Annotated in this window: 38 protein-coding genes and 1 pseudogene; 26 read left to right on the top strand and 13 right to left on the bottom strand. The window is 57.4% G+C overall.

Annotated features, from left to right (window positions below; translation table 11 throughout):
* Both ACP15S_RS20890 and ACP15S_RS20895 read right to left on the bottom strand, forming a co-directional pair.
* On the bottom strand, positions 1 to 344 hold a 344-nt coding region (locus tag ACP15S_RS20890; RefSeq protein ID WP_425041590.1), incomplete at its 3' end, for a ferric reductase-like transmembrane domain-containing protein.
* A 121-nt stretch (positions 345 to 465) separates the two neighbouring features.
* Entirely contained in the window at positions 466 to 951 is a 486-nt protein-coding gene (locus tag ACP15S_RS20895; protein ID WP_425041591.1) for a twin-arginine translocation pathway signal, read from the bottom strand.
* Positions 952 to 1,154: 203 nt separating this feature from the next.
* On the opposite strand from ACP15S_RS20895, the gene ACP15S_RS20900 reads away from it, so the two are divergent.
* The 3 genes from ACP15S_RS20900 (at position 1,155) to ACP15S_RS20910 (ending at position 4,397) form a co-directional block, all read left to right on the top strand.
* The gene (locus ACP15S_RS20900) at positions 1,155 to 1,499 is read left to right on the top strand and encodes a RidA family protein (protein WP_425041592.1); all 345 of its coding nucleotides are present in this window, start codon (positions 1,155 to 1,157) and stop codon (positions 1,497 to 1,499) included.
* 135 nt (positions 1,500 to 1,634) lie between these two features.
* Complete coding sequence (locus ACP15S_RS20905; protein ID WP_425041593.1) at positions 1,635 to 2,591, top strand: TAXI family TRAP transporter solute-binding subunit; 957 nt, start codon at positions 1,635 to 1,637, stop codon at positions 2,589 to 2,591.
* A gap of 48 nt (positions 2,592 to 2,639) precedes the next feature.
* Positions 2,640 to 4,397, top strand: a complete 1,758-nt coding sequence (locus ACP15S_RS20910; protein WP_425041594.1) for a TRAP transporter permease — start codon at positions 2,640 to 2,642, stop codon at positions 4,395 to 4,397.
* Positions 4,398 to 4,401: 4 nt separating this feature from the next.
* On the opposite strand, the gene ACP15S_RS20915 is transcribed toward ACP15S_RS20910, so the two are convergent.
* Positions 4,402 to 5,430 (bottom strand): L-idonate 5-dehydrogenase, encoded by a 1,029-nt coding sequence (locus tag ACP15S_RS20915; RefSeq protein WP_425041595.1) that lies wholly within the window; start codon positions 5,428 to 5,430, stop codon positions 4,402 to 4,404.
* Between the two features lie 144 nt (positions 5,431 to 5,574).
* Here ACP15S_RS20915 and ACP15S_RS20920 point away from each other — a divergent pair, with 144 nt between their 5' ends.
* The 15 genes from ACP15S_RS20920 to ACP15S_RS20990 all read left to right on the top strand — a co-directional run bounded on the left by ACP15S_RS20920 (position 5,575) and on the right by ACP15S_RS20990 (position 20,885).
* Positions 5,575 to 6,336 (top strand): SDR family oxidoreductase, encoded by a 762-nt coding sequence (locus tag ACP15S_RS20920; RefSeq protein ID WP_425041596.1) that lies wholly within the window; start codon positions 5,575 to 5,577, stop codon positions 6,334 to 6,336.
* The gene (locus ACP15S_RS20925; protein ID WP_425041597.1) at positions 6,336 to 7,238 is read left to right on the top strand and encodes an NAD(P)-dependent oxidoreductase; all 903 of its coding nucleotides are present in this window, start codon (positions 6,336 to 6,338) and stop codon (positions 7,236 to 7,238) included. The genes ACP15S_RS20920 and ACP15S_RS20925 overlap by 1 nt, the downstream gene beginning before the upstream one ends.
* A 60-nt stretch (positions 7,239 to 7,298) precedes the next feature.
* The gene (locus ACP15S_RS20930) at positions 7,299 to 8,288 is read left to right on the top strand and encodes a LacI family DNA-binding transcriptional regulator (protein ID WP_425041626.1); all 990 of its coding nucleotides are present in this window, start codon (positions 7,299 to 7,301) and stop codon (positions 8,286 to 8,288) included.
* Positions 8,289 to 8,328: 40 nt separating this feature from the next.
* Positions 8,329 to 9,360, top strand: coding sequence for a LacI family DNA-binding transcriptional regulator (locus ACP15S_RS20935; protein ID WP_425041598.1), 1,032 nt, complete (start codon positions 8,329 to 8,331; stop codon positions 9,358 to 9,360).
* A 101-nt stretch (positions 9,361 to 9,461) separates the two neighbouring features.
* The gene (locus ACP15S_RS20940) at positions 9,462 to 10,550 is read left to right on the top strand and encodes an ABC transporter ATP-binding protein (protein WP_425041599.1); all 1,089 of its coding nucleotides are present in this window, start codon (positions 9,462 to 9,464) and stop codon (positions 10,548 to 10,550) included.
* Positions 10,551 to 10,581: 31 nt separating this feature from the next.
* The gene (locus tag ACP15S_RS20945; protein ID WP_425041600.1) at positions 10,582 to 11,922 is read left to right on the top strand and encodes an extracellular solute-binding protein; all 1,341 of its coding nucleotides are present in this window, start codon (positions 10,582 to 10,584) and stop codon (positions 11,920 to 11,922) included.
* A gap of 84 nt (positions 11,923 to 12,006) precedes the next feature.
* Positions 12,007 to 12,918, top strand: a complete 912-nt coding sequence (locus tag ACP15S_RS20950) for a carbohydrate ABC transporter permease (RefSeq protein ID WP_425041601.1) — start codon at positions 12,007 to 12,009, stop codon at positions 12,916 to 12,918.
* Complete coding sequence (locus ACP15S_RS20955; RefSeq protein WP_425041602.1) at positions 12,918 to 13,853, top strand: carbohydrate ABC transporter permease; 936 nt, start codon at positions 12,918 to 12,920, stop codon at positions 13,851 to 13,853. The genes ACP15S_RS20950 and ACP15S_RS20955 overlap by 1 nt, the downstream gene beginning before the upstream one ends.
* Positions 13,853 to 14,614 (top strand): cytochrome b561 domain-containing protein, encoded by a 762-nt coding sequence (locus ACP15S_RS20960; protein WP_425041603.1) that lies wholly within the window; start codon positions 13,853 to 13,855, stop codon positions 14,612 to 14,614. The genes ACP15S_RS20955 and ACP15S_RS20960 overlap by 1 nt, the downstream gene beginning before the upstream one ends.
* Positions 14,562 to 15,485: an SMP-30/gluconolactonase/LRE family protein gene (locus ACP15S_RS20965; protein ID WP_425041604.1), complete on the top strand. Its 924-nt coding sequence runs from the start codon at positions 14,562 to 14,564 to the stop codon at positions 15,483 to 15,485. Before ACP15S_RS20960 ends, ACP15S_RS20965 begins: the two co-directional genes overlap by 53 nt.
* A 29-nt stretch (positions 15,486 to 15,514) precedes the next feature.
* Positions 15,515 to 15,922: a GlcG/HbpS family heme-binding protein gene (locus ACP15S_RS20970; protein WP_425041605.1), complete on the top strand. Its 408-nt coding sequence runs from the start codon at positions 15,515 to 15,517 to the stop codon at positions 15,920 to 15,922.
* A gap of 410 nt (positions 15,923 to 16,332) precedes the next feature.
* Positions 16,333 to 17,340 carry an ABC transporter substrate-binding protein gene (locus ACP15S_RS20975; protein ID WP_425041606.1) on the top strand — a complete coding sequence of 336 codons (1,008 nt, stop codon included), beginning with the start codon at positions 16,333 to 16,335 and terminating at the stop codon, positions 17,338 to 17,340.
* 104 nt (positions 17,341 to 17,444) lie between these two features.
* Positions 17,445 to 18,251 carry a taurine ABC transporter ATP-binding protein gene (locus tag ACP15S_RS20980; RefSeq protein ID WP_425041607.1) on the top strand — a complete coding sequence of 269 codons (807 nt, stop codon included), beginning with the start codon at positions 17,445 to 17,447 and terminating at the stop codon, positions 18,249 to 18,251.
* Positions 18,248 to 19,525: an ABC transporter permease gene (locus tag ACP15S_RS20985; protein ID WP_425041608.1), complete on the top strand. Its 1,278-nt coding sequence runs from the start codon at positions 18,248 to 18,250 to the stop codon at positions 19,523 to 19,525. Before ACP15S_RS20980 ends, ACP15S_RS20985 begins: the two co-directional genes overlap by 4 nt.
* Positions 19,526 to 19,589: 64 nt before the next feature.
* Positions 19,590 to 20,885, top strand: coding sequence for an NAD(P)/FAD-dependent oxidoreductase (locus tag ACP15S_RS20990; protein ID WP_425041609.1), 1,296 nt, complete (start codon positions 19,590 to 19,592; stop codon positions 20,883 to 20,885).
* A 41-nt stretch (positions 20,886 to 20,926) separates the two neighbouring features.
* Here the strand turns inward: ACP15S_RS20990 and ACP15S_RS20995 are convergent, their stop codons facing one another.
* The 6 genes from ACP15S_RS20995 to ACP15S_RS21020 form a co-directional block, all read right to left on the bottom strand.
* Positions 20,927 to 21,352 (bottom strand): GlcG/HbpS family heme-binding protein, encoded by a 426-nt coding sequence (locus ACP15S_RS20995; RefSeq protein WP_425041610.1) that lies wholly within the window; start codon positions 21,350 to 21,352, stop codon positions 20,927 to 20,929.
* Between the two features lie 33 nt (positions 21,353 to 21,385).
* A complete protein-coding gene (locus tag ACP15S_RS21000; protein WP_425041611.1) occupies positions 21,386 to 22,168 on the bottom strand; it encodes an enoyl-CoA hydratase/isomerase family protein in 783 nt (260 codons plus the stop codon).
* A complete protein-coding gene (locus ACP15S_RS21005; protein WP_425041612.1) occupies positions 22,165 to 23,445 on the bottom strand; it encodes a TRAP transporter large permease in 1,281 nt (426 codons plus the stop codon). The genes ACP15S_RS21000 and ACP15S_RS21005 overlap by 4 nt, the downstream gene beginning before the upstream one ends.
* Complete coding sequence (locus ACP15S_RS21010) at positions 23,445 to 24,011, bottom strand: TRAP transporter small permease (RefSeq protein WP_425041613.1); 567 nt, start codon at positions 24,009 to 24,011, stop codon at positions 23,445 to 23,447. The genes ACP15S_RS21005 and ACP15S_RS21010 overlap by 1 nt, the downstream gene beginning before the upstream one ends.
* Positions 24,012 to 24,123: 112 nt before the next feature.
* Positions 24,124 to 25,101, bottom strand: coding sequence for a TRAP transporter substrate-binding protein (locus ACP15S_RS21015; RefSeq protein WP_425041614.1), 978 nt, complete (start codon positions 25,099 to 25,101; stop codon positions 24,124 to 24,126).
* Positions 25,102 to 25,177: 76 nt separating this feature from the next.
* Positions 25,178 to 26,335 (bottom strand): pyridoxal-phosphate-dependent aminotransferase family protein, encoded by a 1,158-nt coding sequence (locus ACP15S_RS21020; protein WP_425041615.1) that lies wholly within the window; start codon positions 26,333 to 26,335, stop codon positions 25,178 to 25,180.
* Between the two features lie 145 nt (positions 26,336 to 26,480).
* Here ACP15S_RS21020 and ACP15S_RS21025 point away from each other — a divergent pair, with 145 nt between their 5' ends.
* On the top strand, positions 26,481 to 29,378 hold the full coding sequence (locus ACP15S_RS21025) for an FAD-binding and (Fe-S)-binding domain-containing protein (protein ID WP_425041616.1): 2,898 nt from the start codon (positions 26,481 to 26,483) through the stop codon (positions 29,376 to 29,378).
* Positions 29,379 to 29,391: 13 nt separating this feature from the next.
* Positions 29,392 to 30,096, top strand: a complete 705-nt coding sequence (locus ACP15S_RS21030; RefSeq protein ID WP_425041617.1) for a GntR family transcriptional regulator — start codon at positions 29,392 to 29,394, stop codon at positions 30,094 to 30,096.
* Here the strand turns inward: ACP15S_RS21030 and ACP15S_RS21035 are convergent.
* Complete coding sequence (locus ACP15S_RS21035) at positions 30,080 to 30,823, bottom strand: SDR family NAD(P)-dependent oxidoreductase (RefSeq protein ID WP_425041618.1); 744 nt, start codon at positions 30,821 to 30,823, stop codon at positions 30,080 to 30,082. The genes ACP15S_RS21030 and ACP15S_RS21035 overlap by 17 nt on opposite strands.
* Positions 30,824 to 30,980: 157 nt before the next feature.
* On the opposite strand from ACP15S_RS21035, the gene ACP15S_RS21040 reads away from it, so the two are divergent.
* Positions 30,981 to 31,364 carry a rhodanese-like domain-containing protein gene (locus ACP15S_RS21040; RefSeq protein ID WP_425041627.1) on the top strand — a complete coding sequence of 128 codons (384 nt, stop codon included), beginning with the start codon at positions 30,981 to 30,983 and terminating at the stop codon, positions 31,362 to 31,364.
* Between the two features lie 140 nt (positions 31,365 to 31,504).
* Positions 31,505 to 32,320 carry an FAD:protein FMN transferase gene (locus ACP15S_RS21045; protein WP_425041619.1) on the top strand — a complete coding sequence of 272 codons (816 nt, stop codon included), beginning with the start codon at positions 31,505 to 31,507 and terminating at the stop codon, positions 32,318 to 32,320.
* A gap of 28 nt (positions 32,321 to 32,348) precedes the next feature.
* Here ACP15S_RS21045 and ACP15S_RS21050 read toward each other — a convergent pair whose 3' ends face one another.
* Positions 32,349 to 33,278 carry a replication initiation protein gene (locus tag ACP15S_RS21050; protein WP_425041620.1) on the bottom strand — a complete coding sequence of 310 codons (930 nt, stop codon included), beginning with the start codon at positions 33,276 to 33,278 and terminating at the stop codon, positions 32,349 to 32,351.
* Positions 33,279 to 33,961: 683 nt separating this feature from the next.
* Between ACP15S_RS21050 and ACP15S_RS21055 the strand changes: the two genes are divergently transcribed.
* The 4 genes from ACP15S_RS21055 to ACP15S_RS21070 all read left to right on the top strand — a co-directional run bounded on the left by ACP15S_RS21055 (position 33,962) and on the right by ACP15S_RS21070 (position 52,541).
* Complete coding sequence (locus tag ACP15S_RS21055; protein ID WP_425041621.1) at positions 33,962 to 35,164, top strand: AAA family ATPase; 1,203 nt, start codon at positions 33,962 to 33,964, stop codon at positions 35,162 to 35,164.
* Positions 35,161 to 36,156, top strand: coding sequence for a ParB/RepB/Spo0J family partition protein (locus ACP15S_RS21060; protein WP_425041622.1), 996 nt, complete (start codon positions 35,161 to 35,163; stop codon positions 36,154 to 36,156). The genes ACP15S_RS21055 and ACP15S_RS21060 overlap by 4 nt, the downstream gene beginning before the upstream one ends.
* A gap of 280 nt (positions 36,157 to 36,436) precedes the next feature.
* Positions 36,437 to 49,033 carry a DUF7507 domain-containing protein gene (locus ACP15S_RS21065; RefSeq protein WP_425041623.1) on the top strand — a complete coding sequence of 4,199 codons (12,597 nt, stop codon included), beginning with the start codon at positions 36,437 to 36,439 and terminating at the stop codon, positions 49,031 to 49,033.
* 10 nt (positions 49,034 to 49,043) lie between these two features.
* On the top strand, positions 49,044 to 52,541 hold the full coding sequence (locus ACP15S_RS21070) for a hypothetical protein (protein WP_425041624.1): 3,498 nt from the start codon (positions 49,044 to 49,046) through the stop codon (positions 52,539 to 52,541).
* Positions 52,542 to 52,555: 14 nt separating this feature from the next.
* Here the strand turns inward: ACP15S_RS21070 and ACP15S_RS21075 are convergent, their stop codons facing one another.
* Together ACP15S_RS21075 and ACP15S_RS21080 are read right to left on the bottom strand one after the other, a co-directional pair.
* On the bottom strand, positions 52,556 to 53,491 hold the full coding sequence (locus tag ACP15S_RS21075; protein WP_425041625.1) for a sugar kinase: 936 nt from the start codon (positions 53,489 to 53,491) through the stop codon (positions 52,556 to 52,558).
* Between the two features lie 83 nt (positions 53,492 to 53,574).
* Positions 53,575 to 53,825: pseudogene (locus ACP15S_RS21080) on the bottom strand (ferric reductase-like transmembrane domain-containing protein); the annotation flags it as partial.

Below are 53,825 nucleotides of genomic sequence, written 5' to 3' on the forward strand. Positions count from 1 at the left end.
CACAGAATTCCCGTTGCGCTCAGATGCATGATCCGCCAGCGTCTCCAACGGATATGTCGCCTCAGAAGCGCAAGTAGTCCCGCCCCGAAAAGGGCCCACATGGCGAGAACACCCCAGATAGAAAAAGGCGTTGGTGAGCGAAACAGCAAAGCGTCAATGACGTCAGGGGGGCTGGTGATCCAAAGGCCAATGACATGTAGCAACACGCTGAGAAGCAACAGCACACCGATGGCGCGGTGCAGGCGGCGCGCGTTTTGCCGGGCAGGGCGCTGCGGAATGGCATAGGCCAAAAGCGGCTGGAGCGGCAGCAAGGCCATCCCCAGAATGCCCGCGAAGCCAGCCAAGATATAGATGGGCTCACGCCATGCGAGATAGGGGCTCTGGGCTGCGGCGAGGATCGGCCAGACCAGCGCAGCAGCGATGCCAATCCAGATCAGACCCGCACGTATCGGACCGCTCCGCCCATCACAGGGGCTTCAAGACGAAATGCGCCTCAAGGCGCGTGTCGTTGGGGCTCGACATGAGAGGCCGCAGAAAGACAGTTTCAAAGTCGCCGCTGTCATAGGCAAGATGCCCATGTGCCTGACCAAAAGCGGGCACAATCTGCGGCATTTCCAAACGGAACACACCATTTGCGTCGGTCAATGTGGCGCCGTGGCTGCGCGCGTCGCGTTCGTGGCCTTCTGTTGTGTGAGCCCAGATCTGGATGCGTTGTCCTGCCAAAGGCGCACCATCCCCGGCCCGCCGCACCGTGCCTGTCATCCAGAAGCCTCCATTGCCAATCTTGTCGACGATGGGAGCGCCGGGCCGATAATTGTTGGCTCCACCGCGCATCGTGGGTGTTGGTGCAACGCCTGCCGCGTGGACCGGCAGGCCAGCGCCGGCGGCTGTGATGAGGCCTGCTGCGCCCCTTTGCAGAAAGGTGCGGCGGTCAGATGGGAAGGACGGCATCGATATGTCTCCTTGCTGGCGTGCTCAATCGTCGTGATGTCTGAGATGCAATGTAGGCGTTCTGAGGCGCCTTCTCAAATGCGCGACGGCGCCTTCTTGCGCGTCTGTCACTGACAAGTGCTTGAGTGCATGCAAATCATGCTGCGCTCTGCCGGTCAAAAAGTCTGTGGTGCTCTCACGGGCGCATCTGCTAACGAGTGCTTATGATTGAACGTATGCAAACCAGTGCTCGGATGAGCAAAATCGTCAAACACAACGGAACGGTCTATCTGTGTGGTCAGGTGGGTTCTGGTGAGACCGTCACCGAACAAACCCAAGATTGCCTTTCACGGGTCGACGCGTTGCTGCAAGAGGCAGGCTCGGACCGCGAGCATATATTGCAAGCGGTGATCTGGCTCGCGGACATGGCCGATTTTGCGGAGATGAATGCGGTGTGGGATGCTTGGGTGCCAGAGGGTCATGCACCGGCCCGGGCCTGTGGCGAAGCAAAGCTCGCGCGTGACGTCCTGAAGGTCGAGATCATTGTCACAGCAGCTGAGAAAGCCTGAAGGTTTTCGCCGCTCAAAACCTCGCAGTACATCGACCTCTGAGCTGGTCGAATACCTAATCTTGCCCGGTGCTATTGCGTCTTGAACAGACGCGCTCCAAGGTTGCGCGCAACAATGATATTCTGGGAGGAAACCATGAAATTCTTGAAATCCATGACCGTAGCGCTGGCTGCAACGGCTCTTCTGGGCTCCGCCGCCTCGGCAGAAACACGGGTGACCTATAAATCCGCGAAGGCGGGTTCGTCTTACTATCAGATGGCCGTGCAAATTTCTGAGGCGATGAAAGCCGGAACAGACGGCGCCATTTCTGTCACAGTGGAAGAAAGCCAGGGCTCTGTGCAGAACGTCATGGAAGTACGTGCGCGCGGTGGCGACTACGTCTTTACAACACCGCCCGCGCTGATCGGTCTGGCGCAAGGCGGCCGCGCGATGTTCGAAGGCAAGGGCGATCCTGCATTTGATGACATCCGCGCTCTATTCCCGATCCCGTCGCTGACCATGCATTTTGTGATGTCCGCCGACAGCGGTGTCGAGAGTTTTGCGGATATGGAAGGCAAGACGATCCTTCTGGGCAGCGGATCGTTTGGCGCCCGGGAAGGCGCGAAATACATCGAGATGTTTGGCTTGAAAGACAAGGTCACGATCGCGGATGTTGAGCTTTCGAATGCTGTGAGCGCGCTCAAGAACGGTCAGATCGACGGGTTCGTGACGGCCGGTTCTTATCCCGCGCCAAATGTCATCGAGGCAGCTGCATCTACAGGCGTAACTGTTCTGTCGCTCAGCCCGGAACAGGTGACCCAAACCAAGCGGACCAAGCTGGTGATCCCGGCAGGAACCTACGCGGGCCAGGACAGTGAGATCACCACGACTTCTTTGCCGGTTGTCGCGTTCACCACGACGAAAATGGATGAAGAGACCGCCTATCAGCTGACCAAAACCTACTGGGAAACGAAGGCTGAAATGTCGGGCGAGGCGAAATGGTGGGAGGGTGTTTCCGTTGACATGCTGTCCAACATCACCTCGAGCATTCATCCCGGTGCAATCCGCTACTACAAAGAGATTGGTGCGCCATTGTCTGATGCGCATATGTAGGCTTATTCCGGGTCACACGCGGTGTCGCAAACTGCCGCGCTCCCTGTGATGATGAGATTTTGGATTGCGTTGGGGCTGCTCAGCGCAATCTTTCATCTGGGTCTGATTTTCTACGGTCTCGTGCCCAATCTCGTCGCCCGTCCGCTGCATATGGCCTTCGTCCTGCCCTGGGTGTTCTTGTTTGGCGTACAAGGGCGATGGGCTTTGACCAGCGGTCTGGTCTTCACGCTCATTGGCGTGGCTGGGTGTTTTTGGATCTCGACCAATCACCAGATGCTGCGCAATCAATATGGCTTTCTGGAAAGTGAGTTTCAGGTCTGGCTCGCTTTTGCCTTGCTGGCTGTGGCCATGGAGGGCGCGCGGCGGTCCATCGGATGGCCGCTACCCCTCGTTGCGCTGGCGGCGCTGTTGTACGGGTTGTTTGGCCAGCATATCCCCGGCGAGTTCGGTCATGCGGGCACGCCATTGCGCAGCTTCCTCGGGACGCTGATCGTGGCGGAAGGGGGCTTGTGGGGCAGCCTGACGGGCGTGTCCGTGGGTGTCGTCGCGGTTTTCGTTATGTTTGGCGCTGTGCTGAATGCGGGCGAGGCAGGGCAGGGGTTCATGAACGTCGCAGCCGCTGCCGCCGGTCGCTTGAAAGGCGGGGCGGCAAAAGTCTCGGTTTTGTCATCGGCCATGTTTGGATCGATCTCGGGCTCGGCCTCCGCCAATGTGGCCTCCACTGGCGCCGTGACGTTACCAGCCATGACGCGCTTGGGTTATCCCAAGCGATTGGCCGCCGCGACAGAAGCCGTCGCGTCATCGGGTGGGCAAATCATGCCTCCCTTGATGGGGGCAGGGGCCTTTGTCATGGTCGAGCTCACGGGCGTGCCCTACTCGGAGATCATGCTCGCGGCCTTGTTGCCCGCAATTCTTTATTTCCTGACTGTCTGGCAAGGACTCAATGCCTTCGCCAAACGTTTCGACCTGCAACCAATTCCCGAAGCGGATCGCCCTTCACGATTGCAGGTTTTGATAACGTCGGGCTTTTTCATGGTGCCGTTCCTGACGCTTTTGACCGGCATGTTCGGTTTTGGCTACACGCCGCAATACTCCGCCGCACTGGCGATATTTGTTGGTCTGTGTTTGCTGTTTGTAGACATCTCTTTGCGGCCAAATCCGCGGCAAGGCCTGACGCGTTTTGCAGATGCAATGCTCAATGGCGGCAAACAGGTTGCCATGATCGGATCGATCATCATCTGTGCCTCCATCATCATCGGTGTTCTGGGCATCACAGGCCTAGGCGTCAAAATCACGTCGGTTATCTTGTCAGGCTCAGGGGGCGCGCTTTGGCCCGCTCTCTTGTTAACGGCGTTGGCGTGCTTGCTCCTCGGCATGGAGGTGCCCACGACTGCGGCCTACGTGATCTGTGTCTCAGTGGCAGGTCCTGCTTTGATATCGCTTGGCCTCGAGCCATTGCAGGCGCATCTCTTCGTCTTCTGGTTTGCCTTGCTCTCGACCATTACGCCGCCTGTCTGTGGCGCTGTTTTTATTGCAGCCGGTATGGTCCAGACAAACTGGTTGCAGGTGGCAGTGACGGCCATGGCATTGGGTGTGGGCCTCTACGTCATTCCGCTTGCCATGATTGCCAACCCGTCGCTCATCGCTCTGGGCGACGCACCGGTGTCGGCATTGCTGGCCTTTGCCATCGTAGCGCTTGGACTATCGGGCGTGTCGCGAGGTTTGATCCGGCAGGACGGCATCGCCCTGCGCGCAATCTCTGTCCTGGGCGGATTGGCTTTATGCTTCGCCGCACTGATCTGGTGAGTTGCTAGAACGTCAGGTTGACTTTGACGGCCTGCGTCCGATCAGAGGCGAGCTCAAATGCTTTGACAGCATCCTGCATGGGCATCTTGTGCGTGATCAGTGGCGTCACATCCAAACGACCTTTGCGCATCATCTCAACGGCTGTAAAAAACTCTTCGTGAAATCTGAACGAGCCTTTGAGCTGGATTTCCTTCGCCGTCATCGCCTGCATGGGCAAGGTCATGTCGCCTCCTAGCCCCAACTGAACAATGGTGGCTTGTGGGCGCAACGCGGGGACTGCGCTGGCAAGCGCGTGTGCGACGCCGCTGCACTCAAAAAGCACGTCAAAGATCCCTTTGACAGCGGCATACTGGTCCAGTCCATTTGGTTCATCGGCGACATTTATCGTGCGGTCCGCACCCGCGTCACGTGCCTTGCCGAGGGTGAAATCAGCGATATCGGTCGCGATAATGTCCAGCGCTCCGGCCTGACGCGCCACCAGCACTGCGAGCAATCCGATGGGACCGCACCCTGTCACGAGGACCCTCTTTCCAAAGAGATCCCCCGCGTGCCGTGCCGCGTGCAAGACAACGGAGAGCGGTTCTGCCATGGCGGCCTCGCCGACACTGAGCCCTGACGCAGGAGCGCATTGCGCGACATCGGCCACGACGTATTCGCTGAATGCGCCCTGAATGTGGGGGAAGGGCATGGCCGAGCCATAGAACCGCATATTCAGGCAATGGTTGTGTGCGCCTTTTTGGCAATACGCGCACGCGCCGCATGGCCGTGAGGGTGAAACGGCAACCAGCTCGCCCGTTGTCAGACCTTCGACGTTATCTCCCAAGGCTTCAATGTAGCCTGCAACTTCATGGCCCAGTGTCATGGGCTCACGCAGGCGGATCGCTCCAAAGCCACCGTGGTTGTAGTAATGCAGATCAGACCCGCAAATGCCTCCGGCAGCCATTTTGACGAGAACCTGCCCGGTGCCTTGAACGGGCGTCTCATGCGTTTCAATCCGCAGGTCTTTGGCGGCATGGACGACGATGGATTTCATGGGGCCTCGTGGGATTGATACCAATTGGAGTGCGTCCGCAGACGCTCGGGGAACGCTCGAAGAAATTCTCGTTGACGTTAATTGTTATCGGTAACATAACTTGTTGACAAGCGCTTTCGCGACAATCACGAAAAGGACGTTCCGATGCAATTATTCTCCTTGGCCGGGCAAACTGCCCTTGTGACGGGCTCTTCGCAGGGGATCGGATTTGCGCTGGCCCGAGGTTTGGCGAACGCAGGAGCGCACCTCGTTCTGAATGGGCGAGATGCTGCAAAGCTCGAAGCTGCCGCGCAGACGCTGCGTGATGAAGGGGCTCGCGTAGACACCCTTTGCTTTGATGCCACTGATCACGCGCAGGTCCGTTCGACCGTGGATGCGTACGAAGCAGAGACTGGCCCCATCAGCATCCTCGTCAACAATGCAGGCATGCAGCATCGGACGGAACTCGAGAACTTTCCGGCGGACGCTTTTGAGAAGTTGTTGCAAACCAATGTCGCCAGCGTTTTTCACGTGGGCCAAGCCGTCGCGCGGCACATGATTGCGCGTGGCGCCGGCAAAATCATCAATATCGCATCCGTTCAAACCGCTCTCGCCCGTCCCGGTATCGCGCCCTATACAGCGACGAAAGGCGCGGTCGGCAATCTCACCAAAGGCATGGCAACGGATTGGGCCAAACATGGCTTGCAATGCAACGCCATTGCGCCCGGCTATTTCGACACGCCTCTCAATGCGGCGCTGGTGGCCGATCCCGAGTTTTCCGCATGGCTCGAAAAACGCACTCCCGCAGGGCGCTGGGGGAATGTCGAGGAGCTGGTGGGCGCTTGCATATTTTTGTCCTCCGCAGCGTCGAGCTTCGTCAACGGCCATACGCTTTACGTGGATGGCGGCATCACGGCGTCGCTGTGATGGGTGAACGTATCGCTTTGATTGGTGCTGGCGCCATGGGCGGGGCGATTGGCGCGCGCCTTCTGGAAACAGGCAACGTGCTCAGTGTCTTTGACCTCGATGCGACGAAGGTCAGCGCCCTTGTCGCGAAAGGAGCGGTTGCCGCCGCGACCGCAGCAGAGGCGGCTGGGACGGCTGATTTTGTCATTACCAGTCTCAACGCATCGCATATTGTCGAACAGGCGGCATTCGGGCCTGCCGGGATTGCCGAAGGGGCCGCGCAGGGAACGATCATCATAGACATGTCGTCGATCGATCCGGGCGCGACACGCTCCTTCGCCGCGCGAGCAGCTGAGCAGGGCCTTGCCTGGGTTGATAGCCCCTTGTCTGGTGGGGCGCCCAAAGCCTTGACGGGTGAATTGACCCTGATGGCGGGCGGCACCGCAGAAGATGTCGAACGCGCACATCTGGTGCTGCGCCATGTCGCCTCCAATTACACGCATATGGGCCCGTCTGGCGCTGGCCAAACGACGAAGCTGATCAATCAGGTTCTGTGCGGGCTGGGCTTTCTGGCCGTCGCTGAGGCCACCCAATTGGCTCTTGATGCGGGCGTGGACGCCGCAAAAATCCCGCAGGCTTTGAAAGGCGGGCGCGCAGACAGCGCTTTGTTGCAGGAGTACCTGCCAAGGTTTGCCACGAAGGACTACCGCCGCACCGGCCGCATCGACAACATGGTCAAAGACCTGAACGCGGTGAATGATCTGGCGCGGCAAACGGGGACGTCGATGCCCATGACGGCGCTATGCGCAGAGATACACCGAATGCTGACGGCGGCTGGTTTGGGCGGTGAAGATCAGGCGGCTGTGATGGAGTTTTTCAGCGGCGCCAACTCTGACCACGCCGCTCAAGCTAGGGAAAGCTAGGCGTCGATGGGATCGAGGGTCACAATGCGGGATGTTGCACGCGCCGTTGGCGTCTCGCCCATGACCGTGTCGCGCGCTTTGCGCAATGATCCTTCGGTCAACAAAAATACCCGTATGCGCATTCACTCCACAGCGCGGCATATGGGCTATGTCTACGATACAACCGCGCAGGCGTTTCGAACCCAGAAGAGCGGGTTTGTGGCCGTGACACTGCCATCCGTGAACAATGCAAACTTCGCAGAGACCTTTCGCGCGCTCAGCTATGAACTGGAGCAAGACGGCGTTCAATTGCTGCTGGGCAGCACGCATTACAGGGTCGAAAAGGAAGAGCAGTTGGTGCGCCAACTGCTGGCGCGCAAACCCGAAGCGCTGGTTTTGACGGGTGGCCATCATACGGGCGCAACACGGGATATGATTGCAGCTGCAGGCATTCCCATTGTGGAAATGTGGGATTTACCAGCTGACCCTCTTGGTCATGTCGTCGGGTTTTCGAATGCAGATGCGATGCGGCTGATTGTCGAGCATCTTGCCAACAGCAGTCGTCAAAAAATTGCTTTCGTCGGAGCGTCCTTGGGTGCGGATATGCGTGGCGCTGAGCGACGGGACGGGGTCATCCAAGCCGCCCGGGCGCTGGGGTTGCCTGAGGTTGGCTTCATCGATGCCGGTCCGGCGCCCATTTCCATGCGGCACGGGTTTTCGGCGTTCGAGAACTGCGGGCGCACCATCGCGCAATACGATGCGCTGGTGTGCGTGTCCGATCCTGTCGCGTTCGGCTGTCTGAGTGCTGCCCTACGCATGGGGCTCAGGATACCAGACGATTTGGCCATCACCGGGTTTGGTCATTTCGAGGTGGCGCAAGTGTCCAATCCGCGCATCACGACTGTGGACGTTCAGGCCGATCAAATCGGGCATGATGTCGCCGCCTTGCTGCGGGATATCTTCGAAGGGCGGATTGACCGACCACTCCGCAGAGATGTCGGCTGTACTCTGATCCAAGGCGAGACAACGCAAATGCCACCGCGTCAGATGGTCAAACCACTGGCGGGATAAACCGCTTGACGCGACATGTGACCGGGCACACCCTAAGCGAATGGCGCAAAAACAACCTTCATCCAATGGTCCGGTCACGATGCGGGATGTCGCGCGTGCGGCGGGCGTCTCGCGGATGACAGTCAGCCGCGCATTGAAAAAAGACAGCCCCATTTCAGAAGAGACGCGCGCGCGCATTCTCAAGGTCGTGCGCGATATGGACTATGTTCCGGATCAGATGGCGGGCAGTTTGAGCACCAAACGCTCGGGGTTTGTTGCCGTGCTTGTGCCGTCCCTGAACAACCTGCATTTCGCCGAGACAGTTCAATCACTCACCGAAGAGCTGGAACTATCCGGGCGCCAGATACTGCTGGGGCACACGGATTATTCTCTGGCCCGCGAAGAACAACTTGTCGAAGACATGCTCAAGCGGCGGCCGGAAGCCATTGTACTGTCCTATGACGGCCATACAGAGCGCACAACAGCGCTTTTGAGCAAAGCGCAGATCCCCGTCATTGAACTGTGGGAGCGGCCCGAGGTCCCGATCGGGCACACAATTGGTTTTTCGAACACCCAGGCCGCGGCAGATATGACACGCGCGCTGATCGCGAAAGGCTATCGCAATATCGCTTTCCTCGGCGAGGCAGACGACGCCTGGACGCGCGGCGCAGCGCGACGCAGGGGTTATCTGTCAGCAATGAAAGAAGCCGGTTTGGAGACCCATAGGGTCTTGAAAATCGGAAAGCCGCCTCTGTCGATTGAAGAGGGCGCCAGCGCTGCTGCGCGGTTGCTCGAGAGCTTTCCAGACACGGATTGCATCTTCTGTGTGTCTGATGCTCCGGCCTTTGGCGTCCTCTCAGCTTTGCGGGATATGGGGCGGGCTGTGCCCGAGGATATCGGAGTAGCGGGTTTCGGAAACTTCGAAGTCTCGCGCTTTTCAACGCCCACTATTTCGACCGTTTCGGTTGATCCCGCAACCATCGGCCGGGAAGCTGGAAAACTCATTGGAGCGTTGTTGTCTTCGGAGGCAGAAACGAGTCGCGCTCTCATTCCAGTTCAGGTTGATTTAACCTTCCGAGACAGCACAAAATAAGCGTAATGATTTAATATCAGTTACTTAGATTGCGTATTTTTTCTTGTGTTACCGGTCACACTTGTTAATGTGACCGGTAACAATAAACACGCAGGGTCAGTATGCCAACTATTCAGCTGGACAATTTGATTAAGCGCTATGGCAATGTCGAAGTGCTGCACGGCATCAATCTCGAGATGGCCGACAATGAATTCACAGTTCTGGTAGGCCCATCCGGCTGCGGCAAATCAACGACCTTGCGCATGATCGCCGGGCTTGAAGATGTCAGCGAAGGCGAGATTTTCGTTGACGGCAAACCGGTCAGCCATCTCGAGCCAAAAGACCGCGACCTTGCGATGGTGTTTCAGGATTACGCGCTGTACCCGCATATGAACGTCGCGCAGAATATTTCCTTTGCATTGCGCCTCGCCAAGCGCCCCAAGACGGAGATCAACAAGAAAGTGCGTGAGGTGGCCGACATGGTCGGGCTCACGGAGTTTCTGGATCGCAAGCCGGGTGCTTTGTCCGGCGGACAGCGGCAGCGTGTGGCGATGGCGCGGGCGCTTGCCAAAGACAGCGGTATGTTTCTCTTCGATGAGCCTTTGTCCAACTTAGACGCGAAATTGCGCGGACAGATGCGCGCGGAGCTTGCCTTGATGAGCCAGCGGGTCCAGAAAAACATGATCTATGTGACCCACGATCAGATTGAAGCCATGACGCTGGCAGACCGGATCGTTGTCATGCATGGCGGATATATCCAACAACAAGGCTCGCCCAAGGAGCTCTTCAAGAACCCGGTGAACAAGTTTGTGGCGGGTTTTCTTGGCATGCCGCCGATGAACTTTCTTGATGGGGACATCGAGGAGAAGGGCGGGGAGGTTTTTGTCACCGGAGATGGCTTTTCCCTCCGCTTGCAGGGAGATCGCGCCGCGCGTGCGAAAGCCCATGGCTCACGCACCGTCACCTTGGGCATCCGTCCGTCTGATCTGACGTATGATCCGGATGTTGCCCCTGATCAGGCGCTCAAGCTCGATGTCATGGTCTCTGAATACATCGGCGCGCAATCGGTGCTCTTGTGTGAATGCGGGCCGGCCAAAGTCATGGTCGAACTGAATTCCGAAACACCAGTGGCGCTCGGGCAATCACTCACATTTGCGGTGAATTCAAACGGGGTGCACCTGTTTGACCGACAAAGCGAGGTCGCTCTCTAGCGGCCAGATAAAACATCAAAGGGAGGAAGAGATGTTCAAACAAGTAAGATCAACAGCGCTTGGCTTAGGAGCCTTGGCGCTCATGGCCAGCACCGCGCTGGCCGATGGGCATGGGGGCCCCTATGCGCCCTATTCTGGTACAACGCTGATCGTAAACTTCCCGGCACATCCCCATTACAATGCGGTGATGAAGGTGCTGCCCGAGTTTACCAAGGAAACCGGCATCGAAGTTGAAGTTGATCAGCTGCCGTATCTGAAGATGCGGGAACGCCAGACGCTGGAGTTGGCGCAGGATGAGGGTGAGTACGACCTGATCTCCTACGTGGTTTTCTCAAAGGCAGACTACGTCTTTGCGGATCAGCTAGAGAACCTTGCAAAGTACTTCATGAACCCAAAACTGGCTGACCCGAATTATGATGCAGACGATCTGATCGACGGGTATGTGCAAAACATCGGCGTCGCAGGCGGCACCAAGGGATACTTGCCGGGACCCACAGGATCGCTCTTTGGTATCCCCTTTGGCTCGGAAACATCCGTTCTCGCCTACCGCAAGGACATTTTCGAGAAACACGGCATTGCCGAGCCCGAAACCTACGATCAGCTGCTCGATGCGGCCTGCAAGATCCCCGAAGTTGAGCCCGGCATGGGCGGCATGGCCTCCCGCGCTGCATCCGGCCACCAGGCCAGCCATGCGTTCCTGTTGCATCTGGCCCCGCTGGGCGGCCGTGTGTTTGACGATCAATGGAACCCGATCATCAACAATGCCGCCGGTGTTGAAGCGGCCAATGCGCTTAAGACCATCGTGGATTGTGGCCCGGAAGGCGCAATGAGTTTCGGACCCTCCGAAGCCGCCAATGCGTTTGCCAATGGCGATGCAGCCATGTTCCTCGATTCCATTGCCTTCATGCCGGGTTTTGAGAACCCCGAGCGCTCGAAGGTTGTTGGCAAAGTTGGCTATGCCATGCACCCGATGGGTGTGCGCCGTGGATCGCAGACAGGTGGCTTTGGGATCGCCATTCCCAAGAACGCGGAAAACAAGGAAGCCGCCTTCCTTCTGATGCAATGGCTGACATCCAAGAAAGGCGATCTGATGGTCGCGATGGAGGGCGGCAACCCGTCGCGCTTCTCAACCTATCAGGATGCCGGTCTGAACGAGAAGTTCCCCTTCTCGGCAACCTTTGGTGAGGCCCTGCAATATGCTGATCCTGACTGGCGCCCGATCATCCCGCCATGGGGCAAGATCAATGCCGACATCGGGACAACAATGTCCAAGGTGCTGACAGAAGGTCTCGACATTCAGGAAGCGCTTGATGGTGTTGCTGACCGCACACGCGCTGTCATGGAAGAGGCCGGGTACTACACCTGGCAGTAACCTGAGATGATGACCCGGGCGCGTGGTTATGCGCGCGCCCGGATCGACGCTCCCGTAACCCTCGCTTTGTGAAAGACACGCGTGATGCGACCAGCTGTGGCCAACCGGCTTACCCCCTACATGTTTCTGGCGCCTGCAGCAGTCATCATGGCAATCGCGCTGCTCTATCCGCTGGGCTACATGATCTGGGGCAGCTTCAGAGACTGGAGCCCCAGCCAGACCATCGGCGAAGCTGAATTCGTTGGCCTGAAAAACTACATCACGCTGTGGAATGATCCCAACTTCCACGAGAGCCTGACAGTTACTCTGAAATTCGCTTTTTTCGTCGTCACACTTGAGATGCTCATAGGTGTCGGGCTGGCGCTGCTTCTGGATCGCAATATCCGTGGCATGTCGCTCCTGCGTACCCTTTTCATCTTGCCCATGATGATCGCACCGGTCGTGGTGGGTCTCATGTGGCGGTATATGTACCACCCGACTTTGGGGACCTTTAATAGGTTTCTGGAGAGCATCGGGATTGGGTCTGTTGATTGGCTTGGCCAACACGCGCTGATGTCCATCATCATCGCGGATATCTGGCAGTGGACACCCTTTATCTTCATTCTTTCGCTCGCCGCTCTCCAATCCTTGCCACGCTCGGCGCTGGAAGCCGCCCGCATCGATGGCGCCACGGGATGGCAGCAGATCTGGCATATCAAGCTTCCGTTGATGATGCCGGTTTTGATTGTGACGGCGCTTTTGCGCCTGATCGACGCATTCAAGGTGCTCGAAGTCATCCTTGTGATGACAGAAGGGGGCCCGGGCCTGTCGACCGAGATCCTGGCGCTGCGCATTTCCCGCACGGCCACGGAATTCCGTGAACTTGGTGTGGCCGCAGCCATGTCCAACTATCTGCTGATGCTCCTGCTGCTTCTCACTGTCGCCATGTTCGCTTTCAATCGCTTGCAAGAAATGCGCGCCGCCAAAGTGCGGGCCGCCGTGGAGGATGACGAATAATGTCCCAGCCGCATTCGCGCCAGAACCCCGCGTTTTACGCCCTGATTTGCGTCCTCGTATTCATGTCCATCGGCCCTGTGCTGTTGATGTTCGCGAATTCGTTCAAGCTTGACGTAGACATCATTTCGGGTACCTCCGGTCTCTTCTTCCTACCCACGATCCAGAACTATGAGAAAGCGCTTTGCGACGTCTTGTGGTACGAGCCCGATCACATCGACTTCTGCTCACTCAAATTCGGCGGGGCCTTTATCAACTCCCTGATCATCGCATTGATCTCCACAGCGCTGACGCTCGTGATTGGCTGCATGGCCGCCTATGCGCTGGTGCGGTTCAGGTTCATGGGCCGAGATACAGTCTCTCTCTCGACACTGATGGTGCGCATGGTGCCGCCGGCGGTCCTGCTCGTGCCCGTCTTTGGTCTTTGGAACAATGAATTCTGCCTGGATCGAGATGGCCTTGTGGGCGGGTTTATCCGCGAGACGATGGGGGGCCGTGGAGACGTCTGCCTCGCGGGGACGCATTCCGGGATCATATTGATCTACGTCGCCATGAACCTCCCCTTTGTGATTTGGATCTTGCAAAGCTTTATTGTTCAGGTGCCCCGGTCCCTCGAGGAGGCCGCGCGGGTCGATGGCGCGGGGCCATTTCAGGTCTTTTTCAAAGTCGTTCTGCCGCTGATCAAGCCCGGACTCGCTGCTGCTGCGATCTTTACCTTCCGCATCGCATGGAACGAATACCTGCTCGCCTCAGCTCTTTCGGACCGTGATACGCGGACTGTCCCAATCCTGATTGTGAACAACATGTCGGAGTTCAACGTGGAATGGGGGGTTATCATGGCCACGGGCATGCTCTTGGCCATACCGCCCATTATATTCACGTTGTTTGCCTCGCGGCAGATCATCACCGGAATGACGGCAGGTGCGGTCAAAGGCTGATGTTGGAGTGGCTCCTCTCCCCCATTGATGCAACGCGCGCTCACGACGTTGGCTTTGCGATTTCGTGGCACGCGCGATTGATGGTTCTGGCTTGGGCCGTTTTGGCGCCGCTGGCTGTCATTGCTGCGCGTTTCTTCAAGGTCATGCCGGGTCAGGATTGGCCGCGAGAACTCGACAATCAGGCCTGGTGGCGCAGCCATTGGATGGGCCAAAGCGCCGTCATCGTTTTGTCAATTGGTGGGCTGCTACTGGTCCTGCCAACGGATTTCAACGCAATGACACTGCACAATTGGCTTGGCTTTGCCGTTTTGGCCGCGCTGCTCATGCAAGTCTTGCTCGGCATTTTCCGGGGCAGCAAAGGCGGGCCATCGGACGAGGAAAAGACCGGTTCGCCACGGGGCGACCACTATGACATGACGCCGTGGCGCCGGATGTTTGAGACGATGCACAAATCCATTGGCTATGCGGTCTTGTTCCTTTCGGTCATCACTATCTTGCTGGGTTTGTGGAAAGCCAATGCGCCCAACTGGATGTGGTTGGCGCTCAGTGTATGGTGGATCGTGTTGATCGGTCTGTCTGTTGTCTTGCAGCGCCGGGGCATGGCCATCGACACGTATCAGGCCATTTGGGGGCCAGACCCGGCCCACCCGGGCAACGCAAGCAAGGGACCCGGCTGGGGCGCCCGCCGGTTCAATGAAGGAGACACGGATGTTCGGAGAGATCGAGGGAACAGGGTTCGAAGTTCTCGACCCGGAGTTTGAAAGCTGCTTCATCGGCCATGTACGCGTCGAGCGTTTGTGGACGGGCGCGCGCTGGTCTGAAGGTCCGGTTTGGTTTGCCGCGGGCCGGTATCTCCTGTGGTCGGATATCCCCAACAACCGCATTTTGCGTTTCGACGAGACAGACGGATCCGTCTCCGTGTTTCGGGAGCCCTCCAGCAATACAAACGGCCACACGATTGACCGCGAGGGACGGCTCGTCTCCTGTGAGCATTTGGGGCGACGGGTCACACGAACAGAGCATGATGGCTCCATTACGATCATTGCCGATAATTTCGAAGGCAAGCGCCTGAACTCCCCCAACGACGTTGTTGTGAAGTCCGACGGCTCGATTTGGTTCACAGACCCGTCCTACGGCATTTTGATGGATTATGAAGGCGCGCGCGCCGAAAGTGAGATTGGCGCATGCCATGTCTACTGCGTGTCACCCGACGGGCAGATCAGAATAGCCGCTGACAGCTACGTCAAACCCAATGGGCTGGCCTTTTCACCTGATGAAAGCCTGCTCTACATCGCAGACACCGGGATCACCCATGATCCAGACGGCCCAAAACATATCCGATGCCACAAGGTCTCTTCAGACGGGACGCTCGATGACGGGCCCGTCTTTGCAACATGCACGGAGGGTTTGTTTGACGGGTTTCGCGTGGACCGCGATGGCCGGATCTGGAGCTCGGCAGCCGATGGTGTGCATTGCCTGAATGCCGACGGAAAACTGATTGGAAAAGTCCATATCCCCGAGATGGTCGCCAATGTCTGTTTCGGCGGGCCCAAGCTCAACCGGCTGTTCATCTGTGGCACGACATCGCTCTATTCGGTTTTCCTCAATGTGAACGGGATCTCACCCGTCTAGTCCTTTTCCTCCTCACGCCGGTGCAAGCCATGCATTTCATCGAAGAACCGAAACTGACCCACGGCGCCGTCATGGCCATGCTGACGGCTGCTATCGCGCAGGCGGAGACATCCGGACAGCCACAATGCATTGTGATTGTGGATGCAAGCGGCGCCTTGTTGGGGCAAATCCGAATGACCGGGGCAAAATTCCTCAGCCTGAAAAGTGCCCTTGCCAAAGCGCGTACCGCTGCGTCCATCCGGACGCCAAGTGACGCGATCCCGGAGAATGTTCATTTGAAGATCGCAGCTGCCACCGCCGGGGACGTGACCGGGCTGGGAGGAGGCCTGCCTATTTTGCACAAGGGTCACATCGTTGGGGGCATAGGCGTCGGCTCTGGAAGTCCCGAACAGGACAAAGAGGTCGCCCAAGCGGCGCTCAATGCGCTTGCACACTAATAGCGCCAACCTGGCCCGACGGAGAAACATCCCGCTCCGCAACAGCCAAGACCCAACGCGTTCAAATTGGCAGCACCCGGAGAGGCAATCGCCAAAGTCTTCGTCGCTTTGAGGCCAGTTCGCTGTCCGGATAAAGCCAGTTGGGCGCATTCGATATGGCCAGCCTAGGGTAAATCAAAAAACTTCTGTTCAATTGAGAAAATTTGCTTGCTGAATGTTGGCGCCACTCAAAGCATTGAGTTCCAACAGGGTGAGCGCCTGCACAAATATTGCGCATGCTTCTCACTTGTGGGTAAGGTTCGTTTGACGGGAGTGCGGTTCAGGCCGTGGTTCCGTGTTATGAAATACGGGTTTCAAAAAAAGAAACTGCCTGATGCCCGTACAAAAATAGGCAGTTCAGGGAGAAAAACATGAAAAATAAAACACTAGGCTTAATTGCCGGCGCGATGACCGCACTGTCCGCTTCGGCGGCCTTTGCAGAAGGTCACGGCGAAATCACAGTTGCCTATTTCCTCGAGTGGCCAATGCCGATGATGGCTGCAAAAGCGTCCGGCGCATATGACGAAGCGCTCGGCATGAAGGTCAACTGGGTCTCTTTTGAAACCGGGACAGCCATGTCCGCGGCAATGGCATCCGGCGACGTACAGATCGCACTGAGCCAAGGTGTGCCGCCTTTCGTGGTTGCTGCATCCGGCGGTCAAGACATTCAGGTTGTTGACGTGGCTGTAAGCTATTCGGACAACGACAATTGTGTCGTGCACGCCGACCTGGAAATCGACAAGATGTCGGCCGGCGAGCTGGCAGGCAAAAAAGTGGCCGTGCCTCTCGGAACCGCCGCTCACTACGGCTTCCTGCGTCAGATGGATCACTTCGGCGTATCCCTCGATAGCCTGTCCATCGTTGACATGCCTCCGCCCGAAGGCGCGAATGCGCTGGGTCAAAAGGCTGTTGATTTTGCCTGTGGTTACGGTGGTGGTCTGGCGTCCATGAAGGAATATGGCGACGTTCTGCTGACAGGGGCCGAGAAAGAAGACCTTGGTATCCTCGTGTTTGACGTGACATCCGCACCTGCTGACTTCATTGCAGAAAACGGCGATATCGTTGCCAAGTTCCTGAAAGTGACAGCTGACGCCAACGCCGAATGGAACACCAACCCAACAGACGAGATGCTCGCAGTTATTGCTGAGCAATCTGGTATGGACATGGACGCTGCGAAGAGCGCCATCTCAACGATGAAGTTCCCCTCCATCGAAGAACAGCTTTCCGACAAGTGGTTCGGCGGCGCGGCTGCTCCTTTCATGAAAGGCGTTGCAGACGTCTTCGTGGGTGCAGGCTCCATCGACAGCGCGCTGGACAGCTATGAAGGTGCGATCAACACCGGCCCGCTGGAAGCAGCCAAAGCCATGAGCAGCATGTAATTTAGCGCTTTAGCTCCCGAACCCGGCATCACACTTGCCGGGTTCACTCAAAAACGTGGCAAGAATAGCCACGAAAAACTTCCAAACAAAGCGGGGAACATACGGTGTCTGGCCTATCCATACAGAATTTGTCGATGCGTTTTGAGCTTCCCAACGGCGGGGCAGTACAAGCGCTTCAGGACGTCTCTCTCGATCTGAAAGAGGGAGAGCTGATGTCTGTTCTCGGGCCCTCTGGCTGCGGGAAGACGACCCTTCTCAATATTGTGGCGGGCTTTCTGGCCCAGACCAGTGGCAAGCTGGAAATGAATGGCCACGAGATCACCGGGCCCGATGCCGAACGCGGCATGGTATTTCAAAAAGGCGCTTTGTTCGAATGGATGTCCGTGCGGGATAACGTAGGCTTTGGGCCTTCGATGAAAGGCATGCCGAAGGGCGAGAAGGCTGAGATCGTCGATCACTTGCTTGACGTTGTCGGCCTGCAGGAATTCAAGGAAAAAGCGGTTTACGAACTATCCGGCGGCATGCAGCAGCGCGTGGCGCTTGCGCGATGCCTTGCCAACGATCCCGACGTGATTTTGATGGACGAGCCCCTCGGCGCGCTTGACGCGCTGACGCGCGAAAAGATGCAAAGCCTCGTTCTCAAGCTTTGGAAAGAGACAGGCAAAACGATCATCTTGATCACGCACTCCGTTGAAGAAGCCCTGCTTTTAGGCGAACGGCTTCTCGTCATGGCACCCCGGCCTGGTCGGATTCACAAGGAATACCGGCTGCCGTTTGCTGAGCTTGGCGTTGGCGCAGATTTGCGTGAGGTTAAGAAACACCCGGATTTTGGGCCCAAACGCGATGAGATTCTCGCGATGATCTGGGACATGGAAGAAGAAATCATGGGACGTACGGAGAACGCACAATGACCGGTCTTTTCGTTCTCGCAATCTACGTCGGCGTTTTTGTCGCTGCGTATTTCATCGTCACCAAAGTCATCGCGAAAGCGACCGTCAAAGACTACACATCCTTGAAGACAGTGACCTTCGGCGACGAAAGCGCTGTGCGCCCCAATCGCTGGGCCGGGATTATCTCGATCCTGACACTGTTTCTGATCTGGGGCATGTTCACCGGCTCCGCACTTCTTCCCAAATTCCTGCATGCGCCCGCGCCCTTCGTCGGCACGCTCGAATTCAACTACACGGCCGAGGCGGAAGACGGATCGCGCGACGACGGGACGGTCACCGTTCTGGTGCACCCGCGTGAAGAATCTCCCGATGCGCCTGAGGTTGAAGCCGGCGACGGCTTTGCAAAGAACGACAGCGCAGCGATTGCGATGTGGCGGACAGGTCTGGTCCGCGTGGACCGAAACGATGACATCACCAAGGGCGATGGCGCGCGTGTTGTGGCGATCAATGGTCAAGCCATCGCGCCTGGCGAGACCGTTGCCATCGACAATGCCACTGTGACCCTTTCCGACAAGGGCACGCCCAACGTTGCCCCCTATCGCGGCTGGCAAATGGAGCCGCTCTACCTGCCGCCACCGGAGCAGGTCTGGAGCCGTACAGTGCAGGTCGTGCAGGAAGGCTTTCGAAACTTTACCCTTCTGCAACACCTGGGATATTCGCTGTTCCGCGTGATCGCCGGCTTCTTCTTTGGAGCCTTGGTCGGGATCCCGCTTGGCTATGCCATGGGTCTGAGCAACTGGTTCCGCGGATGGTTTGACCCAATCGTCGAGTTCATGCGCCCGGTGCCACCGCTTGCGCTGATCCCGCTCGTCATCATCTGGTTCGGCATTGGCGAGACGGGTAAAATCATCCTTCTGTTCCTCGCTGCGCTCTGGATTATGGCGATTGCGGCGCGGTCCGGTGTGTCCGGTGTGAACATCTCCAAAGTGCACGCCGCCTACTCCCTTGGGGCCAGCAAGGCGCAAATCATGCGACATGTCATCGTGCCGAACTCGCTGCCTGAAATATTTACGGGCGCGCGGGTCGCCATGGGCGTGTGCTGGGGCACCGTTGTCGCGGCGGAGCTTGTGGCGGCAGAGCAGGGGGCAGGTATGATGATCATGGTTGCGTCCCGCTTCCAGAACACAGACATCGTGATCCTCGGCATCTTGCTGATTGGCATCATCGGGTTCGGAATTGATATGCTCATGCGATATGCAGAGCGCCTGCTTGTTCCATGGAAAGGCAAGGCGTGACGCTTCGCACGAGACACGGATCAAGGCCCCTTCGGGGGCCTTATCACTTCCTGGATGACGACGCATGACCCAACTTCTGACAGATGAAATTCACTGGCGTGTCACAGCTGAGCCTGCACCCGCGATTGACCCCCTCACAGATGCACTGGACGTTGATGTGCTCATCGTCGGCGCGGGCCTGACAGGGTGCCGAACGGCACTCGGGCTCGCAGACAAAGGGGTCTCAGTGGCGGTGGTCGACAGCCAGGACATCGGATTTGGGGCATCGGGCCGCAGCGGTGGTCAATGCAATCCGATCTGGCGCAAGACCCCGCAGGAGCTCAAGGAACTGCTCGGTCAAACGCACGGCGAGACCCTTGTCCAAACCACTCTGCGCGCGGCCGATGATCTTTTCGCAGATATTCGGACCTTCGACATTCAATGCGATGCGGTCCAGGCCGGGTGGGTCCAGGCGGCCCACACACGCAAGGCCGTGCGAAATATGCGCCGCCTAGGTGAGGCCTGGGCCGAAGCCGGGGCGGACATTCAGGAACTCACAGGCAATGCTGTTGAAGCGGCCAGCGGTTCACCTGCCTATCAGTGGGCGCTCCGCCATGCAGCAGGTGGCCATGTTCATCCTCTTTCCCTGACAAGGGGATACGCAGAAGCCGCCATGGCGCGCGGTGCGTTGTTCTTCCGAGATACGCCTGTCACGACTCTTGAGCGCAAAGACGGAAAATGGCAGGCTCAAACCCCTCGAGGACGAGTTACAGCCGAAAACGTCGTGTTGACCACAAATGCCTATACAACAGACGTTTGGCCCGGCCTCAAACAGACATTTCACCCGCTGGTCAGCATTTCCATCGTAACCGAACCTCTATCTGAGGATCAGCAACGCAGCGTATTGCCGGGCTCGGTCACGATCTCGGATTCCCGCCTCGCTATCTATTATGCGCGCTATGATCGGGACAATCGCCTTGTGTTCGGATGCGTCGGGAGCACCGATCATGTGGACCCGCTCGGATTCAATCGCCTCCGCGCGGGCCTTCAAACCGTCTTTCCGCAGATCGCGTCTATCAGAATCGTTCGGAAATGGGCCGGCCGCATTGCGGTTACCCCGGAGATGATGCCCCATCTGCACGAACCTGCACCGGGTGTGCTGGCCGGGCTCGGGTTCAGCGGGCGCGGCATCGCTATGACGTCCGTTATGGGACGAACGCTCTCCAAGAAGCTTTTGGGCACGCCCGTTAGCGAGCTGCCGTTTCCTGTACAGCCGATCCAACCGATCCCGATGCATGGGCTGACGCGCCGCCTCATTCCACTGGCCGCGCCTGCAATGACGCTCAAAGACAAGTTCGACAGTTTGGTGAGCCGCCCATAAGGTGTCTCAGGGTCAATTTACATAACCCTGATTACGGGCTTTTATCCACCGTCTGCTGTGAAGCCGGATTTCTCAATAGCGGCAATGGCACAGGCCTCATCATTGTCAGATGTATCCCCTGTCACGCCAACCGCACCGATGATGACACCATCCTGTTTGATCAATACCCCGCCCGCAACCGGCACAAGGGAACCGTTGGATAGACCATTCATGGCCTGAATGAAAAACGGCTCAACCTTCGCACGCTCAAACAACGCCCGCGATCCGAGCCCTAACGAAACGGCGCCGCGCGCTTTGCCTTGGGCGATTTCAGGGCGCAATGTGCTGGTGCCATCTTCGCGTGCCAGCGCCACGAGAAAACCACCCGCATCCAATACTGCCACGGTCAGCGGCTTCAGCCCACGCTCCTGGCGCAACAGGATACAATCGTCGATGATGGTTTGAGCTTGGCTCAGGGTCAGTGTCATAAAGGTTGTCCTCAGGTTCTCTTTGGAAATGGATTAGCGGCCAGTCCACTTGGGTTTGCTCTTGCTCAGGAAGGCTTCCATACCAATCCGGAAATCCTCGCTCATGTAGCAAGACGTGATGATATCGGCATCATCGACATTGATAGCAGCGCGATTGCGGCGCATGGCTTCCTTGGTGGCGCGAAGCGTCAAAGGCGCCATTGCTCCGACATGCGCTGCAAGATCTTTCGCACGCTCCAATAGCGCCGCGTCATCGGTGAGGACTTCGCTCACCAATCCGACGCGAAGCGCTTCTTCAGCCTCTATCAGACGCGCCGTGAAAATGACTTCGCGCACGCGCCCCGCACCGAGAAGCTCGGTCAGTCGCGCCAGGTTTGCAGCCGCAAGGCAATTGCCCAGCGTGCGCGCGATGGGGAAGCCAAACTTCAGGCTGGACGAGGCGATACGGATGTCACAGGCCGCCGCAATGGAAGCACCGCCCCCTGTGCAGGCGCCATTGAGCGCAGCAATTGTTGGCACAGGGCAGCGCTCGACTGCTTCGAGAACCTGATCAATCTGCGCCTCGTAATCCAGCGCATCCTGTTCCGTTTCGAAGGCGCGAAACTGTGTCATGTCTGTTCCCGCGGCAAAGGCCTTACCCCCTGCCCCGGAGATCACCATTGCCCGCACGCTGCCATCCAATGGAACGGTTTTACACAGCTCAGCCAACCGATTGTACATCGCGAAAGTCAGAGCGTTGCGCGCCTGTGGCCTGTGAAACGTGACCCAGAGGATCCCTTCCTCCAGGACTTCGTTGATTTCAGAAACATTGTTCATCGATAAAAGTACTCTACGAGGAACATAGGCACGGACGGCACATAAGTGCAGATCATCAGGACCGTCAGCAACACGCCCACGAAATAGACATTAACCTTCGACACTTCCCAGATGTTTGCCCTGGCCACGGAACAGGCGGTTATCAAAACCGAGGCCACCGGTGGTGTCTGTTGACCAATCGCGAGGTTCAACGTCACCACAAGGCCAAAGTGCACCGGATCAATGCCTGCAGCCGTTATCAAAGGAATGACAATCGGGATCACGAGGATGATCGCTGCGGCAGAATGCAGAAAGAACCCAACGATCAGGAAGAAGAAATTGAGGATCAGCAGGATCATCCATTGTTGCGACGTGATGGACAGGATCCCCTCGGCCAGTTGCTGCGGGATCTGGGCGCGGGTCAGAAACCCGCCCATCAAAACAGAAGCCGCGACGAGCAACATGACGACCGCCGTCTGAATACCGCCATCAAGCATCGCACGACGCAGATGCGCGAGATCAAGATTTCCGTACCATGCGGACACGAGCAGTGACGCCAACACCGCAAGGCCCGCCGCTTCCGTCGCCGTGACATACCCGCCAAAGATACCGCCCAGAATGATGACAGGCAGCGAGAAAGCCGGCAGGGCATCAATGAAAGTCGATCTTAGCCGCGCGAAATCAAAGGCTGCCTCGGTCGGCAGATTGTAGCGTTTGGCAAACAGGTAGGCCACGAGCATGAGGCCCCCTGCCCCCAGCAAACCCGGGACGATCCCCGCCACGAAGAGCTGCTCGACCGACGTATTCGCCGACGCAGCGTAAAGGATCATCGGGATTGATGGCGGAATGATGATCGCCAGTGATGCGGATGAGGACGTCACGGCCGCCGAAAACTCTTTGGAATATCCGCGCTTTTTCATTTGCGGAATGAGGATCGAGCCCATGGCCGCAACATCCGCAACTGCCGAGCCCGAGATCTCTGCAAAAAACAGGGAGACACCAATATTGACCATCGCCAAACCGCCGCGAATGAAGCCAATGATCGCGCTGACGAAGTTGATCAGACGATCTGTAATACCGCCCGCGTTCATGATGGCCCCCGCGAGGACAAACATCGGAATGGCAATGAGCGAGAATTTCGTGGACCCGTCGTACATATCGAGCGCAATGGTCACGAGGCTATCGGCGCCTTCCGTGAACAAAAGCCCCAGAACACCGCACATCGCCAGAGCCACAGCAATGGGGATATTGATGCAAATCATGAACAGCATCGAAGCGAAAATGGCAGCCATCAACATTAGACGCGATCCTTGTTCTTTTCGAGCTCGGTTTCGACCTCTTCCTCGATTTCAGCGTGCTCGAGGGAGATACCCGCCGCTGTCAATTTCAGGTAAGCGGGCAGGCTCAGCATTTGGCAAATCATGAAAAGAACAGCACCAATCGGGATGACAGATTGCGTGAACTGGATCGGCACCCATGTCAGCGAGATAAGCGTGTCACCGGCCAGAACGTCCAACACCTGAAGACCCGCGCGTGCCATCAGGAAAAAGAAGACGAGCACGACCGCTTCACCAAACAAAACCGCCGCAACGCGCAGTTTGTCGGGGATGGCCAGCAGAACGGAATCGAACCCGATATGCCTGCGATGCAGCGCTGCAAGCGCAGAGCCATAATAGGTGATCCAGGCCAGCATGATTGCGGCCACTTCATCATACCACGAAAAGCTTTGACCCATCAGACGCGCCAGGACCGCCATGGTCACGACCAGTGTGAGGAGGATCATAAGGGAGATCGTGATCCATTCGAGTAGCTTGCTGAACAGACGGTTGATCTGCGACAGCCTCGGGTAGGCTTCATGTTCCATGCCGACGGACCTGCGAAGTGAGGAGGTGATCTCCCGCACATGTCAAGCGCGGGAGGTCTCAGTTTTCGAGAACGCAGCTGCGGCGAAACAGGTCGCCGCAGCCCGCCACACCTTAGCTGGCGTTGGCGAGGCCCAACACGGTGTCGATCATGTCCTGACCCCCCTCAACCTCATCGGCGAATTGCTTATAGATGGGCTTGGAGGCTTCAACGAAGGCGGCCTTGTCTGCATCGTTAACTGCAACGCCCGCATCCTCGATCACCTTGAGCAGGCTGGCTTCAAGCTCCGCCGCCTTCTCATAAGTGAAATCCTGTGTTTTCATGGCGCAATCCGCGAAGCCGGCTTTGATCTCATCTGACAGCCCGTCGTATTTCTTCTTGGACATCAGGATATACGCCGGAGTGTAGACGTGACCTGTGACCGACAGATACTTCTGAACTTCCTGAAATTTTGCTGACGCAATTTGCGCGTAAGGATTTTCCTGCCCATCGATCACGCCTGTCTGCAACGCTGTGAATACGTCCGAGAACGCCATCGGCGTGGGATTTGCGCCGTATTCCTGGAACATCTTCAGACGCCAGACACCATTGGGTGTGCGCAGCTTGATACCGGCCAGATCTTCTGGCTGATTGATCGGGCGCACGTTGTTCGTGATGTTGCGGAAGCCGTTCTCGGCAAGTCCCACAATGTGATAGCCATTATCGTTTGCCGCCTGCTGGAACTTGTCCATCATAGCGCCTTGCACGCGACGCATGTGGTCGCGGTCTGCGATGATGTAGGGCATCTCGAAGATGCCAAACGCATCATCAACCGAGGACATGATCGAGGACGGCAGAGAGAAATCGACCTGGCCCAATTTCAGCTTCTGGAGCAGCTCTTTGTCTTTGCCCAGCTGTGACGAGCCAAACGTTTGCACTTCGACCTTGTCGCCCATGGCCCCATTCACACAGGCCGCGAAATTGTCGACAGACGCCTCAAAGAGCGAACCCGGCGCGCCGACGTGCCCGAACTTCATGGTTTCGGCTGCGAATGCGGTTGTCCCTATCGTCAGCGCCGTGGTTGTTGCCAAGATTTTCGTGATTGTTTTCATGGTCTTCTCCTCCCAGAGACTTCGTTTTTAATGTCTTTGTTATTGCTTTTTGCAGTTTAGACAGTAGGCCAGAGCACTAGCTCAACAAGGCCATGGCGGTTTGAACACCCCCTTTTTGATGCGGCACGCCTGCCTGTTCCAGGCCCATCTCGACCCCGGCAAGTGTGGCCACCAGCATCAGATCATTGAAATCACCAAGGTGCCCGATACGGAACACACGGTCCGCGACTTTCGACAAACCATTGCCCAACGAGACGTCATAATGCTCAAGCGTGGTTGCTCTGAAAGCGTCGGCGCTATGGCCCTCGGGCATCTTGACTGCCGTCAGCACACCGCTCTCCTGCCCCTGCGTCGCACACAACACGTCGAGACCCCATGTCCTGACGGCGGCGCGTGCGGCGGCCCCGTGGCGCTGGTGACGGGCAAAGACATTGTCCATGCCCTCTTCATGCAGCATATCAACCGCTTCATTCAGGCCGTAGAGCAGATTGGTGGCCGGCGTATAAGGAAAGTATCCGGTCTTGTTGGGGCCCAGCATCTCAGCCCAATCCCAATATGATCTTTGCAGCGTTGCCTTTTCATTGGCTGCAAGCGCCTTGGCGCTAACCGCGTTGAACGAAAGGCCCGGTGGCAACATCAGCCCCTTCTGCGAGCCGGACACCGTAACGTCGACGCCCCATTCGTCATGGCGATAGTCCAATGACGCCAAGCCAGAAATCGTATCGACCATGAACAATGCCGGGTGGCCCGCCCGGTCGATCGCTTTGCGCACCTCCGCAATGGGCGAGACAGATCCCGTTGACGTCTCATTATGGACAACACAGACCGCCTTGATCTCATGGCCTTTGTCTTCTGCGAGATAGGCCTCGATTTTTTCGGGGTCCGCGCCGCCGCGCCAATCGCCCTCGATGAACTCAGCGTTCAAACCGAGCTTCTCCGCGAGCTTTTTCCAAAGCGTTGCGAAGTGACCCGTCTCGAACATCAAGACGCGATCACCGGGCGACAAGGTATTGACCAGCGCTGCTTCCCACGCCCCGGTACCCGACGAAGGATAGATGAACACATGCTCGTCCGTGCGGAAAATGGTTTTCATCCCATCCAACGCGCGCTTGCCGACCTTGCCGAAATCGGGGCCGCGGTGGTCAATTGTCTGCTGACCAATAGCGCTGAGGATACGGTCTGGGACGGCGCTCGGTCCCGGGATCTGCAAAAAATGTCGGCCAGCTTTTCTCATTTGGGTGGTCTTGCCTCCGAATGAATTCATTTTAGTCCGTCAAGCCAAAGTGGCTGGATCGCTTTTGGGTTGCTGCAACGTAATTTTGAATTCATAATTAAGTCAATCTTAAATTGTAGCCCCTTCCAAAGAGACGGACTGAACGATGACGCACTTGTCTGAGATTCTGAAGAAACGCGTTGAGGGCGATGTCATGTTCGACACCTTCTCGCGCGGGCGCTACGCGACGGACGCATCGCTCTACCAAATGATGCCGCAAGGCATTGTCTCGCCCAAATCGGAAAGCGACATCCATGCCGCACTCGATGCTGCGCGCGGCACAGGTGTTCCCTTGCTCGCCAGAGGTGGCGGCACATCGCAATGTGGTCAAACGGTCAACAACGCGCTCGTCCTTGATAACACCCAGTATTTCAATGATATTTTGGAACTGGATGTCGAAAAAAAACGCTGCGTTGTGCGGCCTGGTATCGTCCTGGACGAACTCAACCGAGCCTTGAAACCGCATGGCCTCTGGTTCCCGGTGGATGTCTCGACCGCGTCGCGCGCGACCATCGGGGGGATGACCGGGAACAATTCCTGCGGAGGTAAATCACTGCGCTATGGCATGATGCGGGACAATGTCCTGTCCATTGACGCGATCCTTGCCGATGGTTCTCAACATCATTTTGGCCCCGTTCAAGACACGTCCAACGCAGAACTTACGGCCCTGACAAACGACCTTTTGGCGCTCGGCGCGCGCGAGGCGGCCGAGATTGACGCACGTTTCCCGAAGGTGATGCGGCGCGTTGGCGGCTATAACATCGACGCGCTCACCCCCGGCCAAGCGCCCAACAATCTGGCCCATCTCCTCGTGGGGTCTGAAGGCACCCTCGCCTACTCTACCGCCATTGAGCTGAAGCTTTGGCCGCTACTGTCCGAGAAGGTTCTGGGCATCTGCCATTTCCCGACCTTCCACCACGCGATGGATGCCGCGCAACACCTGGTCAAACTGAAACCGCAAGGCGTTGAGCTCGTGGACGCCACCATGATTGCGCTCGCGCGGGATATCCAGATGTTCCGCAAAACGATCGAAGATGTCGTTACAGGAAAACCCGATGCGCTCTTGCTTGTTGAGTTTGCCGAAGAAGACACAAGCACACATGGGGCCAAGCTAGCTCAGCTTGAAGAGATGATGGGCGATCTGGGCTTTTCGTGGAAGGGCAAAGGATCCAATTGGGGCGGCGTTACGAAAGTGCCCGAGCCTGCCAGACAAGCGCGGATCGCAGATCTGCGCAGCTCCGGGCTCAACATCATGATGTCCATGAAGGCCGAAGGCAAACCTGTCTCATTCGTAGAGGATTGCGCGGTCGAGCTCCCTGATCTGGCAGCCTATACGGCGGGCTTGACCGAGATTTTTGAAAAACACGGCACACGCGGCACGTGGTATGCCCATGCCTCCGTCGGCTGCTTGCATGTCCGGCCTGTCCTGAACCTGAAACTGGATCAAGACGTCCAGAAAATGCGCGCCATAGCAGAAGAGTGCTTCGATCTCGTGGCGCAATACAAAGGTTCGCACTCCGGCGAGCATGGCGATGGGATCGTGCGCTCTGAATTCCATGAAAAGATGTTCGGCCCGCGTATGGTCGCCAATTTTGCAGAGGTGAAACAACGGTTTGACCCGGAAGGACTGTTCAATCCAGGCAAAATCGTTGATCCGCCCAAGATGGATGACCGCAGCCTCTTTCGATACAGTGCGGAATACAGTGTCGAAGATTTCAAGACAGCGCTGGACTGGAGCGGTTGGCCCGGCAACGGCGGCGGATTCCAAGGCGCCGTTGAGATGTGCAACAACAATGGCGCCTGCAGAAAACTCAAAGGTGGCGTCATGTGCCCGTCTTTTCGCGTCACGCGGAAGGAACAGGATCTCACACGCGGGCGCGCCAATACTCTGAGGCTGGCAATCTCCGGCCAGCTGGGCCCCGATGCCATGAGTTCTGATGCCATGGCGGAGACGATGAAACTCTGTGTTTCATGCAAGGGCTGCAAACGCGAATGCCCCACAGGCGTGGACATGGCACGGATGAAAATCGAGGTTCAGGCGGCGCGCATCCGCAAGCATGGGCTTTCCTTTCATGATCGGCTGGTGGCCTATCTGCCGCGCTATGCTCCGTTCGTGAGCCGACTGCCCTGGCTTGCCAACTTACGCAATAGAATGCCCGGCCTTGCAAAACTCACGGAAGGTCTTACGAAATTCACGGCGTCCCGCGATCTGCCTACATGGGCCGCGCGCCGCTTTAGAGACGATGAGGTAACGCCTGCCGAAAAACCACAGGCCGTACTCTTCGCTGATAGCTTCAACCGGTATTTTGAGCCGGAAAATCTCCGCGCCGCCAGCAGCATCTTGAACGCGGCCGAGGTACCCTTTGACGTTGCAAGAGCGCCCAAAGGAGAACGGCCGCTGTGCTGCGGGCGTACGTTTCTGTCTGTTGGTTTGATCGACGAAGCAAAGCAGGAAGCAGAACGCCTGGTCGCGGCCTTGTTGCCCTATGCCCGGGAGGGCATTCCGATCATCGGGCTCGAACCAAGCTGTTTGCTGACATTACGCGATGAAATCCCGGCGCTGCTACCCGGCGAAGATACCCAAATCCTGGCAGAGCATGCGCGTATGCTGGAAGAATACATCGCCGATCAGGCGGACAATCCAGACTTCACCCTGCCTTTGAGTTCCCCGGCCCCAAAGGTGCTATTGCATGGCCATTGCCACCAGAAAGCCATGGGGGTCATGTCGAGCATCGAGACCACCCTCGCAATGCTTCCGGATACAGAGATCGAAACCGTCGAAACGAGCTGCTGCGGGATGGCTGGCGCATTTGGCTATGGCTCAGAGACTCACGACATCTCCCGCAAAATGGCCGAACTTGATCTTGCACCGGCAGTGCGGAATGCTGATGTAGAGACATTGATCGTGGCCGACGGAACCTCTTGCCGCCACCAGGTCGCTGATACAACCGGGCGTAAACCGATCCATGTTGCCCGCCTACTGGAAATGGCCCTATCAAAGTGAGGTGATCCTAGCCATGTCACAAGCACTTCAAGCCAATACGATTGCGCGGCAATCCTTGCACCATGAACTGGTCGAGCGGTTGCAGACCCTGATCATCAATTCCGAGCTCGCCCCCGGTAGCAAGGTGCCTGAAAAGCTCCTCTGCGATCAGTTTGGAGTCTCTCGGACGCCATTGCGGGAGGCGCTCAAGGTCTTGGCCTCTTACGGTCTTGTGCGACTGGAACCCAACCGGGGCGCATGGGTCACGCAGGTGACCGAAGAAGAGGTTGAGGAAGTCTTCCCTGTTTTGGGCGCCTTGGAAGCGCTGTCCGGCAAGCTTGCCTGTCGGCATATAACCGATGAAGAAATCGCCAATATCCGGACACTCCACCAACAGATGCTCGAAAGCTATGAGAACCGCGATCTCGACGCCTATTTCAGCATCAACCAGAAGATTCACCTCGCGATCCTCGAAGCCGCACGCAACCAAACGCTGACCACGTCATCTCGCGCATTGTCGCTCCGGATGCAAAGGGCCCGCTACCTGGCCAACATGACTGAGGGACGTTGGTACGACGCGGTGCAGGAACATGAACAGATCCTGCAATTCATCGAAGCGCGCGATGGGCCAAAGCTTGCGGCGATCCTCTCCAAACACATGGATCAAAAGCGCGTGTCCGTCATCCGCTATCTACAGGAAAACAGCTCCGAGACGTCACCCGCTACATTGTGTAATTGAGCCCGAGCCGTCCGCCATCGACATAAATGGTTTCCCCCGTGATGTAGCTGGCCTTGTCAGAACATAGAAACGCAACGACATTGGCGATTTCAGTGGCTGTTCCGGCGCGGCCAAGTGGCGTGCGCGCCATGGCTGTCTTCATGGCGTCCGGGTTGGAATTCACACCTGCCATCATCTCGGTATCGATAGAGCCCGGGCCAACTGCATTCACACGAACACCTTTGCGCGCCAAGGCCAGCGCAGCAACTTTCGTTATCTGCATGACCCCCCCTTTGGACGCGCAATAGGCCGGGATCGTTGGTATCGCAAGTTGCGCATTGATCGACGACATATTCACAATCGCACCTGGCAATTCTCTGGCAACCAGCGTTTGCGCCGCGCGCTGGGTCGCGATGAAGACCCCGCGCAAATTCACCGCCATTACCTTGTCAAACGTCTCAAGATCGTAGCTCAGGAAATCGCCGGGCATCGCCACGCCCGCGTTGTTCACGAGGGCCTGAACCGGACCGTGCTCACGCTCAATTGTCTCAAAAAGGGAGAGTATAGCGCTCGCGTCAGAGAAATCGCATTGATACCCTGCCCCCCCCAACGCTTGGGCCGTCTCAACAACGGCTGGCTTCACATCAGCCAAAATGACCTTGTAGCCATCCTCTGCCAACGCTTTGGCGCAGGCCGCACCGATCCCTTGCGCGGCGCCACTGATCAATGCGATTCCATTCTCCGGCATTGGCTCATCCTTCCCCGTAAACCTTTAAACCACTCAAGCCTGCCCATCGACGCGCGGCAACCCCTTTTAGATGACCCCGCATTTGCATCTGGCATTTTCGCATGCGAGCTTTCCCCGACATCAAGACGAAGGAGAGCCCGTTTTGGCACAACTCAAGATGACATCCGCGCAGATGGTGGCAGCGGCGCGCGCGCGCATTGAGGAGGTTGAAACAACTGATTTGATCGCCCAGCTCGACAATCCTGACCTCGTTATCGTCGACATTCGAGACATCCGCGAGCGTCAGCGCACGGGCGCCATTCCCGGCTCCGTCCATGCGCCTCGCGGCATGATCGAGTTCTGGGTCGATCCAGAAAGCCCCTACTTCAAGGACGTCTTTGCACAAGGCGAAAAACGGTTTGTCTTTCACTGTGCCTCTGGTTGGCGCTCGGCTTTGACAGTGGCCACTTTGCAAGACATGGGCTTTGCCGCAGCCCACCTGCGCGAAGGCTTTTCAACTTGGGAAGCGCAAGGTGGCCCTGTGGAGCAGATTGGATCGTAGAGGCCTCTGCCCAATGGTCGTAATGGTTTTGATGATCAATCCAGCCTAGCCTGTTCAGTATGACGCCCCCTGCCCTTTCACGTCGTCGCTTTTTGCAAATAAGTGCCGCAGCTTCCTTGATGAGCGCGCCTGGACCATGTTTGGCCGCCGCGCGCTGGGACGGTATCGCTCTTGGAGCGCAAGCCAGCATCACACTCACCGGCATATCCCCAACCGAGGCCGCGGCGATCCTCTCAACGGTAGAGCGCGAGATCACAAGGCTCGAGGGCATTTTCAGTCTCTATTCCGCACAATCAGAGCTTTCGCGGCTGAACAAGACAGGTCATTTGTCCCAGCCTTCGAGAGAGCTGCTCGACGTCTTGTGTCTGTCCCGTGACGTATGGTCCGCATCTTTTGGTGTCTTTGATCCAAGCATTCAAACAATCTGGCCTTCGCCCGCGCAGCGGGTATCCGACGCCAACATGGGATTTCAAAACGTGGCGCTAGACTCGCAAGGCATCACGATCAAACGCGCCGGAATAGCGCTGACGCTCAACGGTATCGCGCAGGGGTTCGTTACTGATCGTATAACCGTGCTTTTGGAACGAGCAGGGTTTCGCGATATTCTTGTTTCGGCGGGTGAAACACGGGCTTTGGGTAATCGCCCCAGCGGAGGGCCCTGGCGATTGGGCATTAGCGACCCACAGGGCCAAATACACGAGACTGTCCGGCTCAAAAATGCCGCGCTGGCGACTTCGTCTCCCTGGGCGACCCGGCGCATCGATGGATCCGCACATGTCATTGACCCGCGCAATGACGTTACGCGCCCAACTTGTACAACCGTCACCATTCAACATGACGAAGCGGCCGTCGCCGATGCGCTGTCTACCGCCGCCTGCCTTCTCTCGGTGGAGCAAACCAACGATATGCTCGCCCAGTTCCCCGGCGCCAAAGAGATCTTCCGCCTTCCAGTTTAGTCTGTTTCACGCAGTATTAGTGACGAACTTAAAGTGGATTGCGCGCTGCAAACGTCTTGAAAAATGCAAGATAGGCCTGGTCAGGATCCTTTGCCGGCTCCTTTCCAGACGCCCAGCTGCGCCATTCGTTTTCGATGTAATAAATGTCATAGCCTGGAAACCTCAGGCGCGCTGTCTCATAGGTTTGCGGCAAAAGCGCGGGCCCCTTGGTTTGATACATCACGGGACGGGGGTCATCTGGGCCCTGCTCATCCATGCGGGCCTTGCGGCCTACTTTCGAGAACTGCAGTTCGCGCGCGGCCGCATTGCTCTTCTCGCTGTCCTTCCGCCACCATCTCAGTTCAACATGGGTCACCCTGCGCCCGGTCTTTATTGGCGCAATTTCCACGATGTAGTCACTCAGCGCGTTCACTTCAGTGACCGCAGGCTCGATCGCGCGCAGCTTCAGGTTAGACCACGATGTCAACTTGCCCTTGGGAACACCGAGAATACCCCTGAGTTCTTCGAGCGAAAAACGTTCATTGGACCGCCACTTCAGGTTGCCCCGCTTTTGCACCATCTCATACAAGGTCAGCGCATATTTGGAGCTCAGCGCAAACATGACTTCCCGCTGCAACCGCGCGAAGACTGTAGAGTTTTTGATGATTTTTCGCAGGCGCGCGGGGATTTCGTATTCAAAGAGACCGTCTCTACGCTCTGCTTCGACGTTGCCACCAAGCAGCTGAACACGTTCAACCGCAGGTTCACCATCTTTCATGACCTGTACGCGTACAATCGCGGACATGAGGCGCTCGATACTGTCCCCAACACGATCGTTAGAATTGTGTGACCCGCGCAACTCACTTTTGTGAATAACGTGGGAGACAGGCTTCTCGATGGCATCCCACGCGTTTTCAAGCAGCTGGTTATAGATCCGGCGATCCGCCAGCGTCAGTGGCGTCACCTCCACAAGATCCACCAGCTCGCCAGGCTTCACGAGACTCTCGGCGTTTGGCCGAGCATCGATTGTGCGATATGGTGGCTGTGGGGGCATGCTCTGCCTACGCGCTTGGCTTACTTATGTTTTCGTTATCGTGTAAGATAACATGCGCGCAATCTGTCGTCCAGCCAAGTATAAACACCCAATTTGTAAGCTTAGACAAACCTCACGGAGATGCGTTCTGCCGCCCAGCGAATCACTAAAACACTTGAGTTAAAGGGTTTTTTGGGATGCCGCAGCAGACCTAAAAGACTCCCCAAATGAGCAACCCAGTACGTAAGTTTTGACGGCCCGATACGTAAGAAAATCGATCCCGGAATGTAAGCTAACCCATCCCTAAACGTAGCAGTACTTTGGTAAAGTGCATTTAAATTCAGATAGCTAGCGGCGATGAACAAAGAAAATAGAACATCTAGAAGTCTAATATTGGTTTTTTGTATTTGGATTGGTTTGTAGGGCAGTACTTGTGGCAGGCGACTCTCTAAAACTACTTATTGGGTGCTCCTTCATCAAACCACCTGTTTAAGCGGAGCTAGCGCCAAAGTTTCATGCGCTGAAAAAAAGACATCGAATTTCCGATATTTTTCCGGCGTCACAAAAAATATCATACTTGCAGTAGACTCATAGAAGGATCATGATTCCGAAAACCTTACAGGCACGACATGACAGATCCCATACTGCCTCCCATCGATCTTGAAGCCATCGACCGCTTGGCAACCCGTGCGTCAACAGTCATCGAACGGTTGCGCGAACGGGTCTACGCTCCGGGAACCCATAAGCAATTAGAGCTGCGCTTTAACGTCAAAAAAGCAGCAGAGATGGTCAAACGATCTGACAAGCTCATTCGGGATGCTGAGGCAGACGGGCGTTTGCCTCCTGCCAGCACAAACCCGGACACAGGACGCAGGACAGGGTACAGCCTCGCAGAGGTCAATAGAATGCGCGAAGTGTTCGGCACCCTGCCCCACCGCGCAGCAGATGATCCCGCATTGGTTCTCGCAGTCCAAAACTTCAAGGGTGGCGTCGGCAAGTCCACTGTCGTCACGCACCTCTCTCAATATCTGGCACTCAAGGGATATCGCGTCTGCGTCATCGATTGTGATAGTCAGGCGTCTACAACATCCATCTTCGGCCTGAACCCTGATGTGGATGTCGATGAAACAGAGGATACGCTTTATCCCTTTTTTCGTCACGGCGGACCAACCAGCCTGCACTACGCATTGCGCGCAACGTATTGGCCTGGCATTGCCCTGATCCCGGCGAACCTCGGTCTCTACGATGCGGAATATGAGTTTGCAGCGCGCATGGCACGAGAACAAACCTTTGTTCTGGACCGGCTTCGTGATGGAATAGAGACGATCAAGGATCAGTTCGACGTCATTCTGCTTGATCCGCCCCCTGCCCTCGGCATGTTGTCTCTATCGGTGTTGAGAGCCGCGAATGCGCTCTTGATTCCAGCGCCACCAAATAACATTGATTTCGGCTCAACGGCGCATTTCCTGAAGATGCTGTCGGCTACTCTGGATCAACTGTCCGTCGCAGGCGGCGCGCGTGACTACGCGTTTGTCAAAATCCTCGCGACGAAGATGAATGATCAAAAGTCGGCCCAGGTCGCCATCAAACGGATGATGGACGCAGTCTTTCCGACAGAGATGATGCAAGCTGTGCTCAAAGACAGCGCGGAAATCGACAACGCCACTGCCAATCTTTCGACGGTCTACGAGCTGACAGGCGCATCCGCGCGCACGGAAACCCACCGGCGGTGCCGCGCCTATCTGGATGCTGTTGGCCGCGAGGCCGAGATACTCATCCGCAAGACCTGGCCTAGCCACAGACGCGCGTTGCAGAAAGAGGGTTTGATATGACGAAAAAACACTCAGCGATTTTTGACGATGTCCTGTCGGGTCTGGATGATCCAGCAAAACCAGCCGCGCCAAGTGATCGGGGCGGGGCGCGTTTTCTCAACAGATCTACAGCGATTGCCGAGCGTCTGGCCGGCTCTCGGGAAGAAAAAGTTCTCAATTGGGTGGACCCTTCCGAGTGCCGGATGTGGGAACGTCACAACCGGGATTACGATCTTCTTAATGAAGAAAACTGTCGGGATCTGATCGATGGCATTCGCTCACAGGGACGGCAGGAATTCCCGGCAATTGTGCGGGCTCTGCCGGATGCGTATGGCTACACTTATGAAGTGATTTGTGGCGCGCGCAGGCACTTTGCTGTCTCTTGGTTGCGCGCGAATAATTACACGCAGTTCAAGTATCTCGTGGAAGTACGCGAGCTGACAGATGAGGAAGCGTTCCGCCTTGCGGATATCGAGAACCGTGATCGTGAGGACATCTCGGACTACGAGCGGGCCATCGACTATGCAGACGCGATTGCGCGCTATTACGGCGGCAAGCAAAAGGCGATGGCTGAGCGTCTTGAGGTCAGCCAACCCTGGCTTTCGCGCTACCTTGCCTTGGCCAAGTTGCCGGAGGCTGTTGTCGCAGCATTTGGATCCAAGCGCGACATTCGCGAGCGGCATGCGAGAGACTTCAAAGCTTGGTTGGCGGACTCAACTTTGTCAAAAAAGGTTTTGGCCGAGGCGGAACGCTTGAGCGCGCTGCAATCCAAAAAACGCGCGCAACAAAGCGCGCCTTTGGATGCGCCTGCGGTGATGAAAGCGTTCAAAGCGGCTTTGACAGAACCCAAATCAGCGGAGAACAAGGCCGTTGCGCAGGAGTTCGCCGGAGGCGGCGAGGGCGCGACAATCTCGGTCAGAAAGAAAGGGCGCAAGACGCTCGTCGAGTTTGATGAAACCATCAGCAATGCCGCTCTGTTGTCTGCGTTTGAGGCCTATCTGGCCAACAGGTAAGTGGAGAAAATTGCCCATGGGCAATTTTCATCTCAGTTGCCCATGGGCAATTCGTGTTAATCGTGCCGCATCATCGGCAAATTGACGCTGATTTGCGCAAACTCCCCTTTAGCGAGAATCGGGCTTCCGTATAGTCACACAAAACAGACACGCGGAGCACCAACCGCGTTCAAATGGGGTTTTGTAAGTGATGAGATCGTTTGGAAACCGAGCAGGCCGTGCACAGGTTCGTTTAGCGCATCTTTTGGTCAAGTCGTGGTTTGTCTTGCTGGCCCTCGCGATGCCTGCATCAGCGACCGACTTCACAATGACCGTCCCGGGAACGTCGATCCGATTGCCAGATGATTACCCTGAGGCGGGTGGTGTGGCATTCGTTCTCGAAGGCGTGAACGGCAACCTGTATTACCAGTTTTCTGACCCGACCGGCGCCTTCCGCGGGTTCCAGCAAAATGGCCAGCCCAGTCGTTTCCGAGGCAACCCGTTTACCATCAACGATCCTGTTGAACTGAACTGCGGATTCTCCGATTGCTCGACCTACTTCGGCGGCGGCCTCGCGCGGGTGCACATCCGCTTCACGGCTTACGATGGCGATACTCAGCCAGGCGGTTTTGATGAAAATGACATCTCGCTCATCCTGAACGGCACGAATGTCGGCAGTTGGTCTGGTTTGACGACGGAAGCCACAAACACCTCTGGCACCACGAGCTTCGGCTTCGGAACCGGTTTTGGCAACAACACGTTTGATACAGGCTGGTTCACGACAACAAATGGTGCATTGCTCAACAATATTCTGACGACTGGTCAGACAACCACGCAGGTTCTCGATGACGATCCGAACGACAATTACTGGGATTTCCGACGCGGCCCGACCCTGACCAACCCAGATATCGTAACCGTCGCTCCGGGGTATACGCTGGATAAAACTGCCGATGGGGGCGTGACGAGTTTCAGCGCCGTCGGTGATACAGTTGATTATACCTATGTCGTGACAAATATCGGCTCCGTTCCAATACGCCAGTTGAGCCTCGTGGACGACAAGATCGCCAGCGTGTCGTGCGACAAGACGGTCATACAAGATACGAATCCCGGGGGTGTTGCAGACTTTGCGACATGTACCGGGACCTACACGATCACGCAGGAAGACATTGATCGCGGCACCTTGACCAATATCGCCATTGCCGAGGGTGTTCCTGATTTCGGCACGTTGGGCGCTTTGCGAGATGAGGTGACCTTGGCGGGCCCCGCCGCCGCGCCTGCGCTCTTTTTCGAGAAAACATCCTCGCTCACAGAGTTTGGCAACGCGGGTACGTCCGTGCCCTACAGTTTCTTTTTCCGGAATGACGGCAATGTCACGCTCAGCAATGTTCAGATCAATGATCCTTTGCTGCCCGGGCTCGTGTGCAACGTGCCTGATCTGGAGCCTGATGACACGTTCACCTGCACCGGCTCCTATACGGTTCAGCAATCTGACGTAGATGATTATGCCGCCGATACGGCCAATACGCTCGACAACACTGCCACGGTCAATGCAACGCCTGCGCGGGGTCCACCGGTCTCGGAGACGTCTTCCGTCTCGCTGCCAGCGGCAACTGTCGCGCCAGCGATGGGCTTTGAAAAAGAAGCGCTGGCTTCGAATTTCGACGAAGCTGGTGACATCATCAGCTATCGCTTCACGATAACCAATGAAGGCAACGTGACCTTCCCCGCCCCGCCTGTGGTCAACGATCCAAGCGTCGGCGCGGTGTCCTGTCCGGGCGGGCCGATTGCGCCCAACAATTCGATCATATGTTCGGCGAGCTACACGGTCACTCAGGATGATATTGACCTTGGAGAGTTTGAGAACACGGCCACTGCGACGATCACTGTCGCGGGCGTTAATCTCAGTGAGACCGACAGCGTCACCGTTCCGGCTGTGCGTACAACTGGGCTTGAGATGGTCAAGCGTCTGGCGGCGGCCTCTCCCACGAGTTTTGATGCGCCGGGCATTGGGCTGCTCTACGAATATGATCTGACGAACACCGGAAATGTACGGTTACTGACGCCAAGCGTGTCCGATGACAAAGTCACTGTCTCATGCGCTGCGACAGAAATTTTGCCGGGTCAGACGGTGACATGTACCTCGGCGAATTACTCGACTGTCCAGAGTGATGTGAACCAGGGTGGTGTCACCAATATTGCTACTGCAAGCGCTACTGAAGCGGGGCCAACCGCGAACATCATTTCATCTGATCCGCAAAGCCTCACGGTTCCGTCTGTGCAAAACCCGGCGATCTCGCTGGTGAAAACCGCTCCTGTGGTCACAGCGCCAGACTTCCAGGTGGGCCAGACGATCACCTACACGTTTGACGTCACGAACACTGGCAATGTGCGCATTGCTTCGGGAACAATTGGTGTCGATGAGATCACGATCACCGATGACAAGATCGGCACGTTTACCTGCTTTGCCACGCCTTTGAACCGAGGGCAGACCCAAAGCTGTACAGCGGACTATGTGCTTACGAATGACGATATCGTCGCCGGGACCGTGATCAATACAGCGACCGCCAGCGCCGGGACTACGGATAGCCCTCAGGTGACGGCGCAGGTCTCGCCTAATTTGAGCCCTGGCGTTACTGTCGCGAAGGTTGCCAATACCGCGTCGGTTTCGGCTACGACGGACAGTATCTCCTATACGTTCACCGTGACCAATTCTGGCGACACGCAGATCTTGCTGCCCGATCAGCCGATCACGATCAACGATGCGTTGCTCACGGGTGTTGCGGATTGCTCGTCTCAACCGGCCACGCTCAACCCAGGTGACAGCTTCACCTGTAGCGGCGTGCGCAATGGAATTACCCAAGACGAGTTGGATGCAGGGCAGGTCGACAATATGGCGACCGCCAGCTTCCCTTTCACGAATGGCAGCGTCACCATCACGGTGACGTCGGATGAAGATACGGCCACGGTTCCGGTCGTGGCGGCGCCCGGGATGATCTTCTCCAAAACAGGGCCTGCGACGTTCAATGTTGGCGAGACGCTGACCTATACGTTCTCGGTTCAAAATACGGGCAACGTGACGTTGGTGCGCGTCCCGGTCACGGATCCGTTGATCCCAGGACTGTCCTGCGTCTTGTCCGATATTGCGCCGGGAACAACCCAGAGTTGTACTGGAGGCTATGCGGTGACTCAGGCAGACGTGGATGCCGAGACCATCGTTAACACGGCCACGGCAACGCCCGAGCCATCGCAGGGGACATTGGCGCCAGACACGGATGGCCACACGACAAATCTTCTGCCCGGCGCAGGGACCAAATCTGCCAGCATTTCCAAAACAGCAGATCGCGCGAGCATTGCAGCTGTTGGTGAACAGGTGACCTATAGTTTTGCAGTGCAGAATACAGGCACGCAGACACTCTCCAATCTCGCTGTCACGGATCCCTTGGTCCCCGGTTTCTCCTGTGCCATCCCATCACTGGCCCCGGGCGTGACCGATACGTCCTGCTCAGTTATCTACACTGTGACGCAAGCGGATATCGATCGCGGTGAGATTGAAAACACCGCCACGGTCGACAGCGCTGAAATTGCGCCTGCAACGGGCACAGAGACGATTGATGGACCCGCGCGCAATCCTGAACTGAGTTTCGACAAGATTGCCAGCGGCGGCTACACGGCAGCCGGAGATACCGTTGATTTTGTGTTCCGGGTTCAGAACTCCGGGAATGTGACGCTGACGAATGTGATCGTCACGGACACGTTCTTTTCGCCGACCTTTACCTGTACCATTCCCTCGCTCGCGCCCGGGGCTGTAGACAACACAAGCTGTACAACGAGCTATACCGTCCTGCAGTCCAATGTGGACGATGGTAGCTTTACCAATACGGCTCAAGTCAGCGGGACAGGCCCAACCGGGGCAGGGGACCCGACGCCTGTGACCGACACGGAGGTCGTCTCGGGTCCGGCAGAGAACGCCTCGCTCAGTGTCGATAAGGTCTCGACCGATGGCAGCTTTGCGGGTGATGGCGATAGCGAGGTTTATAACTTCACCGTCACAAACACCGGCAACGTAACGCTTTCTAATCTGACGCTTACTGATGCGGATCTGGGCTTTTCCTGTCCGCTGCCGGATCTCTTGCCCGGGGCAAGCACAACGCAATGTGCAGACGCCTCCCCTCTGCAGGCAACGAAGACCTTTGATCAAGGTGACGTCGATGCGCTGCGCTACACCAACACAGTGTCTGTCACTGGCGAGAGCGACAGCCAAGGTACCGCCGTGTCTGCGACGGATGAGGAAACGGTCACCGGCCCGGCGCAGGTTGTGGACCTTCTGATCGACAAGTCGACAGCGTTCGCAGGCACGGTAGATGCCGTTGGCCAAACCATCGATTATTCCTACGAGGTGACCAACAATGGCAACATAACGCTGACCGCTGCAATCAGCGTCAGTGACGACAAGATCTCCTCCGTTACTTGTCCAGCGCTTCCTTTGGGTGGTTTGTTGCCGGGCGACAGCATTACCTGCATCGGCACCTATACGGTCGAGCAGGCGGATTTGGACACGGGCAGCGTGACAAACATCGCGTCAGCCACGATTACCCAGCCTGTTGTTCCGGTTAATCCTGGCGATACAGGTTTTGTCACAGAAACCTCGCCGACCGACTCTGTGACCGTTGGCGCGGACCAGATGCCGGATCTGCGCATTGCCAAACGCGTTAAACCGGGCACCACATCGAGCTATGCCGCAGAAGGCGATGTTGTCACTTTTGAATACACCGTGACCAATATTGGCAATGTCACGACGACCGATCCCATAACCGTCGAAGACGATCAGATCGCAGGGACGTTGACATGTTCCGCCGCTCCATTGCCGCCCAATGGAAGCGTGATTTGTGAGCAGGATTGGGTCGCCGACCAAGCGGATATCAATGCAGGCAGTGTGACCAATATCGCGACAGGTAACACCCTGTACGATGGCGTATTGGTGACCTCTGATCCCCGCAGTGTGACCGTGAATGCGGTTCAGACACCCTCGCTTGCCATAAACAAGACGTTCATCTCAACCGATGCGCCGGGCTTCTTCAATGAAGGCGACGAGCTGACGTATGAAATCGTCGTCACAAACGACGGTAACGTGACAGTGGATGCACCGATTACGCTGACCGATAGTCTGACGACACCGGTTTGTCCGCCTGTTGCAGGTGGCGTGCTTGATCCGGGCGATACGCTGACATGTTCGGCCACGCATATCGTGACAGCCAATGACATTGCTTTGGGTGCTGCGACAAATGTCGTCTTCGCGACAGGAACATTTGATGGAACGCCGGTCCAGTCACCATCTGATGACGCGATTTATCCGGTCGATGCGCAGCCTGCGCTTTCACTCGTGAAAACCCCGGTTGCCGGGACATCGGACTTCAGCGCTGTCGGCGAAACGATCATCTATGATTATGCGGTGACCAACTCGGGCAACGTGGGTCTGGTCGAGGCGATAACGATTGAGGACGATGTGATTGGCACGATTGCCTGCCGCCCCGGTGGAACGGCGCTGCCATCCGGCGACACCTTTACCTGCCAGGGCTCTTATGTCGTGACGCAGGCCGATCTCGACCGTGGCTTCATCACAAATAACGCAACGGCACAGACCACCTTCGGCTCCGGCGCTGATGTGACCGATGTTGTGTCCCCCAATGCCGATGCAACGGTGCCAGCTGCGGAAAACGAAGCGCTCGATGTCGTCAAGGAAATGACAAGCAATACAACACCCGTGGTTGGGTCGATATTGCCCTACCGCATTGTTGCGACAAACTCGGGCAACCAGACGTTGTCTGGTGTCTCAATCGAAGATCCCCTGATCCCTGTCCTGACTTGTGAGGTCGTGCCAGCGGTTGGACCTGTTGTGCCAGCGCCGGTGAACGTCGTCTTGGCTCCGAACGATGCGCTGCGCTGCACGGGCAATTATACCGTGACGCAAGCGGACATCGATGCACAGGAAATCGTCAACACAGCCACGGCCAACGGGACGGATCCACAAGGCGAGACCGTTGACGGGACGGCTACAAATACGCAGGCCGTAACACCCCCTGTCACGACAATGAATGTGCTCAAGGAGATTGTTCCAGCGCCAATTCTGGGCACAGATCCGGCCTTCAGCCAGCCCGGTCAGCAGATCACCTTCCGGGTGACGGTGACCAATACGGGCAACATCACGCTTCAGACAGCCACGATCACCGATGATCGAACGGTTGTGCCAACGAGCTGTACTGTAGGGCCGATTGCGCCGGGCGCGTCGGACAATTCCTGTGAGTTCACCTATACGGTCACGCAGGCGGATGTTGATGTGCTCAACACCGATGGCACGAGCTTCTTTGGCGGATTTACGAATATCGCCCGGGTGTCCGCTGTGCCAAACAATCCGGACCTTCCCGTGATCGAGGAAGAAGACGATGTCTTTGTTCGGGGCCCAGAGCGGGAGCCTGGCATCTCCCTCGTGAAAGACACGGCCGCGACAGGGTTCTCAAGCCTTGGTGAGATCATCACCTACACCTTTACGATCGGGAACACGGGCAACGTAACGCTGACAGAAGCGCCGGAAATCGTGGACGATAAAATCGGGACGTTCACCTGTGCCGGTTTCCCGAACGGTGGTTTGGCGCCTTTGGCATTTTATACTTGCTCCGCTGACTACGCCGTGACGCAAGCGGATCTCGATGCGGGCTTTGTGACAAATGTTGCCACAGCAGACAGCTCCGAAGTCGATCCAGCGACGGATACGGCGACTGTGACCGGAACGGAAACGCCCGCGTTGGTGCTGACAAAATCAGCGCAGCCTTCTGGCAATGTCCCGGCCGGGACAGAGGTTATCTACACATACACAGTTGAAAACACGGGCAACCAGACCCTGACCAATGTCGCCGTAACGGACCAGCACACGGGCTCTGGCGGGACGGTCGCCCTGACTGTGTCAGGCGATGCGCTGGAGTTTGATGCAGCACCGACAGGCGACAGCACGGACGCATCGGCCAACGGTGTCTGGGATGAATTGCGCCCGGGCGATATTGCGCGGTTCACGGCGAGTTACACCGTGACCCAGGAAGACGTGGATACTCAAACGACGCTGTCCAACACAGCAACCGTGACGGCAAATCCGCCGGGTGCGGCGCCGCCCGAAACCGATCAGACCACAGTCACCGTAACGCCTGAAGTTCAGGCCCCGGAACTGACCGCGATCAAACTCGTTGATGCAACCGGTCTTTCGACACCGCCGGAGCTCGGCGAAACCATCGGGTTTGATATATCCGTCGAAAACACCGGCAACCAAACGCTTCGCTCCATCACGCTGGCCGATACCCTGCGCCGCGTGGATGGCACGATTGTCCCCATCGCCACGCCGGACTTCACGGGAGGCGATACGGGAATTGCAGGTGCGCTCGAGGTTGGTGAGACCTGGACCTATCGCGCAACCCATGTGATCACGCAGGAGGATCTCGATGCGGGGGGTCTGACAAACCAGGTCGTTGCGCGCGCTCGCGCACCGGATGGCACCTTTGTGCAAGATGCCTCCGACGACGGCGTTGACGGCAATGGCAGCGACAACCCGACGCCAATTGATCTGCCCGCAGAGCCGGGCATCGAGACAACCAAAACTGTTGCCTCAGGGGTCGCAGAGGTTGGTGAACTCGTCACGTTTGAAGTGACCGTACAAAACACCGGTAATGTCACGCTTACGGATGTGAATGTATCCGATGATTTGCGCCGCGTGGATGGCATAGATATCTCGCCTGACCCAGCAGCGATTTTCAACGGGGCCGATGCCGGTTCAGGGCAGGGCACGTTGTTGCCCGATGAGACCGCGACCTACGTTGTGACATATCGGTTGACGCAAGAAGACGTGGATGCGGGCGGTCTGTCCAACACCGCGACAGGTCAGGGCACACCGCCGGGCGGGGCGCCTGAAACGGATGTCTCCGACAACGGAAATGACACCGACGGAAACACAACGGATGATCCAACCGTTTTCGAGGTGCCCGCCGATCCTGCGGTTACACTGACCAAAGCGCTTGACCCCGACGGGCTGCAAAGCTTCGACGCAGTGGGGGATGTGCTCACATACCTCTTCACCATCGAGAACACGGGCAACGTGACATTGACCGGCACACCGGTTGTCACCGACCCCCTGATCACGGATGCGGGCGAGGCGATTACGTGCGACGCCTTGCCATCGGAAGGGCTTGCGCCGGAAGGCACGATTGAATGCCGCGGCAGCTATGAGGTCACGCAAGAAGATCTCGATCGCGGTCAGATCGACAACAGCGCGACAGCCTCGATTGGCACAACTGCGACGGAAGATCCCGCGACGAATTCGGTCCCCGCGACGCAATTGCCTGCGCTGGAACTGGTCAAGAACGCGCCGAGCATCGAGGCTGAGGATTTCGTGACGGGTCTTGAGGTCACCTATGAGTTCGTTGTGACCAACACCGGCAATGTGACCATTACCGAGCCCATCACAATTGTGGATGTGCTGATCCCTGCTGATGACATTACCTGCCCGGCTTTCCCGGCTGAGGGTATTGCCCCTGACGGGACCTACACCTGTACTGGCGCCTATACGGTTACGGCAGATGCTGTTGATCTTGGGGCGGTAACAAACGTGGCCTATGCCACAGACGGTACCACCGAGAGCCCGCGCGATAGCGCCACGATCCCCAATGACGGCATTCCGTCTCTTTCGATTGAGAAGGAAGCAGATGTCTCCAATGTGGCCAATGTAGACGATGAAATTGCCTATACTTTCACAGTAACCAATTCCGGGACCCGCGCTTTTGCCGCTCCTGTCGTGGTTCAGGACACAATCCTTGGACCCATCACTTGCTTTACCCCAAGTGTTGATGATCCGGACTTCGTTGCTGGAGAAGAGATCACCTGTAGCGGGACCTATCGCGTCACACAGGAAGATCTGGATCGCGGCGAGGTTCTGAATGAAGCCTATGCAGAGACAGATTTTGGTGCGGATGACACGCCAGTTCTCTCTGATCCGGATAGCGTGACAACACCTGTAAACCGCAATGCCTTACTGAGCCTGAACAAGAGCGCGGCGACCTTGCCTGTCACAGCAGTTGATCAGGTCCTGACCTACACCATCACGGCGCGCAATGACGGAAACCAGACGTTGCGAGCGGTGTCGGTAACCGATCCATTACTGAGCGGCTTTACCTGCGAAGCGGCAGTGCTTGCGCCGGGGGCAGAGCTTGTATGCACTGGCGACTATACTGTGCGCCAATCAGACATTGATGCCGGCACATTGCGCAATACGGCGCGCGTTGCCGCGATTGATCCGGCGGGCGATCCTGTCGGAACAAGCACTGTTCTTGACATCCCGATGCCTGCGGCAAGCCCCGGTGTTTCATTGACGAAGACAGCAACACCGTCGCCCTTCGGCTCTGTGGGCAGCACGCTGAGCTATGTCTTCGCGGTTCAGAATACCGGGAACGTTACCTTGAGCGATCTCACAGTGACCGATCCGGTGGATGCGGATTTTTCCTGCAACATTGCTGTGCTTGAACCGGACGAGACGACAAGTGTCTGCGCGTTCGATATCGTGGTGACGCAGGCCATGGTGGACGATGGTGAGTTCTCCAACACAGCATCGGTCAGCGGAGAGGATCCGTTTGGGACGCCCGTGACAGGCACAGACGGCATCACGACGCCTGGGCCGGATCGGACGGGTGGTCTTGAAGCAACGAAGATCGTGTTGCCGTCCGCAGGCGTGGCGGGCCAGCCCGTACGTTTTGAGGTGCTGGTCGCAAACACAGGTAACGTGACGCTTGATAATATCGTGCTGACAGATGTGATGACGCGCGCGGATTCCACGCCGATTACGCTCGATGCGCCCTTCGCGCTGATCGCTGCGTCAGATACCAACGGCAATGGTCTGCTCGATGTGGATGAGACATGGCGCTATCAGGCGGAACGCACGCTCACGCAAGATGACGTCAACTCGGGTGGCATCTCGAACCAGGTCACTGTGGACGGACGCGAACCTGACGGGACGCCGGTGACAGATGTGTCTGATGACGGCGATGACAGCGATGGTAACACCACTGACGATCCCACCATCTTCGACATGCCTTCGGCGCCCGCGCTCGATGTGGTGAAATCTGTAGAAGTGAGTGGCGCGATGATCGGCGATGAGACGGTCTTCCTGATTACGGCCACCAATGTCGGCAATGTGGATCTGACGGATCTTGTGGCCAATGACACGCTGAGCCGGGCGGATGGCTCGGTGATCGGTACGCCGCCGCCCACGCCCCGCACTGTCCCGGCCACGCTGTCTCCCGGTGATGCCGCGATTTGGGAAGTGCGCCACATCATTACACAAGAAGATATCGATGCGGGTGGCTTGTCCAACACAGCAATCGTGACCGGCACTGATCCGGGCGGCGATAGCGTGGATGACGTGAGCCAGGACGCGGACCTGACAGATGGCAATACCTTCGACGATCCGACAATCCTGGAGATCACACCGGCGCCGCAGTTGGAAGTCATCAAGGAGTTCACCAGCGCCGGGTCGCTTGTCGGGGAGGAGGTGCTCTACAGCATTCGTGTCCGCAACTCCGGCAATGTGACTGTGACGGGCATCAGCATCGAAGATACGGTAACGACCTTCGCCGGAGAGGACACACGCTCTGCGACAGCGCAGTTTGTCTCTAATTCGGGCCCGTCACCGGAAGGCACCCTGATCCCGGACGAAACCGCCACATTCACCGTGGCCGTCCCGCTCTCGCTGCCTGATATTGACAGCGGCGGTCAGATCAACGTTGCAGTCGCGCGCGGGACGTCTTCTTCTGGCGCGCCCGTTGCGGATGTCTCGGATGATGATGGCGTCGGGGCAGATGACCCGACACGCGCACCTGTTGCAGCCGTTCCCAGTTTTGACATCACCAAAACGGCGGGTGAGCCTGTCACGATCTTCCCGACAGTTGATCAGGTCAGCTTCGATATTGACGTCACCAATACTGGCAATCTGACCCAGACTGGCATTCAGGTCAGCGATGATCTGGTCGCTTTCCTCGCCCCGGCAACACTGCTGAATGACACCTATCCGGTGCAAGTCGTCGCCAGTGGCTTCACGGATGGCGTCGCGAACGTGGCCTATGATGGGGAAGCCGTGACCGATTTGCTCAGTGGTAACCCAACGCTCGCGCCCGGTGAAACTGGTACGATCACGGTCACACTGACCTTCACAACCGGTTCCGGCGTGCCCGGCTCGCCCAACACCGCGTCCGTGATCTCGACGCAACTCGCTGTCCCCACGGAGGCGCAAGCGCCCGTTGATGTCAGTGATGCGGATGGCGATGGCGTTCCAGATCGTCTGGAAAGCCCCACCGAGGACCGGGACGGCGATGGCATTCCCGACCGCGAGGATTACGACCCGACAGGCTATTTCTACTGTGAAGAAGACGGCCGCATTTTGACGGGTGGTTTGATCTCCGTCTCAGGTGGCGGATTTACGCAAACCGGGGCAGGGACCTCCGGCCCGATCACGATTGTGCAAGGGGGCGCTGCGGGCTTCTTCCAGTTCCATGTGACTGCGCCAGGCACCTACACGCTCGGTTTGACATACCCGCCGCAAGGCCAGCCCTCTACGGATCGGACCACGCTTGGCACATTGGATGCCACGTCGCGACTGCCCGACAATCCTGCGTCCATCGGGTCTTCCGAGCGCGGCAGCACGGGTGTTTTGGCAGATAGAGCTGCGGCAGCCAATCCGTTCTATACGGTCTTCGAGTTTGAAGCGGGTGATCCCTTCATCATCAACAACAACATTCCGCTGCGGGCCTGTGGCGGTGCGCGCGATGTTGTCGCGTCCAAGACAGCAGATCGGACGACAGCTGTCTTTGGGGAGACGATCAACTATACGCTCACCTTCCGCAACGAAACGCTGAACAATTACGTCAATGCGCAGATCTTTGACCGCCTGCCATCCGGCCTGATTTATACGCCGAATTCTGCCGTCGTTGACGGGACCCGTCAGGAGCCCAATCAAAATGGCGCTACGCTGGATTGGACCGTGACCCTGCCACCCTCAGCCAGCATCACGGTGACCTATTCGGCCCGCGTCGCGCAATCGGGCAACTTCGGCCCGCAGGAAAACCGAACCTGGATGACAGATGCATTCGGTCGGACCCTGTCCAACGTGGCGAGCGCCACGGTATCGATCGTGCCGGAACATGTGTTCGATTGCTCGGACGTGATTGGCAAGGTCTTTGATGATCGCAATTCCAATGGCTATCAGGATGGCCCCGACAATCTGACCCTCGTGCCAGATGACAATATCTCTGGCGGCAAAGGAAAGCTGTTGCCAAGCCAGCCGCGCGAGATCAACGTGACGGAGCCCGGCATCGCGGGCGTGCGTTTGGTCACGCCCGATGGCACATTGATCACCACCGATCAGTTTGGCCGGTTCTCGGTGCCTTGTGCGGCATTGCCGAAGAAAATCGGTTCCAACTTCCAGCTCAAGCTCGACACGCGAACCCTGCCAACGGGGTACCGTGTCACGACAGAGAACCCGCGCAATATTCGTCTGACGGCCGGTAAAATGGCCAAGATGAACTTCGGTGCGTCTTTGAGCCGTGTGGTCAATATCGATCTCTCCGCCGCGGCTTTCGCCGCCAATGAGGCCGCGCTGACGCCCTCATTGACGCAGGCGATCAGAGGGCTTGTGGGTCAGATCAAGGATCAACCGACAACCTTGCGGCTGACCTATGGTCTGGCCTCTGGAGAGGATGCCTCGGATGGTCGCGCGCGGCTGCGCGCCGTTGAAAAGGCCTTGCAACGCGCGTGGCGGGGACAAGGCAATTATAAATTGATCGTCGAGAAGACGGTCACGCGTGCGTCGCGGTAGGGGTGTGGATATGTTTGTAGTGACCCGCAAATCAGCGCTTATCAGCACGGTGTCTGCTGTTGCGCTTGTCTTGAGCCTGCCTGCCATGGCGCAAGATGTTGTCTCCTTGCCGGTAGGCGAGAACACGGAACCAGTCGGTGATGTGATCGCTTCTGGTGCAGGCTTCACCATTTCCATTCCGGGTGAGGCTGTGGGGCAGGCGCCGGCGCGCGTCAAACCGCGCGTTGCGGCACGTATCGCTGATCGCAAGCTCGCGTCTTCCGATATTCAGGTCACGTTCGATGGTCTTGGCGCAAAGCCCCGGCTGGATGCTCTGTTGCTGAACGATGCTGCGCCTTTGGCGGGGCAGGTGGCCCGCGTTCAAAGCCAGCTCAACTACCCCGCTTTTGTCACGCGTGGCGAAATGCGTGTGTTGGATATGGATGCGACCGGCGGTCCGAAACTGCTCTCGGTGCAAGACGTTGCCCCGGGGCAAGTGGCTGCCATCACTGTGCCGGAAGGCAATGAGATTGTTGTCGTGCACAGGGTCTATGACGCGCAAGGGCGGTTTGATGAGACAGTGCCGATTTCTCTGAAGTCGCGCGGGTCAGCGCCGGTTGCGGATGGTGATGGTGGCGCTGTCGAGGAAGGCACAACCCGTTTTGCGCGCCGGTCCATTCCGGTGCATGGCGGTGCTGTGACGGTTCGCGGGTCCAATGTGCCGGGAGGGCGGACCGTGCGCACTCTTGGTGAGCCGGTCACGCCAGCGCCAGATGGCTCGTTTGTCCTGCAACGTATCTTGCCTCCGGGCGAACAGGCGGTGCGCGTCGAGGGGCCAAATGGCGGCTTCATTGAGCGTATCGTCACGATTCCGCGCAGTGATTGGTTTGGCACAGGTACGGTCGATCTGACCTTCGGCAAACGTTTGGGCGATCGGCGCACACCGTCAGGGGAGCGTCTGGACGAGACCTATTCCTACGGTCGGATCGCGGGTTATGCCAAGGGGCGGACCGCCAATGGCTGGACGCTGACGGGCAGTGTCGACACGCAGGAAACCGATCTCGAAGACATCTTCTCGGATCTCGACAAGCGCGATGCACAAGATGTGCTTTTGCGGATGGCCCGGGAAGAAGCCTATCCGACCTATGGTGATGACAGCACGATTGAGGACGGCGCGCCGACAGATGGGAAGTTCTACCTCAAGGCCGAGCGCGATGGATCGCATCTGCTTTGGGGAAACTACAAAGCAACGGTCACTGGCAGCCATTACTTGCGCAATGAACGGCAGCTCTATGGTTTCCAAGGTGTCTACCAGTCGCCGCAACAAACCAGCCGCGGGCAATCGCGGGTCCGGGCGGAAGTCTATGCGGCCAGCCCTGAACGTTTGCCCGGCCGGGAGATTTTCCGAGGCACGGGTGGTTCGGTCTATTTCCTCGAACGGCAAGACATCTCGGTCGGCTCCGAGACGATAACGGTTGAGCTGCGTGATCGCGACACAGGACGGGTGATCGAGACGCGCACGCTGATTGAGGGCCGTGATTACGACGTCAACTACATTCAGGGCATCATCACTCTGCGTTCTCCTTTGACGGGCAGTATCGGCGGGGGCGGAGTTGTCACTGAGCCGGGCGGCGACATTGATGTGCGCTTGATTGCACAATACGAGTTCAGCCCGGTTGCGGGCGACGTTGACGGGATGAGCACCGGTGGCCGGCTCGAAGCCTGGGTCACGGATGAATTGCGCCTCGGCGTAACCGCGATGCAGGAAAACACCGATGTCGCGGATCAGTTGGCCAAAGGTGTGGACGTGCGCTGGGAACGCAGTTCGCGGACCTGGGTCGAGCTTGAATACGCCGAGACCGAGGGCCCGGGGTTTGGCTCCTCCAGCTCACCCAACGGGGGTTTGATCATTACATCCAATGGCACGGCGGGGCGCGATGGCGAGACGGGCGAAGCCTGGCGCTTTGCCACCCAGATCGATTTGGCAGATGTGGGCGTCGCCACGCCGGGCACGATTTCGGCCTATTGGGAAAAGCGCAGCGAAGACTTTGCCACGCTGGATCATGCCACGACGGATGATGAAGAGCTTTGGGGCATCTCGACAGATCTGGAGCTGACGGAGCGGCTGCGCATGCGGCTGTCTTACGACGATTATGAGAGTGACAGTGGCAAGGTCGTGCGCGAAGGTGGTGTAGAGCTGAGCTACGCCGCCACGGACCGCGTGACCTATGACGTGGGCCTCGAACATGTTGAGCGCAAGAATGCGGGAGGCGACAAGCGCGATGGTTCGCGGACCGATCTCGCGCTGCGCGCCACCGTGACGGAAAACGAAAATCTATCATGGTATCTCTTTGGCCAAGGCACGTTGCAGCGCACGGGCGATATTCGGCGCAATGATCGGGTCGGGGCCGGTGTGCGCTACCGTTTTGCCGAGAACTGGACTTTCGAGGGCGAGCTCTCCGAAGGAACGCTGGGGACTGCGGGCGAAGCCTTGTTGACCTATCAAAGCGACGGATATGACAGCGCCTATGTTGGCTACCGTCTCGAGCCCGGCAGGGATTTCACCGGGGTCACACTCAACGGTCGCGACCGGGGATCTTTCGTGGCTGGCGGTAAGCGGCGGATATCCGACAATGTCGATATGTTTGGTGAAAACACATATGATCTCTTCGGGCGTCATACCTCTTTGACGAGCGCCTACGGTGTTGATTACCGCGCAACCGAGCGGTTGACGTTCTCGACCTCATTTGAGGTCGGTCGTGTGCGCGACGGGGATGATGATTTCGATCGCAACGCGGTATCGGTGGGCGTCTCCTACGACGATGGCGAAGCGCTGCAAGCCCGGGCCCGGTTGGAATACCGATTGGATCAGGGCGATCTGCGCGGGTCCAATCGGGATGTCGAGAGTGTGCTTTTCTCTACCAATGCGCGCTACCAGATCGATGATGGCCAGCGTCTGCTGTTCAGCTATGAAATCTCTGACACCGATGCCGCAAACAGTTCTCTGCCAAATGGCACCTATGTCGATGCCTCGGTGGGGTATGCGTTGCGTCCAGTGCTGGATGACAAGCTGAACGTGTTGTTCAAATACCGTTACCTCTACGACATGGTTGGCCAGGAAGTGGATGGTGCAGACGTGCGCGGCCCGCGGCAGGAGAGCCATGTGCTCTCTTTGGACGCCGATTATGATCTCAACCAGCAATGGACCTTGGGCGGCAAAATCGGTGGTCGGGCCAGCAATTCTGCACCTGATGAAGACACGGATCTGGCGCAAAATGATGCGTGGCTCGGTGTTTTGAACGCACGGTATCACGTGACCCATAAATGGGACCTGCTTGGCGAAGTGCGTCATCTGGAGGCTGTTCAGGCGGAGATCTCGGAAACGAGTTTCCTGGGCGCTGCCTATCGGCATGTTGGCAATAATTTCAAAGTGGGCGTGGGCTACAACTTTGGCACGTTTTCAGATGACCTGACCGATCTGACCTATGACGACGAAGGCGCTTTCATCAATCTGATCGCCAAATTCTAAGGCAGTGCCTGCCCTCACGCAGGCACGTTAACGGACACAAGTGCGCCTTTGGCCTGAATGACCTGACGGGCCAAAGCGCTTCCTTGCAAAATGCAGTCCGCAAGGGGCTTGCCTTGCAAGTAGCCCGCGAGAAAACCGGCATTGAAACTGTCGCCTGCCGCGGTGGTATCGACGACGACGGGTGCAGGCTCTACGGCGATGTCGCCTGTCTCGTCACCGCTGACGTAGTGGATCGACCCCTCCCCGTTTTTCACGATGACCGTCGAAACACCCACGTTTTGATACCGCGCGGCGGTGGCTTCAAGGTCGGCATCGCCAAACCATGTCGCTTCGTCCTCAAACGAGGGCAGCGCAATATCTGACACCGCAGCGCCGCGCATGATCACCTCGCACATCTCTTCAGGCGAAGACCAAAGCCTTGGCCTCAGGTTGGGATCAAACATGATGGTTTTGCCTGCGCTGCGCGCGTCTTGCAGTGCCGACAGAAGCAGATCCTGAGACGCGCTATCCAGAATGGCGAGCGTTATGCCAGACAGATAAAGGATATCAGCCTGCGCAATGGCGCGCATAAGGTGCGCCGGATCGCGGACCATATCGCGGGCGGCGGATTGCCCGCGCCAATAGGAAAAACTGCGTTCTCCCTTGTCCAGGGAAATGAGATAGAGGCCGACGGTCTTGGTCTCGATGCGTTGGACATGGGCATCATCAATGCCGCTCTTGCGAAAGAACGCCGCCATATTGTCCGAGATGGTGTCGCATCCCAGCGCCGTGAAATAGCTCACACGCGTGTTTGGCGCGTGTTGGGCGAGATACCATGCGGTGTTGAACGTGTCGCCTGCGAAGCCCAGCCCGTATGTGTGTTCAGTTTCTGCTGGCGCAAGCTCGGCCATGCATTCCCCAATGGCGAGCACATGCGCTGCGCCAGAAGTTTTGACAGGGGACGGCGCCATGGGTGTTCTCCTTCACATCGGGCTTATCGTCATTACTGGCGCAAAAGCTCACGATGTTAAAGGTATCGCCTGTGTGGAGCAGTTCATCTCGCCCGGCTGCGCCAGAGGGGAATGGCCATCGCGAGGCCCACCAGTGCGGACAGAAATACTTTGCCCGCGAACGTCATCGTGCCCTCTATCTGCAGAACATGCAAAACAGTGCCACCGCACAGAATTCCCGTTGCGCTCAGATGCATGATCCGCCAGCGTCTCCAACGGATATGTCGCCTCAGAAGCGCAAGTAGTCCCGCCCCGAAAAGGGCCCACATGGCGAGAACACCCCAGATAGAAAAAG

The sequence above is a fragment of the Primorskyibacter sp. S187A genome, assembly GCF_049800955.1.
In the GTDB taxonomy this organism is placed as follows: Bacteria; Pseudomonadota; Alphaproteobacteria; order Rhodobacterales; family Rhodobacteraceae; genus JAKVBH01.

Bases quoted from the DNA above. Each gene is read 5' to 3' on its own strand.
- ACP15S_RS20895 (WP_425041591.1), bottom strand. From the start codon at position 951: ATGCCGTCCTTCCCATCTGACCGCCGCACCTTTCTGCAAAGGGGCGCA.
- ACP15S_RS20900 (WP_425041592.1), top strand. From the start codon at position 1,155: ATGATTGAACGTATGCAAACCAGTGCTCGGATGAGCAAAATCGTCAAA.
- ACP15S_RS20905 (WP_425041593.1), top strand. From the start codon at position 1,635: ATGAAATTCTTGAAATCCATGACCGTAGCGCTGGCTGCAACGGCTCTT.
- ACP15S_RS20910 (WP_425041594.1), top strand. From the start codon at position 2,640: ATGATGAGATTTTGGATTGCGTTGGGGCTGCTCAGCGCAATCTTTCAT.
- ACP15S_RS20915 (WP_425041595.1), bottom strand. From the start codon at position 5,430: ATGAAATCCATCGTCGTCCATGCCGCCAAAGACCTGCGGATTGAAACG.
- ACP15S_RS20920 (WP_425041596.1), top strand. From the start codon at position 5,575: ATGCAATTATTCTCCTTGGCCGGGCAAACTGCCCTTGTGACGGGCTCT.
- ACP15S_RS20925 (WP_425041597.1), top strand. From the start codon at position 6,336: ATGGGTGAACGTATCGCTTTGATTGGTGCTGGCGCCATGGGCGGGGCG.
- ACP15S_RS20930 (WP_425041626.1), top strand. From the start codon at position 7,299: ATGACCGTGTCGCGCGCTTTGCGCAATGATCCTTCGGTCAACAAAAAT.
- ACP15S_RS20935 (WP_425041598.1), top strand. From the start codon at position 8,329: ATGGCGCAAAAACAACCTTCATCCAATGGTCCGGTCACGATGCGGGAT.
- ACP15S_RS20940 (WP_425041599.1), top strand. From the start codon at position 9,462: ATGCCAACTATTCAGCTGGACAATTTGATTAAGCGCTATGGCAATGTC.
- ACP15S_RS20945 (WP_425041600.1), top strand. From the start codon at position 10,582: ATGTTCAAACAAGTAAGATCAACAGCGCTTGGCTTAGGAGCCTTGGCG.
- ACP15S_RS20950 (WP_425041601.1), top strand. From the start codon at position 12,007: ATGCGACCAGCTGTGGCCAACCGGCTTACCCCCTACATGTTTCTGGCG.
- ACP15S_RS20955 (WP_425041602.1), top strand. From the start codon at position 12,918: ATGTCCCAGCCGCATTCGCGCCAGAACCCCGCGTTTTACGCCCTGATT.
- ACP15S_RS20960 (WP_425041603.1), top strand. From the start codon at position 13,853: ATGTTGGAGTGGCTCCTCTCCCCCATTGATGCAACGCGCGCTCACGAC.
- ACP15S_RS20965 (WP_425041604.1), top strand. From the start codon at position 14,562: ATGTTCGGAGAGATCGAGGGAACAGGGTTCGAAGTTCTCGACCCGGAG.
- ACP15S_RS20970 (WP_425041605.1), top strand. From the start codon at position 15,515: ATGCATTTCATCGAAGAACCGAAACTGACCCACGGCGCCGTCATGGCC.
- ACP15S_RS20975 (WP_425041606.1), top strand. From the start codon at position 16,333: ATGAAAAATAAAACACTAGGCTTAATTGCCGGCGCGATGACCGCACTG.
- ACP15S_RS20985 (WP_425041608.1), top strand. From the start codon at position 18,248: ATGACCGGTCTTTTCGTTCTCGCAATCTACGTCGGCGTTTTTGTCGCT.
- ACP15S_RS20990 (WP_425041609.1), top strand. From the start codon at position 19,590: ATGACCCAACTTCTGACAGATGAAATTCACTGGCGTGTCACAGCTGAG.
- ACP15S_RS20995 (WP_425041610.1), bottom strand. From the start codon at position 21,352: ATGACACTGACCCTGAGCCAAGCTCAAACCATCATCGACGATTGTATC.
- ACP15S_RS21000 (WP_425041611.1), bottom strand. From the start codon at position 22,168: ATGAACAATGTTTCTGAAATCAACGAAGTCCTGGAGGAAGGGATCCTC.
- ACP15S_RS21005 (WP_425041612.1), bottom strand. From the start codon at position 23,445: ATGTTGATGGCTGCCATTTTCGCTTCGATGCTGTTCATGATTTGCATC.
- ACP15S_RS21010 (WP_425041613.1), bottom strand. From the start codon at position 24,011: ATGGAACATGAAGCCTACCCGAGGCTGTCGCAGATCAACCGTCTGTTC.
- ACP15S_RS21015 (WP_425041614.1), bottom strand. From the start codon at position 25,101: ATGAAAACAATCACGAAAATCTTGGCAACAACCACGGCGCTGACGATA.
- ACP15S_RS21020 (WP_425041615.1), bottom strand. From the start codon at position 26,335: ATGAGAAAAGCTGGCCGACATTTTTTGCAGATCCCGGGACCGAGCGCC.
- ACP15S_RS21025 (WP_425041616.1), top strand. From the start codon at position 26,481: ATGACGCACTTGTCTGAGATTCTGAAGAAACGCGTTGAGGGCGATGTC.
- ACP15S_RS21030 (WP_425041617.1), top strand. From the start codon at position 29,392: ATGTCACAAGCACTTCAAGCCAATACGATTGCGCGGCAATCCTTGCAC.
- ACP15S_RS21035 (WP_425041618.1), bottom strand. From the start codon at position 30,823: ATGCCGGAGAATGGAATCGCATTGATCAGTGGCGCCGCGCAAGGGATC.
- ACP15S_RS21040 (WP_425041627.1), top strand. From the start codon at position 30,981: ATGACATCCGCGCAGATGGTGGCAGCGGCGCGCGCGCGCATTGAGGAG.
- ACP15S_RS21055 (WP_425041621.1), top strand. From the start codon at position 33,962: ATGACAGATCCCATACTGCCTCCCATCGATCTTGAAGCCATCGACCGC.
- ACP15S_RS21060 (WP_425041622.1), top strand. From the start codon at position 35,161: ATGACGAAAAAACACTCAGCGATTTTTGACGATGTCCTGTCGGGTCTG.
- ACP15S_RS21065 (WP_425041623.1), top strand. From the start codon at position 36,437: ATGCCTGCATCAGCGACCGACTTCACAATGACCGTCCCGGGAACGTCG.
- ACP15S_RS21070 (WP_425041624.1), top strand. From the start codon at position 49,044: ATGTTTGTAGTGACCCGCAAATCAGCGCTTATCAGCACGGTGTCTGCT.
- ACP15S_RS21075 (WP_425041625.1), bottom strand. From the start codon at position 53,491: ATGGCGCCGTCCCCTGTCAAAACTTCTGGCGCAGCGCATGTGCTCGCC.